This is a genomic window from Lelliottia sp. RWM.1 (assembly GCF_016859735.1).
Lineage (GTDB): Bacteria > Pseudomonadota > Gammaproteobacteria > Enterobacterales > Enterobacteriaceae > Enterobacter.
Genome location: NZ_WLVC01000001.1, coordinates 1 through 57671 on the forward strand (window position 1 = coordinate 1; position 57671 = coordinate 57671).

A 57671-nucleotide genomic window follows, 5' to 3' on the forward strand; every position below is an offset into this window, starting at 1 on the left:
ATCATATGCCACCAACTGAATACGAAAAACAATATTATCAGCGGCTCGGAAGTGTCTAGATTATCTGTGGCGATTCACTGGTCGCTGACGCTGATTATGGCGACCCGCTATGCGGCGGAGGTACTAAAAAAACCGGCGGTGGTGAAGTGGATGGACAGAACCACCGGCGTGGTATTTCTGCTGTTTGCCGTCAGGCTGGCGATGAGCAAGCGATAAAAAACGCCACCCGTCGGGTGGCGTTGGCGCTTAACTTAGTTTTTGATTCCAGTGAGTTGAATCATATTGAAATAGTCTCCGACTCCGGCCTCCATCATGGAGACCATCATCTCCTGCGCCATGTCGCATTCCATAAAGTCATCCCAGGCCTGCTGGCAGGTGTCCATTTCGCGAACTGTGTTAAGCGTGATGCCCGGCTCTTTTTCCCAGCATGCTTTCCACCAGCGTAGGGGATAGAAATACCATTCCGGCGTCCAGAACGGTTTCACCACGTCGGGGAGGTTGTGCTCGTCGTATTCGCCGATAAACCCAGGTACAGCAACTGCCACATATCCGCCCGTTTTCAGAAATGGCAGCAATGTCGCCAGCATGGTGTTGTTACTGCCGAAATACTGGTATGCATCCACACTGATAATCAGATCAAAGTAGTTGTGGGCAAAAGGAATTGGCTTTGTGGCATCGACCCGGAGTGGGAATATTTGCCTGTCCAGTCCGAGTGCGGCGAAGCGCTCTGCATTTTCAGTGGGTGAGATCCACAAGTCGGCGGCGAAAACGGTCGCATCATATTTTTCCGCCAGCAGGACAGAAGAGATCCCTTTTCCGCAGCCGAGATCCAGAATACGCATCCCCGGCGTTATTGGAAGCGATGCGACCAGCTCTTCGGTGAGTCGCATCGCGTTTGGCCCCATCATGGTATCGCGCAAAAATGCGTGGTCATAATTGTCTGTGTAAGGTGTCTTCATCCCTGCTCCTTAGCGATTATCCAACTGGGCGCGAACGTTATTCAGCCCGGTGGTGTTGATGTGATAGGGCTGGCCGTTAACAGAGCGGATCAGCTTTTTGGTCCGGAGTTTTTTAAAGACGGCGAGTGAGCAATCGCTGAGCAGCAGCCCCTCACGGGTGTAGCACTCAACGGAGGTAATGCGGCCAGCGTTGTTGCGGACGTGCACAATGCGTCCACCTTTGGCGAGAACGTGTAAGGTACGTTGTTCCTGACGGGATAAATTCATACTGGAAAACCTGTTTCATCATCATGCGTAAAAACGAGCCCACACCAGCAGGTGTGTGCGTAAGGTTTAAGCGCAGCGATAACCAGTCCGTCCTGTGAAGGGCGGGACACTGATTATCTGATGATGACATTCTCCAGCATCAAAGCCTCGGTGAGTGTTGAAAAGCATTTGCGTGGTGAATGTTATCACGTAAAAAATATGTGGAAATGAAATGGTCGGAAAAGTGTGACGTTGAACAGGCAGGCTTCTCTGTACAGAGAAGCCTGAGAAGTGTCTCAGGCTTCTGTCGTGTGGATCGGGAGTTTTGATTTTCGGCGCATCAGCACAAATACAGCAATACCCGCCAGCAGAATACCGGGCGCATCCTTACCCCGCCTCCAGCATGCCAAAGCTCACTATTCGTGAACGACCCAGTTCTTTCGCCCGATAGAGTGCGACATCGGCTGCGCGCAGCAGGTTATCGCCCTGGGCGTGTTCTGGATAGCTGGCGATACCGATAGAAACATCAACAGGGCCAATCTCAGACAATCCATAGCGTAATGACAGTTCATGGACTCCGTTGTAAATCTCGGTCGCGCAGCGGTGGGCTTCTTCTTCATTGGCTCCGGACAGGAGAGCCAGGAACTCTTCGCCTCCGTAGCGGAAGGCCAGTCCACTGTTGTGAACGGCACGCTGCACAATCGTCGCCACGCTTTTGATGACCTGATCGCCTGCCTCGTGACCGAAGCGGTCATTGATGTTTTTGAAGTAGTCGATATCGATCATCAGACAGCTCACCGGTTCGTCATTCCGCATCGCCTGGCTCATTTGCGTGCGTAGCGTATCGTCCAGATGGTGGCGGTTTCGCAAGCCTGTTAACGGGTCGTATAAGGCTTTTTCCAGCAAGGCATCCCGCAGGCGCTGGTTGGCAAGAGCCAGGCCCAGAGCTTCAGCCATTAATTCCAGATACGCACGAGATGGAGCGGTTTCGGACGTAATACCCTGGAATGAAAGCAGCCCAATGGCCTCGCCTTGAGCGATTAGCGGTACGCACAATGATTGCCCCGAGCAGGATTCCGGCAGGTGATAGCAGGCAATATCGGGTGCTTCATTCGAGGGCGGATGGCTTTGCCCCCGACGTACAGCCCAGCAATCATCGGGATGGAACGGCGAGTCTTCACCTTGCGGTGAAAGCCATTGTGCAGCACAGCGCATCTGCCAGGGATCGTGGTCCAGAATATAGAGCCGTCCGGCAATGCCCGGTGCAATGTTAGGGGCAAACAGTTGCGCGACATTAATGACGTCCGTAAAAGATTCACAGCCCTGCAGGCGTTGTGTCATACGAGCCAACAGCTCGCGGATTGCCCAGTCGGCATCGCGTTCCTTTTCCAGCCGTTGTCGCACAAGTCCGTTTTCGCGAAAGATACGAATGGCCTGCGCCATGTCGCCGATCTCATCAATCTGGTTGAAATTAGGGGGTTCGACTGCGTAATCCTGTGAGGCGAGCCGGTGTACGACATCGCTCAGGCGGACAACCGGGCGCAGTACGCGGCGCTTGAGGATAAAACCCAGCACAAACAAAAACAGCAGGGCGGTTGCCCCTACCATGACTTCAGATAATGTACGCAGTGTTCTGGAGGTATTGGTTGCCTCTTCGACGGCAGCATGCGCGCGGCGATCCAGCAACTGGCGGAAATGGTCAATCTGGTTTTGTACCCGGTCCAGCTCTTGTTCATAGGGTTTACCGTACAGCAATTGAACGGCCCGGGTCTCTTCTCCACGGGCTATACTGGCTAAGGCTGTCTGCTGCTCATCCTGAAGTTCATCAATGACCTGTAGCCCTTCATGCAGCAACGCCAGCTCTTCACCTGTCGCCCCATTGTCCTTCAGTTTTGCCAGTCGATGTTCGATGGTCTTTAATGAGGTCTCTTTCTGGCGATACTCGGTAAGGACATCGGGATCTTTATTGACGACATAGAGCCGCGCAAGGTCGGAAAGCGCCCAGGCATCAGTTTCAACATCTTCGGTGAGTTGATCAAATACCTGCCGCTGTTCGACAGCTTTACGCTCAACATTGTCGGCGTTCGAGGCCATAAGCATGACGATACCTGAAGCGATCGTCAGACAAACGGTGGCTCCATAGGCCCAGTTCGTGATGGTGGCAATTCGCACCTGTTGGATCCTTCTACGACTTTTGTGGGATAGCGTTGTTAGAAATTATAGAAAATGTTTGATTTCTGGCGATAAAAAAAGGCGGCGTAGCGCCGCCTGGTGTGTTGTTTATCGTCACCGCTTCACAAATCTGGAGGATTTTTGCCTTCTTCAATAAATTCCTCATCAAGCCCATCAGCATTACCCGCATGATCTCGCCCGGAGAACAGATTCCAGCAGGCGATAAACAGCGCGGCAATCAGCGGCCCAATGACAAAACCATTGATGCCATAAATTTCCATGCCACCAAGTGTGGCGATCAGTATCAGATAATCCGGCATTTTGGTGTCTTTCCCTACCAACAGCGGGCGCAGAATATTGTCGACCAGGCCGACAATGATCACGAAGAAGCCCACAATGAAGAACCCTTGCCACAGCTGATGCGTCGCAAACAGGAAGATGGCCGCCGGAACCCAAATAATGGCGGAACCTACGGCAGGGACGAGGGAGAGAAATGCCATCAGCGCGCCCCACAGTATGCTGCCATCAATGCCCACGATAGAAAAAGCAATACCGCCCAGCGTTCCCTGAACCACAGCCACCACCGCAGTGCCTTTCACGGTGGCTCTGGATACCGCAACGAACTTGGCGAAGAGATGTTGTTTAGCAAAATCGGTCAGCGGCAGGGAATCGAGGATCTGCCGCACCAGGAAAGGGCCATCTTTCAACAAGAAGAACAGCAGGTACAACATAATGCCGAAGCTGATGGCAAAACCAAATGTCCCTTTGCCGATGAGAAACGCACTACCTGCAAGATATTGTCCGCCTTGCAGCGCCACGTCTGAGAGTTTTTTCTGGATTTGCGCGGTATTGTCCAGATCGTGTTTGATCAGGAAACTGCTCGCCCAGTCGGGAAGATGTGAAAGGAGGCTGGCAAACACTTCCGGGAACTGCGCGGTGTTTTGCTGCAGCTTGGTGTAAACCACGTTGAGCTCGAGCGCCAGCGACGAGAGGATCACCGTGAGCGGGATGAAAACAATCAGGCAGATAATCCCGATGGTTAACAGCGATGCCAGCCCGTTGCGGTCACCAAGTGCTGTACGCAGTCTGTTTTTCACCGGGTTAAAGATAACGGTCAGAATAGCGGCCCACAGAATGGCGGAAAAATAGGGTGCAAGTATGTCGAAGAATGCCCAGGTCACGAGGGCGAGAATGAAGATGAAAAAACCTTTGGTCAGTCCGTTAAATCGCATCAGTGAGTCCTGGTAACTGAGAAACAGTGTCGACTATAGAACTGTTTTGGGGAATTACCAACGCTATGAATCGGGATTGTTCATGATGGAGGACCCTCCGGGACAGGCGGCGCGTCCGCACCGCCGGGTCATTACGCCTGACGCAGCAGCGGCAATGTGGCCAGCAGATTTTTCAGGTTGAGGGCATCCCACGGCAGATGTTCGGCAATGCCAAGCCCGACAACATCCGCCGCACGATCGGCCTGGGCGATAACGGCTGCGGCTTCCGAAAGCGTCAGTTTCCCCCTGGCAACCCCGTCCCATTTTTCTGGCGTATCGTCCGGGCGGGCGAACATCACCGCCCGGAATTGCCGGAAGTCCAGCACATCCAGATCAAAATGGATCGCCAGGTGGGTGATCTTTTCTGCTTTTATCCATTCGGCAATAGCCTGGCTGCCTTCGCGGATCGCCTCTGGCGACACCGTTCGGATCCCTCTTTCGCGAATAAAATCAGCTTCATACGCATTCGGTGAATGAAGCCCGGCGATCATCACGTTGCTGGCCGGAACAGGACGTTTAACGCGATGCGTGAGATCGTGGTCTCCGTTCCCCATCAGTGCGCCCAGAATATGCGCATGGGCGTTAGCGTACTGCGCGGGGGTCATGACATCTGGATGGGTATCGATCCACAGGATGCCAAATCCTTCGCCGTAGCGCTCGCTGAGCCAGGAAAAGGGTTCCAGATCGATCAGGCAATCGCCGCCCAAAACGGTGATGCGCTCAGGCTGATGTTTCTTGATGAGTTGGGCCGCATTGTCCAGATCTTGCATCAATTTACTGCGGCCTAAAATGCCCTCTTCAACATCGGGCTGGACGGTTAAGGGTGTGACCGGAACGAGCTCTACGGGTGATGGGGTATCAGGTGCAAGCCATGCCAGCATCTGCGCGCCAAAGTGATATTCACGTAGATTACCGCCCAGCCAGAGGGGAAAAATAAGCCGCAGGCTCTTGTCATCATTAATGCTCATGGTGCTCTCCTTATGATTGTTCCACGCGTAAGCAGCGCGAGAAATCGGTTCAGGATAAAGCAACGGGACGTCGTCACAAGACGCAAAACCTGACATCATTGTTCACCAATATGGATAATCAGGTGATGAACATGAATCAACTTCTGGCGATGCGTGCGTTTGTGAAAGTGATCGACACTGATTCGTTCAGCCGGGCCGCCGGGCAACTAGGGATGCCGCGTTCGACGGTGAGTAAGCTGGTTACCGATCTTGAGCGTCATCTCGGGACAACGTTACTCCACCGGACTACCCGTTCTCTTGCCGTCACGCCTGAAGGAAAGGAGTACTACCAGGACGCGGTGCGACTGGTGGCCGATCTGGACAGGGCTGACAATGCGGTACGACGTAACAAAGACAGCCCCGGCGGTATGTTGCGCATAGATGTTCCTGCTGTGTTTGCGGAATCCCTGCTTATTCCGGCACTGGCTGATTTCCATCGTGAGTTTCCCGACATCGCCATTTCTCTTGGTGTGAACGACAGAACCATCAGCCTGGTTGGTGAGTCCGTAGACTGCGTGATCCGTATCGGAGAACTGCTCGATATGTCGATGGTGGGGCGTAAGCTTTTTGATATGGCGTTCGTGACCTGTGCCACTCCGGGTTACCTTGCGGATAAAGGTATGCCGGGTACACCGCCGGACTTACGCGTGGGGCATGAGCTGGTCGGGTATTTTTCCGCTGGAAGCGGGCGTCCAGAGGGGCTGACGTTTATTAAGGACGAACAGCGTTACTTCTACGAACGCTGCGCATTTTCCGCAAATGGCGGTAGTGGTTTTATCGCCATGATCCGCGCCGGGCTCGGGGTGGGTCAGCCGCTGCAATGCTATGTTGAAGATGATCTGAAAAACGGTCGCCTGGTGGCGGTGCTTGAAGAATGGCAGCGTCCATCCGTTCCCGTACATGTTCTTTACCCACCTAATCGCCATCAGAATGCGCGATTACAGGTGTTTATTGACTGGCTGATTGCGCGATTTCGTAAGCAGGCGTAGGGCACGATCGCGATGCGTATATCGGGAGCTGGCTTGCCTGGGGCAAGCCGGAAATCATGAATTTCACTCATAACCACATCCTATTTCCTGCTCATTATTCATTACCTCATCTCGTCTATCATACGCAGCCACGCACACACCCGACCGGAATGCTATGACCGCACCGAAAACCACTGGCTTACCTTTTATCCTGATCCTCAGCGCGTTGATGGCCTTCACTTCGCTCTCCACGGACATCTATCTTCCTGCCATGCCTGTAATGGCAGCGGAACTGCACGGAAACGTGGAACTGACCATCACCGGTTTTTTAATCGGCTTTGCGATTGCCCAGCTTATCTGGGGGCCGATTAGCGACCATCTGGGGCGCCGTATTCCACTGTTTATCGGTATGACGCTCTTTATCATTGGTTCGGCAGGCTGCGCGCTGGCGACCGATATTACTCACATTGTCTTCTGGCGTGTTTTTCAGGCGCTGGGAGCGTGTACGGGTCCGATGCTGGCAAGGGCGATGATCCGCGATCTGTTTAGCCGTACCCGCGCGGCACAAATGCTGTCAACGCTGGTGATTGTGATGGCGATTGCGCCGATTGCCGGGCCGCTTATTGGCGGTCAGCTGATTAAATTCAGTTCGTGGCATAGCATCTTCTGGCTGCTGGTGGTGATTGGCGCACTGATGTTTGCCTCGCTATGGTGGTTGCCGGAAACGCTGGCGGAGGATAAACGCGTCAAAGCGTCTTTCGTCGGGGCGTTCAGGAACTACGCGGCGCTGCTGCGTAACCGCGTATTTATGCGCTACACCCTGAGTCTGACCAGTTATTACGTGGCGGCCTACGCATTTATTACGGGATCGCCGTTTGTCTATATCCGCTATTACGGCGTTGAGCCTCAGCACTATGGCTGGCTGTTTGCCGTGAATATTGTCGGCGTGATGGGGATGAGCGTGGTTAACCGCAGGCTGGTGAGCCGTCATGCACTGGAAAGTCTGTTAAAGCATGCCACGCGGGTCGCGGCAGCAGCGGCTGTGCTCATGGCGGTCTGCGTCTGGCTGAAGATCGGCGGTATTGTGGCGATTGTGGTACTGGTGTTTATCTTCTTCGCCATGAACGGGATTGTCGCGGCGTCCTCAACGGCGGCGGCGCTGGATGCCGTTCCTGCCAATGCCGGTTCAGCATCGGCACTGATTGGTTCCCTGCAATATGGCAGCGGGATCATCTCTTCCCTGCTGCTGGCGACCTTAAGCGATGGCACGCCGTGGACGATGGCGTGGATCATCGCGATCTTTACCTTTGTCAGTATGCTGCTGGCTGCGAAAAAAGAATGAGCTGTGCTATGTTTTGATGTGTTTTTAACCACTTTCAGGATGCATACATGGAAAAGGTGTTTTCGGGTGGATGTTTGTGCGGAGCGATTCGGTTCACGGCAACCGGTGGGGGCAATGCGCATACCTGCTCATGCGATATGTGCCAGAAACAGACTGGAGCACAAACCGTGGTGTGGATTGAATTTGCGGCGCAAAACGTGCAATGGACGGGCGAGGGCGGTTGTCCGGCTACGTGGCGATCGTCTGGCTACTCCAGCCGTGCATTTTGTCCTGTCTGTGGGAGTTCACTGGGGGCAATTGATGATTCTCCAACCATTGCGCTGTTTTCCGGCGTTTTTGATGAGCCTGACCAGCCCGAGTTTGCCCCCCGGCATCACGCGTTCGACGATATGATGCCCGCATGGTGGCGGCATCACCTCTGCAACCTCTGATCGTATGATGCCGGTTGTGGCAGATCCCACTTTCGACTGACCGAGGTTCTTTGTCTCTCACGCCATGCTGTAAGTATCTGCTTGTGGAGGTGCTTATGGCCTGGCGACCCATTCTGTATGTCATTTTGACACCCCATCCCCAGCTCTCTACCCGGCGTGCCCGGTTGTGTCTGGTGCATGGCTAGCTTTTTATTAACAATCGCGGTATAACAGACCTTCTTTGGATGTTTAGATGTCCATACGTTTAGAAGGTAATATGCAAACACAACAAGAAAATGGGCAGCTTAAGCGCACCATGAAAACTCGCCACCTGATTATGCTTTCGCTGGGTGGCGTGATTGGCACAGGGTTATTTTTCAATACGGGTTACATCATTTCCACCACGGGCGCTGCGGGTACACTGCTGGCCTACCTGATTGGTGCGCTGGTCGTCTGGCTGGTCATGCAGTGTCTGGGCGAACTCTCCGTTGCGATGCCGGAAACCGGCGCGTTTCATGTCTATGCTGCCCGTTATCTTGGCCCGGCAACCGGATATACCGTCGCCTGGCTTTACTGGCTGACCTGGACGGTTGCTCTGGGATCGAGTTTTACCGCCGCCGGATTTTGCATGCAGTACTGGTTCCCGCATGTGCCTGTCTGGGTATGGTGCGTGGTGTTCTGCGTGGTGATTTTTGCGCTCAATGTAATTTCTACGCGCTTCTTCGCAGAAGGAGAATTCTGGTTCTCGCTGGTGAAAGTCATCACCATCATTGCCTTTATCATTCTGGGTGGTGCGGCCATTTTCGGGTTTATTCCCATGCAGGACGGTGCGCCTGCGCCGGGGCTGACAAACATCACCGCTGAAGGTTGGTTCCCGCATGGCGGTTTGCCGATCCTGATGACCATGGTTGCGGTGAACTTTGCCTTTTCCGGTACTGAGTTAATTGGTATTGCTGCCGGGGAAACAGAAAATCCGCACAAGGTTATTCCCGTCGCCATTCGAACCACCATTGCCCGGTTGATTATCTTCTTCATCGGCACGGTATTTGTGCTGGCTGCGCTGATCCCGATGCAGCAGGCGGGTGTGGAAAAAAGCCCGTTTGTACTGGTCTTTGAAAAAGTGGGGATCCCGTATGCGGCTGACATTTTCAACTTTGTGATCCTGACCGCGATCCTCTCGGCAGCCAACTCCGGTCTGTATGCTTCAGGCCGCATGCTGTGGTCACTTTCAAATGAGAAGACGCTGCCGCGCTGTTTTGCCCGTGTGAATAAAAACGGCGTCCCGCTGACAGCGATTTCGGTGAGTATGCTGGGTGGTGTCCTGGCGCTGTTTTCGAGCGTCATCGCGCCGGATACGGTGTTTGTCGCGCTGTCGGCGATTTCCGGCTTTGCGGTGGTTGCCGTGTGGATCAGTATTTGTGCGTCACATTTTATGTTCCGTCGTCGTCATGTGCAGTCGGGGCAGCCGGTGTCCGCTTTGCAATATCGTGCGCCGTGGTATCCGCTGGTTCCGGTTCTGGGCTTTATCCTCTGCGTGGTGGCCTGTGTTGGCCTTGCGTTTGACCCAAGCCAGAGAATCGCCCTTTACTGCGGGCTGCCGTTTGTGGCGCTGTGTTATGGTGCGTATTACCTGACCCGAAACCTGACAACGCAGGAGCCTGAACATGTCGCAGAATAATCCGCTTACCTCCATCCTTGAAACTCAGCCCTTTGTGGTGCTCGATGGTGCGATGGCAACGGAGCTGGAAGCGCGCGGTTGTAACCTTGCCGATAGCTTATGGTCCGCCAAAGTGTTGGTGGAAAACCCGGAGCTTATCCGGGAAGTGCACCTCGATTATTTCCGGGCCGGAGCCCAGGTGGCGATCACCGCCAGTTATCAGGCCACGCCAGCCGGTTTTGCTGCGCGAGGGCTGGATGAAGCACAATCTCGGGTGTTGATTAGCCGAAGCGTGGAGCTGGCGCGTAAGGCGCGCGAAGCGTATCTGGCGGAAAACCCGCACGCCGGAACGTTGCTGGTGGCGGGGTCTGTAGGGCCTTACGGCGCCTATCTGGCCGATGGTTCTGAGTACCGTGGCGACTACACCAGAACGGCGGATGAATTTAGCGTATTCCACCGTTCGCGCATCGAGGCGCTGCTGGATGCCGGTGTCGATCTGCTGGCCTGCGAAACGCTGCCGTCGTTCTCTGAAATCAGGGCGCTTGCTGCGCTGTTGGCTGAATATCCTCGTGCCCGCGCCTGGTTCTCGTTTACCCTGCATGATAGTGAACATCTGAGTGATGGCACGCCACTGCGCGAGGTGATTGCTGAGCTGGCGCATTATCCGCAGATTATTGCGCTCGGCATTAACTGTATCGCGCTGGAAAATACAACCGCAGCACTTAAGCACTTGCAAAGCCTCACCACGCTGCCACTGGTGGTCTATCCCAACTCGGGTGAGCACTACGATGCGATCACTAAAACCTGGCATCATCATGGTGAAGCATGCGATACCCTGGCGGGATATTTACCGCAGTGGATAGCCGCGGGAGCTAAATTGATTGGCGGATGTTGTCGCACCACGCCAAACGATATCGCTGAACTGAACGCGCTACGATGAGACATCGCCCTCTCCCACAGGGAGAGGGCAGCAAACTGCACAAAATTCACTATCCTTTCCTGCTTTTTATCTAAAAACGATTCGGTATTAGCGATTCTTTTTTATTCCTTTATCAAAAATCCTGCGCCAGAAATACTGTCTCCATAACAAGAGAGGGGAGCAGACAGTATGGCAATTTCATCGCGTATTACATTACTCGGCGCACTGGCGCTGTGGGCATTTCAGGCGCAGGCGGTGGATGTCACCGTTGCCTATCAAACTTCGGCTGAACCCGCGAAAGTGGCTCAGGCGGATAACACCTTTGCCAAAGAGAGTGGGGCGAAAGTCGACTGGCGTAAATTTGACAGTGGCGCGGCCATTGTCCGTGCGCTGGCCTCGGGTGACGTGCAGATTGGCAACCTGGGTTCAAGCCCACTGGCTGTTGCAGCAAGCCAGCAAGTGCCTATTGAGGTTTTCCTTCTGGCCTCGCAACTCGGCAATTCTGAAGCGCTGGTGGTGAAAAAGAACATCACTAAACCAGAAGATTTGATCGGCAAACGCATCGCTGTGCCGTTTATCTCAACAACCCATTACAGCCTGCTGGCGGCGCTGAAACACTGGGGCATCAAGCCGGGCCAGGTGCAAATTCTTAATCTGCAACCGCCTGCCATTATTGCCGCCTGGCAGCGTGGCGACATTGACGGGGCATATGTCTGGGCACCAGCCGTGAACGAGCTGGAAAAGGACGGAACTGTCCTGACTGATTCTGAAAAGGTCGGACAGTGGGGCGCACCTACGCTGGATGTGTGGGTTGTGCGTAAAGACTTTGCCGAAAAACACCCTGATGTAGTGAAAGCCTTTGCTAAAAGCGCAATTGATGCCCAACAACCTTACATCAGTAACCCGGATGCGTGGCTGAAACAGCCCGCTAACCTGGAAAAACTCTCGCGCCTGAGCGGTGTTCCAGAGGCGGATGTGCCGGGGCTGGTAAAAGGCAATACCTATCTCACGCCAGCACAGCAGGTACAACAGCTGACCGGACCTGTGAACAAAGCCATCGTCGATACAGCTACGTTCCTGAAAGAGCAGGGCAAAGTTCCTGCTGTGGCGGCGGATTATAGCCAGTACGTGACCGATCGCTTCGTTAAGTAACAGGAGGCTGTGATGCTGCAGATAACAAACCTGTACGCCGATTACGGCGGAAAACCAGCACTGGATGATATCAACCTGACGCTGGATAGCGGTGAGCTACTGGTGGTGCTGGGGCCGTCGGGCTGCGGCAAAACAACGCTGCTGAATCTGATTGCCGGGTTTGTGCCTTACCAACGTGGCAGCATCCTGCTGGAAGGAAAGCGTGTTGAAGGCCCTGGCGCGGAGCGTGGCGTGGTCTTTCAGAATGAAGGGCTATTGCCCTGGCGTAACGTCCAGGAAAACGTGGCGTTTGGCCTGCAACTGGCGGGGGTTGGGCGAGAGCAACGGCTCGACACGGCGCGACAGATGCTGAAAAAAGTGGGGCTGGAGGGGGCAGAAAAACGCTTTATCTGGCAACTTTCGGGTGGTCAGCGCCAGCGCGTGGGCATTGCCCGCGCGCTGGCGGCTAACCCGCAACTGTTACTTCTGGATGAGCCATTCGGTGCGCTGGATGCGTTTACCCGCGAGCAGATGCAGACGTTGCTCCTGCGTCTGTGGCATGAAACCGGCAAACAAGTGTTGCTGATCACCCATGACATCGAAGAAGCGGTGTTTATGGCGACCGAACTGGTGCTGTTGTCTCCGGGGCCGGGCCGTGTACTGGAGCGTCTGCCGCTCAATTTTGGCCGCCGCTATGTGGCAGGTGAACCGGTGCGCAGCATCAAATCGGATCCCTTGTTTATCGAACAGCGTGAATACGTCCTGAGCCGTGTGTTTGAGCAACGGGAGGCGTTCTCATGAGCATCGTCTTTAGCGAAAAAACGCGGCGTACGCGGTTTGCCTTACGCTGGCCTTTCTCCCGTCAGATAATGCTCAGCGTGTGTACGTTGCTGATACTGTTGGCGGTGTGGTGGGCCGTTGCGGCACAGCAATGGGTAAGCCCGCTGTTCCTGCCGCCGCCGGGACAGGTGCTGGCAAAACTGATAACCATCGCCAGCCCGCAAGGATTTATGGATGCCACGCTCTGGCAGCACCTGGCGGCAAGCCTGGCCCGTATTCTGGTGGCGCTGCTGGCTGCGGTAGTTGTCGGGATCCCGACAGGTATCGCGATGGGATTAAGCCCAACGGTACGCGGCATTCTTGATCCGCTGATTGAGCTTTATCGTCCGGTTCCGCCGCTGGCGTACCTGCCGCTGATGGTTATCTGGTTTGGCATTGGCGAAACCTCAAAAATTCTGCTGATTTATCTCGCGATTTTTGCCCCTGTCGCTATGTCTGCTCTGGCCGGGGTGAAGAGTGCACAGCAGGTGCGGCTCCGGGCGGCGCAGTCGCTTGGTGCTAGCCGGGCTCAGGTACTGTGGTTTGTGATTTTACCGGGGGCGTTGCCCGAGATTTTGACTGGATTACGGATTGGATTGGGCGTTGGCTGGTCGACGCTGGTGGCCGCTGAGCTGATTGCCGCGACGCGAGGACTGGGGTTTATGGTGCAGTCGGCGGGTGAATTTTTGGCGACTGATGTGGTACTGGCAGGGATTGCGGTGATTGCCGTGATTGCCTTTGGTTTAGAACTGGGGCTGCGTGCGCTACAGCGACGCCTGACACCCTGGCATGGAGAAATACAATGAGCGAACGACTGACCATTACCCCGTTGGGTCCCTTCATTGGTGCACAGGTTTCTGGCCTTGATGTCACCCGGCCATTGAGCGATAACCAGTTTGAACAGCTTTACCATGCGGTATTGCGTCATCAGGTGGTGTTCCTGCGTGAGCAGGCGATTACCCCGCAGCAACAGCGTGCGCTGGCGTTGCGCTTTGGTGATTTACATATTCACCCTGTCTATCCGCATGCGGAAGGGGTGGAAGAGATCATTGTCCTGGATACCCATAACGATAATCCACCGGATAATGACAACTGGCATACCGATGTGACCTTTATTGAAACACCGCCTGCTGGCGCGATTCTGGCGGCGAAAATATTGCCGGAAACAGGTGGCGATACGTTATGGACCAGTGGAATTGCGGCATTTGAAGCCTTGTCTGCCCCTTTCCAGGCGTTGCTCAGCGGGTTACGAGCAGAACACGACTTCAAAAAATCGTTCCAGGAACACAAGTACCGTAAAACCGAAGAGGAACATCAGCGCTGGCAGGAGGCTGTCGCGAAGCATCCGCCTCTGTTGCATCCGGTGGTGCGTACGCATCCTGTAACCGGTAAGCAGGCGCTCTTCGTGAACGAGGGTTTTACGACGCGGATTGTGGATGTGACGGAGAAGGAGAGTGATGCCCTTTTAGGCTTCCTGTTTGCGCATATTACGAAGCCGGAGTTTCAGGTGCGCTGGCGCTGGCAGGAGAACGATCTGGCGATTTGGGATAACCGAGTGACACAGCATTATGCGAATGCGGATTATCTGCCTCAGCGTCGCATTATGCAGCGGGCAACGATTCTTGGGGATAAGCCGTTTTACCGTGCACCCTGATCCCTCTCCTAAAAGAGGCGAGGGGATTGCCCGTCGCGCGGTTTTTACCCTCTCCCTTTTAGGGAGAGAGCAAGAGGTAGGGTTATAAATGCGCTTCAATATACCGCTGATAGCGGTTGGCTTTGAGGTAGCATAAATCCACCAGAACCAGCCCATCCACGCAGTTATTGAACGCCGGATCGCTGCCAAAATCGATGAATTGCACACCGCCCGGTTCACACAGTTCTGAATACTGCTTGTAGAGGGGCGGAATACCGCAGCCCAGATTACCGAGCAGCGATTTTAGCTTTGTCAGGTCATCCACATAATCGACGCCGCCAAATTGCGCCAGCACCTCCGGCAACGAGGCCGGGTATGGTTGACGGGATGCGGCAAAGGGGTGGCTGGCCGGGAACCACAGACGGTAAAACGCGACCAGCAGATCCCGCGCCGCAGGCGGTAATCCTCCGGAGATGGATACCGGACCGAAAAGGTAGCGGTAGTGGGGATAACGCGCCAGATAGGCCCCAATTCCTGACCACAGATAATCCAGACCACGGCGGCCCCAGTAGCGCGGCTGAATAAAGCTGCGTCCCAGTTCAATACCGTGCTCCAGAACATCCTGCATCTTGTCGTCATAATGGAACAGGCTGTAGCTGTAGAGGCCTTCCACACCACGGTGGGCAATCTGTCTGGCGGTCGGCATAAAACGGTACGCGCCGACGATTTCCAGATCCTCTTCATCCCACAGGATCAGGTGCAGATAATCATCGTCGTAGCTGTCGGTATCGCGACGTTTTCCACTGCCTTCTGCCACGGCACGAAACGCGATTTCCCGCAAGCGACCCAGTTCACGCAGCAGCGGTGCGTCTTCTTGTCCGTTGCGTTGCCACAGGTAAATGGTTTTTCCGTCGCCGGTTTTCCCCAGACATTCTGCCTGAGCCAGTTCACGGCGAAGCGTGGCCCGATCTTCAGGACGCGCGATGGCACATTCCGTTTTGAATATTCCCGGCAGGCCTTTGCCAAGGCGCATCACATGCTGGCGGCACTGCTCAGCCATTTCTCGCGGAGACAACGTGGTGCTAAACCAGCTATTCCACGCAATTTGCTGACCAATTTTAATCGGCAGTTGGCTGTGACGGCGGCGGAACATCTGCTGCATGAGCAGCAGCATGGAAAGCGTGGGCGATACCAGCGTGCTGGCGTAAAACAACGCGCTGTTATGTGCCTGAATATGCATGGGAAGCAGAGGGGCGCGGAGTTTACTGGCAAGTTTGATAAAGCCGGAATGCCATTTTTTATCGCGAATACCCCTGCGCGTGGGCCGTGACACTTCGCCTGCGGGGAAGAAAATCAGTACGCCTGCGTTTTGCAGGTGCTGTTCCATTTGCACCAGGGATGTTTTCGCTGTCTTACCGCCCATATTATCGACCGGTATAAACAGGGAACTAAGCGGTTCAAGGTGCGTGAGCATCCGGTTGGTCACCACTTTGATATCACGGCGTACGCGTGAAACGGCATACATCAGCGCCAGGCCGTCGAGGGTTCCGGTCGGATGGTTAGCCATAATGACCAATGGGCCATGTTCGGGGATTTGTTCAAGATCGCGGGCGGAAATGGTGCAGAGAATATCGAGATGTTCCAGAACTTGTTCCACCATATCCAGCCCTTTCAGGTGGCGGTGGGTGGCTGCAAACTGCTGGAATTCTTCTTCGTAGAACAGTCTTTTTAACAGACTTTTTTGCCAGGGTGCAGGCCTCGCCTGAGGCCAAAGGTCATCGAGAACACTGTCGAGACTAAACATGGTAACTCCTCCTGCCGTCTTGCGAAGACAGTAGAAGGGGCAGATGTCGGTTGTATTGCAGTTTGGTGAAGTTATTGCGTGGCTTCCCTCTCCAGGAGGAGAGGGAAAGGGAGGAATTAACGCAGAATTTTCTTCTCGGCCAGATCCAGCGCGAAGTAGGTGAAGATCAGATCCGCCCCCGCGCGTTTGATTGCGCCCAGGCTTTCCAGAATCACTTTCTCTTCGTCGATCGCACCGGCTTGCGCCGCGAATTTGATCATCGCATATTCACCGCTCACCTGGTATGCGCCCAGCGGCAACTGGGTGCGTTCGCGGATGTCGCGCAGGATATCCAGATATGCGCCAGCCGGTTTGACCATCAGGCAATCGGCGCCCTGAGCTTCATCGAGCAGGGATTCGCGGATCGCCTCGCGGCGGTTCAGCGGGTTCATCTGATAGGTTTTGCGATCGCCTTTCAGCGCTGTGCCTGCGGCTTCACGGAACGGGCCGTAGAAGGAGGAGGCGAATTTGGTGGAGTAGGACATGATGGCGGTATCTGTGAAGCCCGCAGCATCCAGCGCCTGACGGAGCGCCTGCACCTGGCCATCCATCGCGGCGGAAGGCGCGATGAAATCAGCGCCGGCAGCGGCGGCAACGACCGCCTGTTTGCCGAGGTTCAGCAGGGTGGCATCGTTATCTACGCCGTGGTCGCACAGCACACCACAGTGGCCGTGAGCGGTGTATTCGCAGAAACAGGTATCGGACATGACAATCATTTCCGGCACTGTCTCTTTGCAGATGCGCGACATGCGTGCCACCAGACCGTCTTCCTTCCAGGCATCGCTGCCGGTGGCATCAGTGTGGTGAGAGATGCCGAAGGTCATCACGGAGCGGATCCCGGCATTGGCAATGCGTTCGATCTCACGTGCCAGATGCTTTTCAGGAATGCGCATAACGCCGGGCATTGCATCGATGGCTTTGTAGTCATCGATCTCTTCTTCAACAAAAATCGGCAACACCAGATCGTTTAAGGTCAGTGTTGTCTCTTCAAACATAGCGCGCAGAGCCGGTGACTTGCGCAGGCGGCGGGGACGAGCAATTAAATCGGTCATGATATGCCTGACGTTTGAGGAACAAAGAAGGGCGCAGTGTACCTCAAATTTAACTGGGGTGTTTCGCAAAACAGGCGTTACACCCCAGACTTGTACGGTCAGGAAGCCGGGACAACCTGTGCTTTGTTGTCGCTCAGTTCGGCAACGAGGTTATTTATTCCGTCACTCATATTGACGAATCGGGTATTTGGCGAGCGTGTTACGACAACAAATGCGCCCACGTTTGATTGCGGGATCATCGCCATATAGGTAATGAATCCACCACCACCACCGGTTTTCTGAATAATGCCAGGGTGTCCATTTTTCGGTGCGAGGTAGACCCAGCCCATACCCAACGCATCGGCTTTACCCGGCACATCCATGCCCACCACACGGTGCAACTGACTGCGTTGGTAGATCAACGTCTGCATGCGGTCGGCCTGGTTGCTGCGAGAATAGAAATCAGACGAGAGGAACTGCTGCATCCAGCGCATCATGTCGCCAGGCGTGGAGTAAACACCACCACTCCCGATGGCCGCCAGTGTGTTGTTGCACGGGCTGGCCCCTTTTTCTGCCACCATCAGGCGTTTGCATTGGTCGGGTGAGGGGGTGAACGTCGTGTCTTTCATGCCCAGTGGGCGCGTGATTTGTTCTTCAAACAGCTGGGTATAGGGCTTGCCAGATGCCGTTGATAACGCATCAGCCAACAAATCAAACGCCAGGTTCGAATAGGACGCCTGTGAGCCAGGCGCGGTTTTCAGCGAGGCGGTGTTCAGATAGCTCCAGCGTTGTTCACGGGTCGGCCAGACGAAGACCGCTCTGTGCGCCGCTCCACCGGGTTGTTCACGAGGCAGGGCGCTAGTGTGGGTCGCCAGGTTTACCAGCGTAATCGGTGCTCCCTGATACGTTGGCACGCGAGTACCAGGTGGAGCGTACTTACTCAGGGGATCGTTGAGTTTCACCACGCCCTGGTCGAGCAACTTCACCAGCATTTCACTGGTCATTAACTTGGTTAATGACGCAATTCGAATGACCGAATCCAGTTGCGGATGAACATTACTTCCTGGGCGCGTTTCGCCAAAACTGCGAAAAACACGCTGGTTGCCGTCGATGACCACTAATGCCATGCCGGTTGCACCGCTGCCGTAGTAGATCAAATTTGCGTAGCGATCGGCAATATCAGAGGCAAAAGAAGGGGCTGTCAGCGGCTGGGCTGCCTGGACCGTGGATAGGCTTACCGCACACAGCGCGGCGAAAGAAAACAGACAACGTTTCAACGAAAAGCATCCATGAAGTGAATGAAGGAAGTAATGGGTATTTATACTACTAAACGGTGCGGTGCAATGGCCTGAATTGCATAACGATAGTGAGAAAAACGTAACCATGGGTAAATAAGAACAATTTCATTGTTCACCGCCTCCCATTTTGTGACATCGGGCTTATGATAGTCGTTTGTTTCGCTCAATTTTTCGGAGAAGGGTATGGCTGAGAAGCGTGTGGTTATGGTTATCGATATGCAACAGGGTGTCTTCGCGACCCCGCGTATTCAGCGCGAACAATGTGTTTCGCACATCAATCAACTCACGCAGGCCGCCGATATGGTTATTTTTATTCAGCATACCGAAACCGGAGGGCTGGAAGAGGGGAGTGACGGGTTTGCTCTGCTTCCTGAATTGCACCAGCCAGCAGGGGCATTTTACGTGACGAAGACGGCTTGTGATGCGTTTTATCACACTGCGCTTGAGGCACTGTTGCGCGAACAGGAGGTCGGTCAGTTTGTCATGTGCGGTTGTGCGACGGATTACTGTGTTGATGCCACTTTCAAGAACGGTGTCAGCCGTGGCTACCATATTACTGTCGCAGAAGATGCCCATACCACGGCAAACCGCCCGGCCGCAGAAGCCAAAACACTGATACAGCATTATAACGACGTCTGGCGCACTTTTATTGCACCGGATAATCCGCCTGTTGTGAAATCCACCGAAACAATTCTCGAAAACTGGAAAGCGAACTAATAATAAACCATTGGGTCTGACCCTTTTGCGCAGGCCAGATTGCGGGCCTGTCGCTGCATTTTCGTATGGCGATGTGTTGAACACAGCAACAGCCATAACTACAAGAAGGAAGCATTATGTTTACGTCTTTTTTCCCAAAACCGGGGCCATTTTTTCTCTCGGCGTTTATTTGGGCACTGATCGCGGTCATTTTCTGGCAGGCTGGTGGTGGCGTCTGGCTTGAGCACATCACAGGGGCCACGGGGGATGTGCCAATTAGCGCCGCCCGTTTCTGGTCGCTGAGTTATCTGCTGTTTTACGCCTATTACGTTGTGTGCGTGGGGCTGTTTGCACTTTTCTGGTTTACCTATTCGCCGCATCGCTGGCAGTACTGGTCGATCCTTGGCACATCGCTCATCATTTTTGTTACCTGGTTTTTGGTGGAAGTGGGCGTGGCTGTCAACGCATGGTATGCCCCGTTCTACGATTTGATTCAGACCGCGCTGAGCTCGCCACACAAGGTGACGATTAATCAGTTCTATCATGAGGTGGGGATCTTCCTCGGCATCGCCCTTATTGCCGTGGTGATTGGTGTAATGAATAACTTCTTCGTCAGCCACTATGTTTTTCGCTGGCGTACCGCAATGAACGAACACTACATGGCGCACTGGCAACATTTGCGTCATATCGAAGGTGCAGCCCAGCGTGTACAGGAAGACACCATGCGTTTTGCCTCCACTCTTGAAGATATGGGTGTGAGCTTTATTAACGCGATCATGACGCTGATTGCATTCCTGCCCGTTCTGGTGACGCTCTCCGCGCATGTGCCGGACCTGCCGATTGTTGGCCATCTGCCCTATGGACTGGTGATTGCTGCTATTGTCTGGTCTCTGATGGGGACGGGGCTGCTGGCCGTTGTTGGGATCAAACTGCCGGGACTGGAATTTAAAAACCAGCGTGTAGAAGCGGCGTATCGTAAAGAGTTGGTTTATGGTGAAGATGATGAAAACCGCGCTTCACCTCCGACCGTACGTGAACTTTTCGGTGCGGTACGTCGTAACTATTTCCGCCTCTACTTCCATTACATGTATTTCAATATCGCCCGCATTCTTTATCTACAGGTTGATAATGTTTTCGGTTTGTTCCTGCTGTTCCCGTCAATTGTTGCGGGTACGATCACTCTGGGCCTGATGACGCAGATTACTAACGTATTTGGTCAGGTTCGCGGTTCATTCCAGTATCTGATCAGTTCATGGACCACGTTGGTGGAACTGATGTCTATCTATAAACGTTTACGCAGTTTTGAGCGTGAACTGGATGGACAGGATCTGCAGGAAGTTACCAATACCTTAAGCTAATACAGGGAGTTGCTATGCTGTTTGTCGTACCGCGTGTGTTACCGTTGTCCTTGCTGGCCGCCATCGTGCTTGTGGGTTGTGCTGAGAAAGGAGCGGTTCCGCTCAAACAGGGGGAAAAACCGCTGGATGTGGCGAGTGTCGTACGGCAAAAAATGCCTGCCAGCGTGAAGGAACGCAATGCGTGGGCCGATGCGTTAGCGAAAACTTTTGAAAGCCAGAAGATTGCCCCCACCGAGGAGAATATCTGCTCGGTGCTGGCCGTCGCGCAACAGGAGTCTATGTACCAGGCCGATCCGGTCGTTCCCGGACTGAATAAAATCGCCTGGAAAGAGATCGACCGACGTGCCGGGACGATGCATATTCCGGTTTTCCTGGTGCATACCGCGCTCAAAATCACGTCGCCAAACGGCAAAACATACAGCGAACGTCTGGATACGGTGAAAACCGAGAAACAGCTGAGCGCAATTTTCGATGACTTTATTGATATGGTCCCGATGGGGCAGAAGCTGTTTGGTTCGCTGAACCCGGTACATACGGGCGGACCGATGCAGGTCAGTATTGCGTTTGCGGAAAAACATACCGACGGCTACCCGTGGAAGATTGATGATACGGTGCGCAAAGAGGTCTTCTCCTTGCGCGGTGGGCTCTGGTTTGGGACTTATCACCTGCTGAATTATCCGGCAAACTACAGCGCGCCATTGTACCGTTTCGCGGATTTTAATGCCGGATGGTACGCCAGTCGTAACGCTGCGTTCCAGAATGCGCTCAGTCGTGCCAGCGGTGTGAAACTGGCTCTGGACGGCGATCTGATTGCGTACGGTAGCAGTGAGGCAGGAACCACAGAGCTTGCGGTGCGTAAGCTTTCGGCAAAACTGGGAATGAGCAACAGCGATATTCGCCATCAGCTGGAAAAAGGCGATAGCCTGGCGTTTGAGAAAACGGATTTATACCAGCAGGTTTTCAGGCTGGCGGAACAGAAGAGCGGGAAAACATTGCCCAAAGAGGTTTTGCCTGGCATCCAACTGGAAAGCCCGAAGATAACGCGTAATCTTACCACGGCGTGGTTTGCAAAACGGGTGGATGATCGTCAGGCACGTTGCATGGCGCTGTAAGGGTAAGACTCAGGGATGACGTCGCCAGCGCAGCACCAGTGCGACAATGCCCAGAATCATACAACCCGCAATAAACGGAATGAGCCCAAATACGGTGGCCACACCAAACCCCATCTCTACCTGTGGTCGACCAGAATCCTGCACTTGCATCAGGTGTTCATACACGCCTGGAGCGTGCACCAGGATGTTGAGAAGCTGTGAACCCGCCCAGAAGCAGAACAGCACAAACAGGGCATAAGCAATGTTGCCTGCGGTGGAGGTTTTTGGTTGTTTGCCGCCAAAAATCGGCTTTGACAAGGTAAAATCAGCCATAAAGACCTCCCGATAATTCACTCTGTTCAGAAACGCGTCGTACAGGGTGAGTTTGACAGGTCATCACGTTTGTCAATATCAGAATCGTGGTAATTTGCGCTAAGGCATTCTCCTGGATTGCTGATTTCTGCATCACATCACAGTTTTTTGACTTAAGTGAAACTGTCTCGTATTTAAGAATTACCGCATCCGCCACAGACCTGATTATTAAACTGTGAGAGGATGTCTTTTTTTCTGTCGGAGTTGCCATGAAGCTGTCTGCCAAACTACGCCGTGACTGGCATTACTATGCTTTTGCCATTGGGCTGATATTTATTCTTAACGGTGTTGTGGGGCTGCTGGGATTTGAAGCAAAAGGCTGGCAAACCTATGCGGTTGGACTGGTGACCTGGGTAATCAGTTTCTGGTTGGCAGGATTCATTATCCGCCGCCGGCCTGAGGACACGACAGCGGATGAGGCGGAAACGGTGAAGAAAAGCGATTAACCGTTTACCGAGCTTTTGAGGGCGCTATCGGCGGCATGTCGTTCCAGCGCCAGTTCGATCAAGCGGGTGATCAGTGCCGGATAGCTAAGGCCGCTGGCCTGCCAGAGTTTCGGGTACATGCTGATATTCGTAAAGCCCGGCAGCGTATTGATTTCGTTGATCACCACGTCGTTTTCCGGGGTTAAAAACACGTCGACACGCGCCATACCTGAGCAGCCCAGTGCCTGATAGGCCTCAACGGCGATCGCCAGGATCTTGTCATTGATGACCGAATCGATGGCCGCAGGAACTACAACCTGAGCGCCTTTGTCATCAATGTACTTGGTATCGTAAGAGTAGAAATCGCTGTTTAACACCACTTCACCGCAGGTGCTCGCCTGTGGGAAATCGTTACCCAACACCGCACATTCAATTTCGCGCCCTTTGATGCCTTGCTCTACCACCACTTTATGGTCAAATTCAAACGCCAGGCGGACGGCTTCGGTAAACTGCGTTTCGTTTGTTACTTTGCTTACGCCCACGGAAGAACCCTGATTTGCAGGCTTAACAAACAGCGGCAGGCCTAACCGGGCGCTGATCTGGGCGAAGCTGTGCGTAGTGCGGTTAGCACGGGTGAGCGTGACAAAAGGTGCGATGTTCAGACCTGCGTCACGCAGCAGACGTTTGGTGACGTCTTTGTCCATGCAGGCGGCAGAGCCCAGTACATCGGAACCGACAAACGGCAGGTTAGCCATGCGCAACATACCCTGCAAAGATCCATCCTCTCCCAGTGTGCCGTGCACGATCGGGAAGATCACATCAATTTGAGCCAGCGTTTTCGCGTTACCAGCGTCGATGAACTGCCCCTGAGTCACGCCTGGAACGGTTGCCACGCTGATTTCAGATGGATTGAGGGCGATATGGGCCGGATCGTTCGCATTCAACAGATACTGGCTGGTATCGTTAACATGCCATTGGCCTTGTTTATCAATACCCAACAGAACAACCTCGAAGCGGTTTTTATCAATGGCATCGACGATATTTTTGGCCGACTGCAATGAAACTTCGTGTTCTGCTGATTTTCCCCCAAAGACAATTCCTACCCGCTGCTTTGCCATCTCACTCTCTTCCAGTATGACTAAAAGCCTATAACATACCACGATGCCATGCGGGTTTCGCGGCCTTCTGCCATAATGTTTTGGTGTGGTTTTTAAAGCATAATTCACCGCCCCTCAGAGGAAAGTTTGTGACATATTTCACAAATATGATGACTGGGAAGATAAAACACCAAAGTCATTCATGCCGCATCTCTGGCGCTACGTAAATGCACGTAACTTGCTAATCTGTGGACGAATTCGCCTAAAAATGAAGATTGCGTCAGTTATGGAATCCTGGAAAGTTAACCTTATTTCGGTCTGGTTTGGTTGTTTTTTTACCGGACTCGCCATCAGCCAGATTTTACCCTTCTTGCCTTTGTATGTGGCGCAGTTAGGCGTCAGCTCACACGAGGCGTTGTCCATGTGGTCGGGTCTGACGTTCAGCGTGACATTTTTGGTCTCCGCAATCGTGTCGCCCATGTGGGGCAGCCTTGCCGATCGTAAAGGACGCAAGCTCATGCTGCTGCGTGCCTCGCTGGGAATGGCGGTGGCGATTCTTCTTCAGGCGTATGCGACGAATGTCTGGCAACTGTTTTTACTGCGTGGCCTGATGGGGCTGACATCCGGCTATATTCCCAATGCGATGGCCCTGGTGGCGTCACAGGTTCCACGCGAGAGGAGCGGTTGGGCACTCAGCACGCTTTCAACGGCACAGATTAGTGGCGTCATTGGTGGCCCGCTGATGGGGGGCTTCCTGGCTGACCATGTGGGTCTGCGCGCGGTATTTTTCATTACCGCCATGTTGCTGGTGATCAGTTTCCTGGTCACGCTATTTCTCATCAAAGAGGGAGGGCGTCCACCTGTCAGCAAATCTGAGCGCCTGAGCGGTAAGGCGGTCTTTGCATCGCTACCCTATCCGGGGCTGATGATCAGTCTCTTCGTGACCACGATGGTGATTCAACTCTGTAATGGCTCGGTGGGGCCCATTCTGGCGTTGTTTATTAAGTCGATGGAGCCGGACAGCAATAATATCGCCTTCCTCAGCGGGATGATTGCCGCAGTGCCTGGCGTATCCGCGCTTATTTCCGCACCGCGTCTGGGGAAACTGGGCGATCGCATCGGAACCGCCCGGATACTGATGGCCACGCTTATTTTTGCGGTGGTGCTGTTTTTTGCCATGTCGTTCGTCACCTCGCCACTTCAGCTTGGGGTGCTCCGGTTCTTGCTGGGGTTTGCCGATGGCGCAATGTTACCCGCAGTACAAACCCTGCTGGTTAAATATTCCAGCGATCAGGTCACAGGGCGTATCTTCGGATATAACCAATCATTTATGTATCTGGGAAATGTCGCGGGCCCGCTTATTGGTGCATCGGTTTCCGCGATGGCTGGCTTCCGGTGGGTCTTTGCCGCCACGGCAGTGGTAGTATTGCTGAATATTATTCAACTGGCTATTGCATTGCGCCGTCGCCAGCAAATAGCAGAGGCAAAGGCTGAACGTTAATATCCAGACCAATGCATTATATATTCTTATGGCCACTATGTTTTTATATAACAAAAAATGCAGTGGCTTTTTTAATGATTTTACCGGGTGTGTTGATGGGTTTTAATAATAGAAAAACGTTTCGCTGATAAGCGACGGCAAATATTTACACTGTAAAGTGTTTTTTGCATAAGATAATACCTTTCACCTCTTTGCATTGTTGATTCAGAGTGCTAAGTTCAGCAGAAATCCCATAAGGAAATAGCACGATGAAAAATCTCATTGCTGAGTTGCTGGTTAAGCTTGCACAAAAGGAAGAGGAGTCAAAAGAACTGGTTGCCCAGGTTGAGGCGTTGGAAATTGTTGTCACAGCGTTGCTGCGACAAATGGCGAAACAGGATCAACTGGCATTGATTCAAAGCATCGAGGGCGCGCTCGATGATGCCAGACCGGATTCTCAGGTTCCTGTTCAGGATACGGAGATGCTTCAGCAATACGTAAAAAAGCTATTAAGGCATCCTCGCAACTAAACCGTCATCGAACATAACGGCTTGTCATAGAAATGTCATGCAGGTTGCCTATAGTCGCTCTGTTTTATTTTTATGTATTTTTACATGGAGAAAGTAAATTGAAACAGAGCGCACTTTTCATCGCATTAATACCCCTGTTATTTACCCCTGTAATTCATGCTGAAACCACGAATACCAGTGTACTGGATAATCGTGCAGCACAGGGCGATATCACCCAGCCTGGTGGCGCACGCCGGTTATCAGAAGATCAAACGGCTGCAATTCGTGCATCACTGAATGACAAACCAGCAAAAAATATTATTTTGCTGATTGGTGATGGCATGGGGGATTCTGAAATTACCGCCGCGCGAAATTATGCCGAAGGGGCGGGTGGTTATTTTAAGGGTATTGATGCATTACCCCTTACCGGACAATACACGCATTACGCACTGGACAAAAAAACCGGTAAACCGGATTACGTGACGGACTCTGCCGCATCTGCAACGGCGTGGACAACCGGCGTGAAAACCTATAATGGCGCGCTGGGCGTAGACATTCACGAGAAAGATCATCAAACCATTCTGGAAATGGCAAAAGCGGCGGGGCTGGCAACCGGCAACGTCTCTACCGCGGAACTTCAGGATGCAACACCTGCAGCGCTTATCTCACATGTGACATCGCGTAAATGCTATGGCCCGTCTGTTACCAGCGAAAAATGTCCGACGAACGCCCTGGAAAAAGGAGGTAAAGGCTCTATTACTGAGCAGTTGCTGAATGCGCGTGCAGATGTGACTCTGGGCGGGGGCGCGAAAACCTTCGCAGAAACGGCCACGGCGGGTGACTGGCAGGGTAAAACGCTGCGTGAACAAGCCCAGGCTCGTGGTTATCAGATGGTGAGCGATGCCACCTCTCTGGCGGCTATCACTGAAGCAAATCAGGACAAACCTTTGCTGGGACTCTTCTCTGACGGCAACATGCCTGTGCGTTGGGAAGGCCCAAAAGCCTCTTACCACGGCAATATCGACAAGCCAGCGGTAACCTGCACACCTAACCCGAAACGTAACGACAGCGTACCGACGCTGGCGGCCATGACGGATAAAGCCATCTCCCTGTTGAGCAAGAGCGAAAAAGGCTTCTTCCTGCAGGTCGAAGGGGCATCAATCGATAAACAGGATCATGCGGCTAACCCATGTGGTCAGATTGGTGAAACGGTCGATCTGGATGAAGCTGTGCAGAAAGCGCTGGAATTTGCGAAGAAAGACGGCAATACCCTCGTGGTCGTTACGGCTGACCATGCGCATGCCAGCCAAATCATTCCTTCTGACACTAAAGCTCCGGGCCTGACACAGGCGCTGAATACCAAAGATGGTGCAGTGATGGTCATGAGCTATGGCAACTCTGAAGAAGAGTCAATGGAACATACCGGCACGCAATTGCGCATCGCGGCGTACGGCCCACATGCGGCAAACGTGGTAGGGCTGACCGATCAAACCGATCTGTTCTACACCATGAAAGCGGCTCTGGGACTGAAATAAGAGACTCACCCGGCGGAAATTATCCCTGCCGGGTGGTTTTTTCTCTGCCACGAACCAGACTTACAGTGAATCTTCACAAAAGGATGGTGCAATGAAAATAACATTACTGGTTACCCTGCTTTCTGGCATGTTTCTGATCTCTTCAGTACATGCTGCCGAAAAAACATTAACCCCTCAGCAGCAACGAATGACCACCTGCAATCAGCAGGCAACCGCCAAGACGCTAAAAGGGGATGCGCGTAAGACCTACATGAGCGATTGCCTGAAAAATAGTGCGTCGAAACCGGATGAGAAAAGCCTGACACCACAGCAGCAAAAAATGCGCGAATGTAATGCCCAGGCAACGGAGCAATCGCTCAAAGGTGACGATCGCAGCAAGTTTATGAGCGGCTGTCTGAAGAAAAAAGCGTAGTCCTAACGGGTGAGCGGGCGTTATGGCTCACCCGAAATTTCATACTTTCCCCGCCCCCTCTCTCTCTATAATTGGGAAAATGTTTCAGAATATTCCCAAAAATGATGAATGATGAAAACTTTTACAATAAAGAACGCATTCGGGAAGAGTGGCATCAAAACCTTTCTCAGGATGACTCCCACCGCTCCGGTATTCGATTTTCCCGGCGGGTGCGTCTCGCTCGGGTAACCGGTCTGGCCGCCATGTTTTTCCCCATTGCGGGAGTATTGGTCACCCATCTGATTCCCGGCGGATGGTGGTTATTTTTGGTGGGTTGGGCGTTTGTCTGGCCTCACCTGGCCTGGCAACTTTCCTGCCGTTCACCTGACTCCCACAGCACCGAAATAAATAACCTGAAACTCGATGCGATCATCGCAGGAATATGGATTGGGTTGATGGGCGTGAATGTACTGCCAGCCGTGGCACTGGTCATGATGATTGGCATGAACATGATGGGGTCTGGCGGTTTTCGGTTATTTGTCTGCGGGATCACGATGACCGTGATTTCAACCCTGGTGACGCTACAACTGACTGGCAGAGTTGTGGCGTTTATGCCAGACCCGCTGGCATGGTGGCTGACGTTGCCTGTGATGGTCCTGTACCCGATGCTGTTTGCATGGGTGAGCCATGAGACTGCGATTAGGCTTGCTGAACACAAACGCCATCTTGAACTGATGAGTACCCGCGATGGAATGACTGGTGTATTTAACCGTCGTCACTGGGAAACATTCTTACTGAAAGAATATGAAAATTGCCGCCGTAGCCACGGTGATGCGGCTATTTTACTTATCGATATCGACCACTTTAAGAGCATCAACGATACGTGGGGGCATGACGTCGGCGATGAAGCTATTATCGCCATTACTCGCCAGTTGCAAATGACTCTGCGCGCAGGTGATGTGATTGGACGCTTTGGTGGCGATGAGTTTGCCGTGATTATGTCCGGGACGCCGGCCGAAAAAGCGATTGCAGCGATGTCTCGTGTTCATGAACGACTGGAAAAATTGTCGCTTCCGAGCGCACCGCAAGAGCGGCTGCGTATTAGTGTCGGAATTGCGCCGTGGGGACCGCAGTTCGGACATCATCGCGAATGGTTAAAAGCGGCGGATGTTGCCCTCTATAAAGCCAAGAATGCCGGACGTGGCCGCACTGAAGTGGCGGCATAACGTCCGGAGGTACATCTTAAGATTTACTGAGCTTTTCTGATTTTTCCATGCATTTTGCCATCGCTTCTATGACGGCTGCGCGGAACCCGCGCTCTTCAAGTACACGCACTGCTTCAATGGTTGTCCCGCCTGGTGAGCACACCATATCCTTCAGCTCACCCGGATGTTTACCGGTTTCCAGCACCATTTTGGCTGAACCCATTACTGCCTGGGCTGCAAATTTATAGGCCTGGGCTCGTGGCATACCGCCGAGAACCGCGGCATCAGCCATTGCTTCGAGAAACATGAAGACATAGGCTGGCGCCGATCCGCTCACACCCACAACCGGGTGGATCATTGCTTCAGCGATCACTTCAGCTTCGCCAAAGCAGCGGAAAATATTCAATACATCCGCCACGTCCTCTGGAGTGACCAATGCATTAGGCGTTACAGAGGTCATTCCTGCATTAACCAGCGATGGCGTATTCGGCATGGCGCGGACGATTTTACGATCGTGGCCTAATGCCCTGGCCAGTTGATCCAGTGTGACACCTGCCGCAATCGACACAACCAGCGTATCTTTGTTCAGACTTGAGGTCACTTCACTCAGGACTTTGATCATGATGTTAGGTTTGACTGCGCCAAAGACAATATCAGCAACCTGGGCGACTTCCTGTGCGCTTTCCGCAGCATTGATACCGTACTCATCGCGCAATGCGGCAACTTTATCGGGCGAGGGAGTATAGACCCAAATTTGTCCAGGCAGAACCTGTCCACTGGCAATGAGACCACCAAGAATGGCTTTTCCCATGTTGCCACAGCCAATAAAGCCGATTTTCTTCTCCATCATGTCTCTCCGTTATTATGCGTTGTTGTCTCTGATTGATAGCTTTATAGCTTAACAATGAAAAGCAGGCGACAATAGCAATCAATGTCATCATGAGGAGACAACATGGCAATTTGGGTAGATGCGGACGCGTGTCCGAATGTGATTAAAGAAATTTTATTTCGTGCGGCTGAGCGCGTACAGATGCCGTTAACGTTGGTTGCCAATCAGAACTTACGTGTACCACCTTCGAAGTTTATCCGTTCGATGCGTGTCCCTGCCGGGTTTGACGTCGCGGATAACGAAATTGTGCGCCTGTGCAGTCCAGAGGATTTGGTGATCACTGCGGATATCCCACTGGCGGCGGAAGTACTGGAGAAAGGCGCTGCGGCTTTGAATCCACGTGGTGAGCGCTATTCACCATCAACAATACGCCAGAAACTGACCATGCGTGATTTTATGGATACCCTGCGGGCCAGTGGGGTTCAAACAGGTGGGCCAGACAGTCTTTCTCAGCGAGACCGACAACTTTTTGCAGCGGAGCTGGATAAATGGCTGCTGGAAGTGAAACGTCGTACCGCGTAATGATAAGCATTGCTAAATTGTGGTACAGTGTGGCAACTGCAGGGTTGTCATTGAGTACCGCTTTGCAGTAAAGTTAGCGCAACATCTACTGCAATCATTTCTTTACAGTCTTCACGCCGTCCGGCATCAAGGGGAACACCTGGTTATGACCCAACCCATCTTTTTAGTTGGCCCCCGTGGCTGTGGGAAAACCACCGTTGGACTGGAACTGGCACGCGTGTGTCAAAGTCAGTTTGTCGATACCGACCACTGGCTGCAAACGCATGCTGGCGTTACCATTGCAGAGATTGTTGAAAAGGAAGGCTGGGAAAGTTTTCGTGCGCGTGAAACGGCCACGTTAGAAGCGGTCACTGCTCCTTCAACCATTATTGCGACCGGCGGCGGTATTATCCTTGCCGAATGTAATCGCCAGTTTATGCGCGAAAAAGGCGTTGTGATTTATCTCTGCGCTCCCGTACCTACGCTGGTTGAACGCCTGGAGGCATTTCCTGAAGAAGGGCAGCGCCCTACGTTAACCGGTAAGCCGATAAGTGAAGAAGTGAGTGACGTGCTGGCTGAACGCGATGCGCTATACCGCGAAGCGGCGCATCATGTGGTTGATGCTTCTCTGACACCTGAACAGGTTGTCCACTCGATTACCACGGCGTTACGCCTCGCCTGCGCCAGCTAGCTGGCGTCTATACTTATAGTTCAGCCCAACAGCCAGGATGAACTATGCCAAACAGACCTCCTTACCCACGTCATGCGCGCATTATTACTGTAGAAAAAGGTCATCCAGGGCATACCGTGACCTGGTTTCAATTGCGTGCGGACTATCCCACTCCGGATTCGCTTATCAGCGAACACGAGACTGAAAATGAAGCGCTGGATGCCAAACAGCGCTACGAAGATCCCGAAAAAATCTGAACGACATCTCAATCTGTCCATAACTGTGCCCAAATCACACTTTTCACTCATCGGGAATGTTAAGCAGGAGTTAATATTTAGTTATTACAGGTAGATTCGGACAGGCCCGCCGATCTTTACATTTCGGTGTACAGATCACCTGCTACGCTTTTGTGCTGTTTCGTTGAAAACATGAACTGTGCAGCGTAGTGAGCCTGTACCTGTGTGACAGCTGTGGTAGTGATGAAAGGCGATCAAAATGAAGGCGACGTTGGCGATCCTCACCATTGGTGTGGTCCCTGTAAGCGAAGTATTACCGCTCTTAACTGAGCATGTCTCTGAACAACAAATCACACATCTTAGCTTGCTGGGTAAGATGAGTCGGGAAGAGGTCATGGAAGACTACGCGCTTGAAGAGGGTGAGGACCCCCTACCGACGTTATTAAGTGACGGTAAACTGGCGAATGTGTCACGTCAGAAAATCGAGCGCTCACTTCAGGGGGTAATCGAAGTGCTCGATAATCAAGGGTATGACGTTATTTTACTGATGAGTACGGCCCCGATTCAGGGCCTGCTTGCGCGTAATGCGATTCTGCTGGAGCCCATGCGGATTATCCCGCCGCTGGTGGCTTCGATTGTCGATGGACATCAGGTGGGGGTCATTGTCCCAATAGAAGAGCTTCTGGATAATCAGGCCGCTAAATGGAGCGCCCTTGAGCGCACACCATCGTATGCACTGGCTAATCCAGTCGGGGGTAGTGAAGCAACGCTTATTGCCGCAGGGCAGGCATTGCTCGATCAGGGGGCTGATGTGTTGATACTGGACTGTCTCGGATTTCACCAGCGACATCGTGATTTATTGCAAAAAGCGCTGGATGTACCGGTCCTGTTATCCAACGTGCTGATGGCACGTCTGGCATCAGAATTACTGGCGTAATGATTTTGCGTGACAGGTTATGAGCATGGCCCCTATAGTGGATTTTTATCCAAAGATATAAGGGCCAGTTCATGCTTCAAAGTAACGAATACTTTTCCGGTAAAGTGAAATCCATTAGTTTTACCAGCAGCAGTACTGGCCGCGCCAGTGTTGGCGTAATGGCAGAAGGGGAATATACCTTTGGCACTGCGGAGCCTGAAGAGATGACGGTGGTAAGCGGTGCGCTGAATGTATTGCTGCCAGGTGAGACTGAATGGAAAGTGTATGCTGCCGGACAGGTGTTCAACGTACCTGGTCACAGTGAATTTCATTTGCAGGTTGCCGAGCCAACCTCGTATCTGTGCCGTTATCTGTAAGATTGTTCCCCTCTCCTTTACGGGAGAGGGGAACAGCGTTAGCGCTGCGCTTCCCCGCCTAAGCCTTCTACCAGACTCTGAATCAAGGCCGCCAGTTCGCCAGTCATCAGGATAAAGTCCGCGTCAAAGCGTTGGGCAAAATCTTCGCGGTCGATATCTTCGTTCTGGTCACGAAGTTCGTCGCAGAACTTCAGACGTTTCACGGAACCGTCGTCGCACATCACAAACTGGATGCGTTGCTGCCAGTCCAGTGCCAGTTTTGTGACGACTTTGCCTGCTTCAATGTGTACGGCTATTTCGTCGCTCACCAGATCCTGTTTTTTCGCGCGGATCACGCCGCCATCTTCAAGCAGAGCTTTCAACTCCGCTTCATCCAGCAACTGGAAGCCCTGGGCAGCACTGCCGCTACGTACCCACTCGGTCAGCGTCAGCTCAATAGGCGTTTCCATTGCCAGTGGGACCACGGGTAAAGAGCCGAGGCTTTTACGCAGCAGAGCCAGGGTGTCTTCTGCCTTCTTGGCACTGGCGCAGTCGACCATGATCAACCCGTTTACGGTGTCGATCCACATCATGGTTTGATTGAAACGGCTGAAGGCACGCGGCAGCAGCGAGTGCAGAACTTCATCTTTCAGCGAATCTTTTTCGGTTTTTTTCAGCTTACGACCCTGTTCGGCCTCCAGCTTGAAGATCTTCGCTTCGAGCGCCTGCTTAACCACCGGCGTTGGCAGGATTTTTTCTTCTTTACGGGCGCAGACGATGATTTGACCATTGGTCGTGTGGGTCAGAGCATCGCTTTGTGAGCCCATCGGAGGAACCCAACCGGTTTTGGCCATATCCTGGCTACCGCAAGGGGTAAACGCATAAGCGGCTAACTGTTTTTCCATCTCTTCTGCGCTCAGCGAGACGTCGCGGCTGAGACGGTAAACCATCAAATTTTTGAACCACAGCATGATAATTTCCACGGCCTTGTCGTTAAATCAGCGGGCATGATAACGAATTGTCGCATCGCTTGCATTGCTAATCGGGTAGCTGGCTTCTACTCTGTTGATAATCAAAATAAAGAGGAGTGCCTTGTGCGTATTGGTATTGATTTAGGCGGAACCAAAACAGAAGTCATCGCACTGGGCGAGCAGGGGGAACAATGGTTTCGCCACCGCCTGCCAACACCGCGTGATGATTATCGGCAAACCATTGAAACCATCGCATCGCTTGTCGACATGGCAGAAAAAGCAACGGGGCAAACAGGCACTGTTGGGATGGGGATCCCCGGCTCTATTTCGCCTTACACGGGCGTGGTGAAAAATGCGAACTCTACCTGGCTTAATGGTCAGCCTTTTGATAAGGATTTAAGCGCTCGTCTTAACCGTGAAGTCCGTCTGGCCAATGATGCCAACTGTCTGGCCGTTTCTGAGGCCATTGATGGCGCAGCGGCGGGCGCGAAAACCGTGTTTGCCGTCATCATTGGTACGGGCTGTGGTGCGGGGGTGGCGTTTAATGGGCGCTCGCACATCGGGGGAAACGGTACTGCGGGTGAATGGGGGCATAACCCTTTGCCATGGCCGGATGACGATGAGCTGAAATATCGCGCTGAAGTGCCGTGTTACTGCGGTAAGCAGGGCTGCATTGAGACCTTCATCTCAGGAACCGGGTTTGCTACCGACTACCGTCGCCTGAGCGGTCATCCGCTGAAAGGCAGTGAAATCATGCATCTTGTTGGGGAAAACGATCCCATTGCAGAGCGTGCGTTAAGCCGTTATGAGATGCGTCTGGCGAAATCACTGGCACACGTAGTGAATATTCTGGATCCTGATGTGATTGTGTTGGGCGGTGGGATGAGTAACGTCGATCGTCTGTACACCACAGTACCGAATCTGGTGAAACAGTGGGTGTTCGGTGGAGAATGTGAAACGCCTATCCGCAAAGCGGTCCACGGAGATTCCAGCGGCGTGCGCGGCGCGGCGTGGTTGTGGCCGGAATAAAAGCAAAACGGCAACATTTGTTGCCGTTTTGAGTGTTTATGCCCTCTCCCTGTGGGAGAGGGCCAGGGGGAGGGCTGCAGACCGAACAGATCTACCCCACCATCACTCCACCGAAAACGCTTTATCCAGCTTGCTGTAACCTAGTCCGTTGATTTTTTTCACTTTGATCTGCACCGGAATGCGCTCTTTCATCGCCTCCACATGGCTGATAACGCCGATGGTTTTCCCGGTGGCGTTTAAGGCATCCAGTGCATCCAGCGCGGTGTCCAGCGTTTCGCTATCCAGCGTGCCGAATCCTTCGTCAAGGAACAGCGAATCGATCCGCGTTTTGTGGCTGACCAAATCGGAGAGTGCCAGAGCCAGGGCAAGGCTCACGAGGAAGCTTTCCCCACCTGAAAGCGTGCGCGTATCGCGAACTGCATCTGCCTGCCAGGTATCAACCACTTCCAGCTCCAGTGCATCGCTGGCTTTACGTTGCAGCAGGTAGCGCCCGTGCAGGCGGTTGAGCTGCTGGTTAGCAAGCCACACCAGGTTATCCAGGGTCAGGCCCTGGGCGAACTTACGGAAGCGATCGCCTGTGCTGGAGCCAATCAGCGAATTCAGATAGCCCCAGTCGTCGGCAAGGTGAGCGGCCTCTTCAATCTGTTGCCGTAACGTTTGCTGATGCTGGCGGTTATCACTGTCCTGTTTCAGTTGCTGGCGAATTTCACCCTGGCGGGTAGTATTTTCGCGCAGGGTGAGTGCGATGTGTTGTAACTGCGCTTGTAGCGTGACGGTGTCAGATTCCAGCGCATCAGGGCGATGCTGCTGATGCTCATGCAGCTGCTGATTCGCCTGACTGGAAAGTGCGGTGGCTTGCTGGAGTTGGTTATCCAGGGTTTGTTTTAGCTGTTCCAGACGGCGCAGGATATCGTCATCAAGCAGTGCTGCCAGGAAAGCCTCCTGATTAGCAAATACGCTTGCCGTAAGCGCCGCCGAAAACTGTGCCTGAGCGTGTTGAAGGCGTTCGCTTTCCAGATTTTCCTGCTGTTGCAGCGTTGTTAGCTGGCTTTGCAAGGATACGCACGTATTGTGGATCTCGCGCCAGTTCTCCGGGATATCGGATTCTGCTTCAGCGCTATCCCTCTCAGGAAGCGTATCAAGCAGCGGCGTCAGGGCGTCTATACGCGCTTGTATTGCGTTTTGCTGAGTTAGTTTTTCCTGCCAGCACGCAAATTCGTTCTCACGTTCTGCCAGCCAGGACGTTTCTGTGCCTTCGGCGGGTGCGCTCAGTGAAAGGGGATGCAGAGCCGTTTCCAGCGTAAGGCGGGTTGCCTCAATCTGTTGCTGGCACTGACGTTTCTGCGCTTCCTGTTCGTTGAGCTGGTTTTGCAGCCCCAGACGCTGGCTCAGCAGATAAAGCTGGCGTTCAAAGTGCTCCTGCTCATCTATCCAGGAGGCGATATCATCCTGAATATTCAGCGTAATATTCAGGCTAGCGCACGCCTCTAACCACTCCTTAGTGAGCGCTTGCTCTTCCTGAGAAAGCGTCTGTAGCTCTTCCGTTTCACGCTGGATCTGGCTGGTCAGGGCATTTACCTGCCCGAGTATCAGCAACCCTTCTTCTTTCAGGGCTGCAACCTCTTTCTCCATCGCATCACGGCGGCGCTGGTTTTCGGAAAGCGCCAGTGCCTGGTATTGCGCCACTGCCGGATGTTCGGTTGAACCGCAGAGTGGGCAGGGTTTCCCGGCCTCTAGCCGCGCCCGGTGGCTTTCAAGATCTTTAATTGTCTCTTCGTGCTGACATAACGTTTTAAGATCCTGGTAATGCTGGTTTTTTTCTTTGAATTGTTGTCGGCGTTGCGCCAGGGTTTCGTTAAGTTTTGTCTGTTCCGTCTGTGCTTTTTGTACACTTTCGCTGTTGTGGGCAAGGCGTTTTTGCAGTGGCTGATAGCGGGCATGAAGCGTAGTCAGTCGCTGGCGCGCGGCGCGGGACTGCGTTTGCTGCTCCATAGCGGCCGCAACGTCATCGGCTGACAACGTGAGAGTGTTTTCCGGTAACTCAGCGAGCTTCCGACGCAACTCCGCGAGACGACTGGTGATTGTCGTTAGCTGGTTTTTATCGCGATTATGCTGGGAAAAATGTGCCCGCCAGCCAGCAATTTCCTGTCCCCACAACCGGAAACGGTCATGCTCTGCGAGCCACTGAGTGAGTACGTTTTGCTCAGCCAGCCCTTGTTCGCGCGCGCGCAGCGCGCCGTGACGAATACGCCCCCGCCGTGCCACAGTGGACTGTAAGCGAGCATTTACTTCGGTAATTTGCTGTTTTGTCTGAGCAAGGCGCGTGGCTTGTTCTTGCTGATGCGCCCAAAGGGGACGTAATTGCGCAGCAGGTTGTGCCAGTTGTCGTTTTTCCAGATCGGGTGCGGCATCGGCGAGGGCCTGTTGCGCCTGTTGCTGCATTGCCACCGCCCGCTGTTGTTCGCGTAAAAGCTCGTCGTTACGTGTAAGCCATTGAAACGCTTTCTGTTGGCTTTGCTGCTGCGCCAGCAGGGTTTTCTCTTCGTCTGTAAGTACCTGCAAACTGTCCAGCACCTGCTGCTGTTGCTCCTCGCTTAGCAGCACCACACCAGCGGCCTGCGCTTCACGCAATTCAAGCTCACTGCGCGCTGCTTTGTGTTTCTCAAATACCATTGCGGAAATCTGGCCGTAGATCTCTGTGCCGGTTAACTCTTCCAGTAATTCGGCGCGCTCTTTTGGTTTGGCGTTGAGGAAGGCTGCGAACTGGCCCTGAGAGAGCAACATTGATCGGGTGAAACGACCATAATCCAGCCCGGTCAGCGAGGCGGTCAAATCCAGTTTATCTTTCACTTTATCGGCGAGGATTTTACCATCTTCACACTGTGCCAGCTCGACGCGGGGCGCTTGTAAGTTTCCGTCTGGTTGATTCCGCGCGCGGTTCTGGCTCCAGAATGCGCGATAAGCCACACCTTTCACTTCAAACTCGACTTCCGCCAGACATTCAGCAGTATCACGTGTCATCAGGTCGTTTTGCGATTGTGACACGGTATTCAGACGAGGTGTTTCGTGGTACAGCGCCAGGCAGATGGCATCGAGAAGGGTCGTTTTCCCCGCTCCTGTTGCGCCAGTAATGGCAAACAGTCCGTTGCTGGCGAATGGTTCGGCGGTAAAGTCGATTTTCCACTCACCTTTCAGGGAGTTGAGGTTTTTGAGACGCAGGCTGAGAATTTTCATGCGTTTTCATCCTCGTCATTAAGCGCATGCAGGGTATGGGTGAACAGTTCGTTGAGCCGCGCTCGTTTTGCGTCGTCGATCTCTTCCTGAGATAAACGTCGTTCAAACACCTCTTCAACCCGGAGTTCACTGAGCGTTTCACGCTGTGCACTTTGCAGTATTTTCTCGCGCTGTTCGCGGCTGCGACGCACCAGCAAAACCTCTACCGGCAGGTCTTCCGTCAGCGCCTGAATCTTACGCTGCATACCATGCAGGTAGTCATCGGTAGTGATTTCAATATCGAGCCAGACGGCAGGATGCTGCGCCATGCCACGCCACTGTTCCAGTTGAGCGGTGATGGCCGCCAGATCGCCTTTCAGCACGGCCAGCGGCTGAGTCACAGGCACGCCCAGCGTCTCAACAGCGCTGAGTTTGCCGTCGGAAAAGCTCACCAGGTGTACGGACTTTGCTTTGCCTGTTTCATCGAAACTGAGCGAAATGGGAGAGCCGCAGTAGCGAATGTGTTCGCTGCCGCCAATCATCTGCGCCCGGTGAATGTGCCCAAGGGCAATATAATCGGCAGGGGGAAAGTTTTGCGCCGGGAAGGCGTCGAGTGTTCCGATATAAATATCACGTACAGCATCACTTTTGCTGGCTCCGACGGTGGTCAGATGCCCGGTTGCAATCACGGGAATAGCCTGTTCGCCGCGCAGTGCGCAAGCCTCAATGTATTGCTGGTGATAGTAGTCAGTGATGGCCTGTAATAAATGCTGCTGCTTTTCGCTGCCGGAAAACCCGGCCTGGCTTTGTACGATGTCGCGCGGGCGTAAAAAAGGAATCGGGCACAGCACCGCACCTGGCGTACCGTCGCGTTTTTTCAGGATCTGCGGAGCGTGTCCGGCGTTTGCGACGACGGTCGTGTTCAGAAATGCGAGGATATCTCGCGACTCGTTGAGTGTGGCGACCGAGTCATGATTACCTGCGACTATCACCAGATGGCAGCCTGTTCGCTGGAGATGCACCACAAAACGGTTGTAAAGTTCTCGCGCATAACTGGGTGGGGAACCTGTATCGAAAATATCGCCCGCCACGATGATCGCATCCACATCATGTGACTGGGCTGTGTCCAGCAGCCAGTTCAGGAACGCTTCATGTTCAGCGGCGCGGCTTTTGCTGTAAAAGTTTTGACCCAGATGCCAGTCCGAGGTGTGAAGTATGCGCATAACAGATCCATGGCGAAAAAAGGAATGGGCGATTATAAACTTTCAGGAGCAGGAAAATAACCGCTGTAATAAAACAACAGTTTGCCATTTGTAGTGGTCATGTTTTTCATAAATCTGTCATAAATCTGACGCATAATGACGCCGCATTACAAACTTGTAACTTACATAAGACAGGGCAAAGTATGGCGAGACGTATTCTGGTCGTAGAAGATGAAGCACCTATTCGTGAAATGGTGTGCTTCGTGCTCGAACAAAATGGCTTTCAGCCGGTTGAAGCTGAAGATTATGACAGCGCGGTGAATCAGCTGAATGAACCCTGGCCCGATTTAATTCTGCTTGACTGGATGTTGCCTGGCGGCTCTGGTCTGCAGTTCATCAAACACATCAAACGTGAAGCGATGACGCGTGATATCCCGGTTGTGATGCTGACGGCGCGTGGTGAAGAGGAAGATCGCGTTCGTGGTCTTGAAACGGGGGCGGATGATTACATCACTAAACCGTTTTCGCCTAAAGAACTGGTGGCACGCATCAAAGCGGTAATGCGCCGCATTTCACCTATGGCGGTGGAAGAGGTAATTGAGATGCAGGGCTTAAGCCTGGATCCTACTTCGCACCGTGTCATGACAGGTGAAAATCCCCTTGATATGGGACCGACTGAATTCAAATTATTGCACTTCTTTATGACGCATCCAGAGCGAGTATACAGCCGTGAGCAGTTGCTGAATAACGTCTGGGGAACTAACGTGTATGTCGAAGACCGGACGGTCGATGTGCATATACGCCGCCTGCGTAAAGCGCTGGAGCATAGCGGCCACGATCGCATGGTGCAGACGGTCCGCGGCACGGGTTATCGTTTTTCGACCCGTTTCTGAACAATGACAGGAGTGTGACGCGTGCTGGAACGTCTGTCATGGAAAAGGCTCGTTTTTGAACTGATCTTATGTTGTATTCCGGCCTTCATTTTGGGGGCTATTGTGGGCCATCTGCCGTGGTTTTTGCTGGCGGCAGTGACTGGACTGTTGATCTGGCATTTCTGGAATTTACTGCGTCTTTCGTGGTGGTTGCGGGTAGACAGGAGTATGACTCCCCCGCCGGGAAGCGGAAGCTGGGAACCTCTGCTTTATGGTTTGCACCAGATGCAAATGCGCAATAAAAAGCGCCGCCGGGAACTGGGAAGCCTGATTAAACGCTTTCGTAGCGGCGCTGAGTCGCTACCGGATGCCGTGATTCTTACCACCGAAGAAGGGACGATCTTTTGGTGTAATGGCCTGGCGCAACAGCTGTTAGGCCTGCGCTGGCCGGATGATAATGGCCAGAACATCCTGAACCTTCTACGTTACCCGGAGTTCACGCTTTACCTGAAAAAGCGTGACTTTACTCGCCCGCACAACCTGAAACTGAACAATGGCCGACATCTTGAGATCCGCGTGATGCCTTACAGCGATCAGCAGTGGCTGATGGTGGCGCGTGATGTGACCCAGATGCACCAACTGGAAGGGGCGAGACGGAACTTCTTTGCTAACGTAAGCCATGAATTACGCACACCGCTGACCGTCCTTCAGGGCTATCTGGAAATGATGCAGGAGCAAACGCTGGAAGGCGCGCCACGTGAGAAAGCGCTGCACACCATGCGTGAGCAAACGCACCGGATGGAGGGTCTGGTAAAACAGCTTCTGACCTTGTCAAAAATTGAAGCTGCGCCCTCGCTGGCGCTGAATGATACGATCGACGTGCCGATGATGTTGCGTGTGGTGGAGCGTGAAGCGCAGACCTTAAGCCATAAAAAACACCAGTTGACCTTTGAGGTTGATAACACGCTGAAAGTGCTTGGCAGTGAAGATGAACTGCGGAGCGCCATCTCTAACCTGGTCTATAACGCGGTGAATCATACGCCGGAGGGAACGCACATTGTGGTGCGTTGGCAGCATCTCCCGACAGGCGCTGAATTTAGCGTTGAAGATAACGGTCCGGGGATTGCGCCGGAACACCTTCCACGTTTGACCGAGCGCTTCTACCGCGTGGACAAGGCACGCTCCCGGCAGACAGGGGGCAGTGGTCTGGGGCTGGCGATTGTAAAACATGCGGTCAATCACCATGAAAGCCGTCTTGATATTCAGAGCACGTTAGGGAAGGGGACTCGCTTCAGTTTCGTCATTCCGGAACGATTAATTGCCAAAAAGAGCGCCTGACAGCAGGTGTGTCATCCTTCCTTTCCACGGGTCAGCTTATGCTGGCCCGTTTGCTTTGCGGTCAAGCGAAACACGAATGAATTTTATACGGCTGATGGTTTTTTGTTCGCATTATTAGCCATGAGTTTTTCTTATCGTTGGTGCATTGTTCCAGTTCGTTTTCTCATGTTGGCATATTATTCTGGTTTTACGATCCCTCCTTGCCTTTAAACGTTATAAGCGTTTAAATTGCCCCCCATATACTGTCATACCGACTGTATTTGCGTGGTAAATCGAAAAACTATTCTTCGCCACGCCAGAACGGGAGCATATCCCGCTGAAATTGAGCAAATTTTCCGCTGTATTGTCCCGTCAGGGATGGCGAAAATCTCAACGTTTTCAACACCACATCCACAGGCAGTAAGGTTCTATGACCCATCACTTAAAATCGCGTGACATTATCGCGCTGGGCTTTATGACATTTGCGCTGTTCGTTGGCGCAGGCAACATCATTTTCCCTCCAATGGTTGGCTTGCAGGCGGGTGAACACGTCTGGACGGCTGCGATTGGCTTCCTCGTGACCGCGGTAGGTTTACCAGTGCTAACGATTATTGCCCTGGCAAAAGTGGGTGGCGGCGTTGATAGCCTTAGCTCACCAATCGGTAAAGTGGCGGGTGTTTTGCTGGCGACCGTGTGCTACCTGGCCGTTGGACCACTGTTTGCTGCGCCACGTACTGCGACCGTCTCTTTTGAAGTGGGGATTGCACCGCTGACGGGTGACGGGGCGATGCCGCTGTTTATTTACAGCCTGGTCTATTTCGCGATTGTGATTCTGGTTTCCCTCTATCCTGGCAAACTGCTGGATACCGTGGGCAACTTCCTGGCACCGATGAAAATTGTTGCGCTGATCGTGCTGGCAGTCGCGGCCATTATCTGGCCAGCGGGCCCTATCAGTGATGCGATGGATGCCTATAAAAACGCAGCCTTCTCGAATGGTTTTGTGAACGGTTATCTGACCATGGATACGCTGGGCGCTATGGTCTTTGGTATCGTTATTGTTAACGCTGCGCGTTCCCGCGGGGTGACCGAAGCTCGCCTGCTGACGCGTTATACCATCTGGGCTGGTCTGATGGCGGGTGTTGGTCTGACACTGCTGTATCTGGCGCTGTTCCGTCTGGGGTCTGATAGCGCGACGCTGGTCGATCAGAATGCCAATGGCGCAGCTATCCTGCATGCTTACGTTCAGCACACCTTCGGTGGCGCGGGTAGCCTCCTGTTAGCGGTACTGATTTTCCTCGCGTGCCTGGTGACGGCGGTTGGCCTGACCTGTGCGTGTGCTGAGTTCTTTGCCCAGTATCTGCCTCTCTCTTACCGCACGCTGGTATTTATCCTTGGCGGCTTCTCGATGGCAGTGTCAAACCTGGGGCTGAGCCACTTGATCCAGATCTCCATTCCGGTGCTGACTGCCATTTATCCGCCGTGTATCGTGCTGGTTGTACTGAGCTTTACGCGTCCGTGGTGGAATAATTCATCCCGAATTATTGCGCCTGCTATGTTTATCAGCCTGCTTTTTGGTATCCTTGACGGGATTAAAGCATCAGCGATTGGCGGCATGCTGCCTGCCTGGACACAACGTCTGCCATTGTCTGAACAAGGCCTGGCATGGCTGATGCCTACCGTTGTTGCGCTGATTCTGGCTGTTATCTGGGATCGTGCTGCAGGGCGTCAGGTTACCTCTAACGCGCATTAATCAACGGCAACAAAATGTTTAACCACGGGGCTTAAGGCCCCGTGGTTTTTTGTTTTTTTCGAGTTGAATGGCAAGATTTAAATGGAAAGCACTAACAAACTCAAACGTGGGCTAAGTACCCGCCATATTCGCTTTATGGCGTTAGGCTCAGCGATTGGTACTGGCCTTTTTTATGGCTCGGCAGATGCCATTAAAATGGCCGGTCCGAGCGTCCTGCTGGCCTACATCATTGGCGGTATTGCGGCCTATATTATTATGCGTGCGCTGGGGGAGATGTCGGTTCATAACCCTTCCGCCAGCTCTTTCTCCCGCTATGCACAGGAAAACTTAGGCCCGCTCGCAGGTTACATCACAGGCTGGACTTACTGTTTTGAAATTCTGATTGTCGCAATCGCTGATGTGACGGCCTTTGGTATCTATATGGGCGTCTGGTTCCCCTTAGTACCACACTGGATATGGGTGTTGAGCGTGGTGTTGATCATTTGCGCCGTCAACCTGATGAGCGTGAAGGTTTTTGGTGAGCTGGAGTTCTGGTTCTCATTCTTTAAAGTCGCGACCATTATTATCATGATCGTGGCGGGCTTCGGCATCATCATCTGGGGTATCGGTAACGGTGGTCAGCCAACGGGGATCCATAACTTGTGGACCAATGGTGGCTTCTTCAGCAACGGCTGGCTTGGCATGGTGATGTCGCTGCAAATGGTGATGTTTGCTTACGGTGGGATCGAAATTATCGGGATCACCGCGGGTGAAGCGAAAGACCCTGAAAAATCGATTCCCCGCGCGATCAACTCTGTTCCAATGCGTATTCTGGTGTTCTATGTGGGTACGCTGTTTGTGATTATGTCCATTTACCCGTGGAACCAGGTCGGCACTAACGGTAGCCCATTCGTGTTGACGTTCCAGCATATGGGGATTGCGTTTGCAGCCAGTATTCTCAACTTTGTCGTTCTGACGGCGTCACTTTCTGCCATTAACAGCGACGTATTTGGTGTCGGTCGTATGCTGCACGGAATGGCCGAGCAGGGGAGCGCGCCGAAAGTATTCGCTAAAACCTCACGTCGCGGTACGCCGTGGGTCACTGTTCTGGTGATGACCATTGCGCTGTTGTTCTCGGTCTACCTGAACTACATCATGCCAGAGAACGTGTTCCTGGTGATTGCGTCACTGGCGACTTTCGCAACGGTGTGGGTGTGGATCATGATCCTGCTGTCGCAAATTGCCTTCCGTCGCCGTCTGCCCCCTGAAGAGGTGAAAGCGCTGAAATTTAAAGTGCCTGGCGGCATTACGACAACGGTTGTTGGTTTGATTTTCCTGGTCTTTATTATTGGCCTGATTGGCTATCATCCGGATACCCGCATTTCACTGTATGTCGGTTTCGCGTGGATTGTGTTGCTGCTGGCAGGGTGGGTGTTTAAATGCCGCCGCGATCGCCAGTTGGCTGAAGCACAGTAAAACAGAGTCCCCTCTCTCGTCGGGAGAGGGGCAGAGTGAGGCATCAGGGTGTATTGATGCCTCCTCCCCCGTCCTCCTCCCCCAATAAACCTCTTCATGATGAGCTAACCTTAACAACCCTGTGGCAAGGTGACGTCAATTTCATCAAAGGGGATTCGTGATGTTAAATGCCTGGCACCTTCCGGTTGCCCCATTTGTTAAGCAAAACAAAGACAACCTTGTGATTACGCTCTGGCTGGCGGGAGAAAATCAGCCTGAACGCGTGACGCTACGCGCCGAAATAGATAACGAAGAGACTGCGCTGAAGATGCACAAACAGCGCAGCCAACCGCAGCCGGGGATCACCGCGTGGCGGGCAAATATTGATTTACGCAGCGGGCAACCGCGCCGCCGTTACAGCTTCAAATTGCTGTGGAATAACCGTCAGCTGTGGTTTACCCCGCAAGGATTTAGCCGTTTCCCTCCGGCACGGCTGGAACAGTTTGCGGTCGATTACCCGGACAACGGCCCGCAGTGGGTTAACGATCAGGTCTTTTACCAGATTTTCCCTGACCGTTTTGCCCGCAGCCAGAAGCGTACTGCGCAGCAGGATGAGGTCTATTACCACCATGCGGCGGGCCACGATATTATCCTGAAAGAATGGGATGAGCCGCTGACGGCCCAGGCGGGAGGATCGACGTTCTACGGTGGCGATCTCGACGGTATCAGTGAAAAACTTCCGTACCTGAAAAAGCTGGGCGTGACGGCGTTGTACCTGAACCCGGTGTTTAAAGCCCCGAGCGTACATAAATACGATACTGAAGACTATCGCCACGTTGATGAGCAGTTTGGTGGCGATGAAGCCTTACTGCGCCTGCGTGAAAATACCAAAAACGAAGGGATGCGCCTGATTCTGGATGGTGTGTTTAACCACAGCGGTGACTCCCACGTCTGGTTCGACCGGCATAATCAGAGCATGGGGGGCGCATGCCATAACCCTGATTCTGCGCAGCGGGACTGGTACAGCTTTAACGACGATGGTCGCGCGCTCGACTGGCTGGGTTACGCCAGCCTGCCTAAGCTCGATTTTCAGTCACCTACGCTGGTGAAAGAGATCTATGGCGGCGAGGAGAGCATTGTGCGCCATTGGTTAAAAGCGCCATGGAGCATGGATGGATGGCGTCTGGATGTGGTGCATATGCTTGGGGAAGCGGGTGGGGCGCGGAATAATATTCAGCACGTTGCCGGGATCACACGTTCAGCGAAAATGGCCCAGCCTGAAGCGTTTGTTTTTGGCGAGCACTTTGGCGATGCGCGTCAGTGGTTGCAGGCCGATGCGGAAGATGCGGCGATGAACTACCGGGGCTTTACCTTCCCGCTGTGGGGATTTCTCGCCAATACCGATATTTCTTACGATCCAAATCATATCGACGCCGAAACCTGCATGGCGTGGATGGATAACTACCGTGCCGGTTTGTCACATCAGCAGCAGTTGCGGATGTTTAACCAACTGGATAGCCACGATACTGCACGTTTTAAATCACTCCTCGGTAAGGATGTGGCGCGCTTGCCGCTGGCGGTGATCTGGCTCTTTACCTGGCCTGGGGTTCCATGCATTTACTACGGTGATGAAGTGGGGCTGGATGGAAACAATGATCCGTTCTGCCGCAAGACGTTCCCGTGGAAAACGGAACACCAGGACGAGAAATTACTCAGTCTGTATCAACGTCTGGCGAAACTGCGTAAACAAAATCAGGCATTGCGCTACGGCGGCTGTCAGGTGGTTTACGCCCACGATAATGTGGTGGTCTTTGCCCGTGTCTATAACCAGCAGCGTGTGCTGGTTGCGATCAACCGGGGTGAAGCCTGTGAAGTGGTGCTGGATGGCTCTCCACTGCTCAATGTGAAAGCGTGGCAGTTGAAAGAGGGTAAAGGTTCGCTTCAGGACGGAATACTCTCATTACCCGCGATTTCTGCATCCATCTGGTTCGGTAATTAATCCTCTTCTGCAACGGGTACTTATGCCGGTTGCAGAATATTCCCCTAAGTTGTTCGGTTAAATTCAACAGAGGGGACAAATATCTTTAATATCCGCTCAATCAAATCTCGCTATACTCAATTTGCTTTATCAGTCAGGGCCCTTTCTCATATAGCACACAAAATCGTTGGCTTTTAACATATTGATTAAAAGGTACTTTTATGTCTATTCGTGAACTGATTGACCCGTCTAACTCCACGTTAATTTTTATCGATCATCAGCCGCAAATGTCTTTTGGCGTGGCCAATATTGACCGCCAACTTCTTAAAAATAATACGGTTGCGCTGGCGAAAGCCGGCAAAATATTTAATGTGCCGGTTATCTACACGTCAGTAGAAACCAAAAGTTTCAGTGGCTATATCTGGCCGGAATTACTGGCCGTTCACCCTGATGTCAAACCTATCGAACGTACGTCGATGAACTCCTGGGAAGATGATGCGTTTGTTGCGGCAGTGAAAGCAACGGGCCGCAAAAAACTCATCATCTCGGCCCTGTGGACTGAAGTTTGCCTCACCTTTCCGGCGCTGATGGCACTGGACGAAGGTTTTGACGTCTATGTGGTGACGGATACGTCTGGCGGAACCTCAGTGGATGCCCACGAACGCGCTATTGATCGTATGGTACAGGCGGGTGCTGTACCCGTAACCTGGCAACAGGTTCTGCTTGAATATCAGCGTGACTGGTCACGAAAAGGCACTTATGACGCAGTCATGGATCTGGTGCGTGAGCACAGCGGGGCTTATGGGATGGGCGTTGATTATGCTTATACCCTTGTTCACGGTGCGCCAGAGCGTAAAGCGTAATCCTTTGGGGGCGAGGTTCTCTCGCCCATCAATGACCAGGAAATCCTTATGGCGCAAACATCACATGTGACGCTGGTGATCACACATACGTTACTTCCGGGGCAGGCCGGGCGATACGAACAGTGGCTGGGCAAGATTATGCCCATTGCCGCTGAGTTTCCCGGCCATCTTGGCGCGAACGTCATTCGTCCCTCCAGCGAACAGGACCTGTGGACGGTGATCATTCGCTTCGACACCATTGAGCATCTTTATGCCTGGACGCAATCAGACACGCGTACGGTGCTGGTTAAAGAGATCGAACCGTTGCTGGCAGAAGGCGATAAAACTGAAGTGCGTACGGAAGCTGCCTTCTGGTTTACTCCGCCAGAGGTCCATGTACGTAAGCCAAAGCAGTGGAAACAGTTTCTGATTACGCTGCTGGTTATTTTCCCCAGTACCAACGTTGTACCGCTGGTAACAGGCGCGCTGCTTCCTGGCCTGAAAGGTTCTTTATTGCTGCATTTGATTAACGATGCATCTGTGGTCGCGCTGGTGGTCTGGCTGTGGATGCCCATCGTGACCCGTCTGTTTGCCGGATGGCTTAAAAAAGCCTGATCTGGCGTGAAGGAGTTCGTTATGTCTCAAACTGCCACACTGATCTTAACCAAAGGTAAGGTCCATACGCTCGATCGTGAAATGCTGCAAACTGAAGCGGTTGCGATCGCCAACGGCAAGATCCTTGCGACCGGAAGCCACGATCGCATCATGAGTTATGCCGAGCAAGGCACACAGATTATTGATTTGCAGGGAAGTACGGTGATCCCCGGTCTCAACGATTCGCATCTGCACCTGATTCGCGGCGGGCTGAATTATAACCTTGAGCTACGTTGGGAAGGTGTGCCCTCGCTGTCGGATGCGCTGCGTATGCTAAAAGATCAGGCCGATCGTACGCCGTCGCCGCAGTGGGTTCGTGTGGTGGGGGGCTGGAGTGAATTCCAGTTTGCCGAACGCCGGATGCCAACCATTGAAGAACTCAATGAAGCTGCGCCAGATACCCCGGTGTTTGTTCTCCATCTGTACGATCGTGCACTGCTTAACCGCGCAGCGCTGAAAGCGGTAGGTTACACCAAAGAAACGCCAAACCCGGCAGGGGGAGAGATCGTTCGTGATAATAACGGTAATCCAACCGGGATGCTGATTGCTAAACCGAATGCGATGATCCTCTATTCTACGCTGGCGAAAGGGCCGAAATTGCCACTTGAGCAGCAGGTAAACTCCACGCGACAGTTTATGCGAGAGCTGAACCGTCTGGGGCTGACCAGCGCCATTGACGCAGGTGGCGGTTTCCAGAATTACCCGGAAGATTACGAGATCATCGAGGAACTGCATGTAAAAGAGCAGATGACGATCCGCATTGCCTACAACCTTTTCACCCAGCGACCAAAACAGGAGCTGGAGGATTTTGAGCGCTGGACCGATATGCTCAAGCCAGGCCAGGGGACCGATTTCTATCGGGCTAACGGCGCGGGTGAAATGCTGGTCTTTTCAGCTGCAGATTTTGAAGATTTTCTCCAGCCTCGTCCGGATTTACCCGAGGGGATGGAAGACGAGCTGGAACGCGTGGTTCGTCATCTGGTCGAGCATCGCTGGCCGTTCCGTCTGCATGCGACTTATGATGAATCCATCAGCCGAATGTTGGACGTGTTCGAGAAGGTAAACCGTGACATTCCGTTTAATGGTCTGCACTGGTTCTTTGATCATGCGGAGACCATCACCGAGCGCAATATCGAGCGTGTCAAAGCGTTGGGCGGCGGGATTGCAGTACAACACCGTATGGCTTTCCAGGGGGAGTATTTTGTCGACCGCTACGGTAAAGAGGCGGTGAAACATACTCCGCCGGTTGCCAAAATGCTGGAACTGGATGTGCCGGTCGGTTTAGGTACTGATGCTACCCGCGTGGCGAGCTATAACCCGTGGACGGCGCTCTACTGGCTGGTTTCAGGACGCACTGTCGGCGGACTGACAATGTATGACGATAATAACCGTCTGCCGCGTGATGTGGCGCTTGAACTGTGGACCGCAGGCAGCGCCTGGTTCTCCAGTGAACAGGGCAAAAAAGGGCGCATTGTGGAAGGGCAACTTGCCGATTTGGTGGTGCTCTCGAAAGATTTCTTCAGCGTGCCAGAAGAGGAGATCAAAGGCATTGAGTCGGTGCTGACGGTGGTAGATGGCAAAGTCGTGTATGCTGCAGGGCACTTTAGCCCACTTGCTCCGCCGCCGATCCCGGTATTGCCTGAGTGGTCTCCGGTCGTGAAGGTTCCGGGGCATTACCGTTCAGCGCCGCCAGCGGCCAGTAAAGTGGGCGCGGTGGTACAGATGCATCAGTGCATTGGCAGTTGCGGTGTGCATGGCCACGCGCATGGCATTGCGCGTCAGTCGGATATTCCGGTGTCGGATGAGCAGGCGTTCTGGGGTGTGCTGGGATGTTCGTGTTTCGCGTTTTAAATTAAAAAGGCCCGCATTAGCGGGCCTTTCTCGTCAACCGGCCGATTACAGGCTGGATACGTTCTCGGACAGGTATTTAGCCACGCCGTCTGGAGACGCGTTCATGCCTTCTTTGCCTTTTTCCCACTGAGCCGGGCACACTTCACCGTGCTCTTCGTGGAACTGCAGCGCATCAACCATACGCAGCATTTCGTCGATGTTACGACCCAGTGGCAGATCGTTCACCACCTGGTGACGAACGATGCCGTTAGCATCGATCAGGAAAGAACCGCGCAGTGCAACGCCAGCGTCCGGATGTTCGATACCGTAAGCCTGTTGAACTTCACGTTTGATGTCCGCAACCATTGCGTATTTCACCGCACCGATGCCGCCTTTGTCGACAGGGGTGTTACGCCATGCGTTGTGTACAAATTCAGAGTCGAAGGAAACACCCACAACTTCAACGCCACGTTTCTGGAATTCTTCGTAACGTTTGTCGAAAGCGATCAGTTCAGATGGGCAAACGAAAGTGAAGTCCATTGGCCAGAAGAACAGAACGGTCGCTTTACCGTTGGTGTGCTGTTTGAAATTGAAATTTTCAACGATTTCACCGTTGCCCAGAACTGCTGCAGCTGTAAAATCCGGAGCCGGACGAGTTACCAGAACCATATGATTCTCCTGTAGATACTAAGGTTATTTGGAACGCAACGCGAGCCAGTATAGAGAGTGTCAGACAGTAAGACAAAGAGGTGGTGACAATCGTTCCGCCAGCTTTTACCTATCAATGCCCTTTCTATACGCAAAATCCTTCAAGTTGCATCACGGCGGTACGTCCGGGGATCCCCTGGAGCTTACGTAGCTCAAGGACTGGGTGAGTGGACGTAGCCTGAAGGATGAAGCGTATTTAAAGTTGTTTGTTTTTCGCCTGTGCCATCATGCGCGGATAAAATTGCCAGAAGCGGGTCTCCAGCGCGTCATAATGGGTGTCCAGATCGTGCCAGGAATCGCGCAGGGCATCCAGACGCGGGCGGCGACTGGCCATGCCGTTGAGTACCCGCTGAATAAACGCCATCTCGCGATACCGCTCGAGCCAGCGCTCGGACCATAAATAGTCGTTCAGATTCACAAAGCGCGGCGGCGAGTCCGGCAAAATCGTGGCGATCTGCGAATGGGCATAGTGGACGAACTCAGGTAAAGGCAGGTCGGGTGACACGGCTTCCCAGTGCCGCGACAAAAAGTGATCCCACATAACATCCAGCGTAATGGGGGCAACCCGGCGTGTTTCGGGGCGAAACCACGCTTTCGCTTCGTTCACTTCAGGCAGATTGTCGGTCAGTACATCGATCCGGCGATGCATGAAAATCCCTTCGACCACTTCAGCAGGATAGTCATCTGCGGGATTACCGCGCACAAAATCGGCCAGCAAATTGCCGGAAAGAGAGCTGTTAGCAAGATGTGCGAGATGCAGGTGAGCGAGAAAATTCATGCGTTTTATTTGTCCAGATACGGCTAGTTGTTGCAGCAAAGGGGCGTGAGCACTAGACTATGCCGCCTGTTTTTAAGTCACGAGTATACGTCATGCGCGTCGCCGATTTCTCCTTTGAACTACCTGAAAACCTGATTGCTCACTATCCACAACCAGAGCGCAGCAGTTGCCGCTTACTGTCGCTGGACGGGCCAACGGGCGCGCTGACGCACGGTACTTTCACCGATTTGCTCGACAAGCTCAACCCTGGCGATCTGCTGGTCTTTAACAATACCCGCGTGATCCCGGCGCGCCTGTTTGGCCGTAAAGCCAGCGGCGGCAAGATTGAAGTGCTGGTCGAACGTATGCTCGATGATAAACGTATTCTGGCACACATTCGCGCCTCTAAAGCGCCGAAGCCAGGTGCAGAACTGCTGCTGGGCGACGACGAGAGCATCAAGGCGACCATGACCGCGCGTCATGATGCACTGTTTGAAGTGGAATTTAACGATGAACGCCCGGTACTGGATATTCTGAACGCCATTGGCCATATGCCGCTGCCACCGTATATCGACCGTCCAGATGAAGATGCTGATCGCGAACTTTATCAAACCGTTTACAGCGAGAAGCCAGGCGCAGTAGCTGCACCAACGGCGGGCTTGCATTTCGATGAACCCCTGCTGGCGGCGCTTCGAGAGAAAGGCATTGAAATGGCGTTTGTGACGCTTCACGTCGGCGCGGGCACGTTCCAGCCGGTGCGGGTAGATAGTATCGAAGACCACATAATGCACTCTGAATATGCTGAAGTGCCGCAAGAGGTGGTGGATGCTGTGCTGGCGGCGAAAGCCCGTGGCAGCCGTGTCATAGCTGTCGGTACGACCTCTGTGCGTTCGCTGGAGAGCGCGGCGCAGGCGGCGAAAACCGATCTTATTGAACCTTTCTTTGGCGATACGCAGATCTTTATTTTCCCAGGATATCAATACAACGTCATTGACGCTCTGGTCACCAATTTCCATCTGCCTGAATCGACTCTGATTATGCTGGTTTCCGCGTTTGCCGGGTATCAACATACAATGAATGCCTACAAGGCTGCGGTAGAACAAAATTATCGCTTTTTTAGCTACGGGGACGCGATGTTTATCACGTACAATCCGCAGGCTTTGAATGAGCGTGTCGGGGAATAAGTCCGCGACACCGTTTTACAACGTTGGACTGTTTTTCTGACGTCGGAGAAAAAATGAAATTTGAACTTGATACCACCGATGGCCGTGCGCGTCGCGGTCGCCTGGTGTTTGATCGCGGTGTGGTTGAAACGCCCGCGTTTATGCCTGTAGGCACTTACGGCACAGTCAAAGGCATGACGCCGGAAGAAGTGGAAGCCACTGGCGCACAGATTATCCTGGGTAATACCTTCCACCTGTGGCTGCGTCCGGGCCAGGAGATCATGAAGTTGCACGGCGACCTGCATGACTTCATGCAGTGGAAAGGCCCAATCCTGACCGACTCCGGCGGTTTCCAGGTGTTCAGCCTGGGTGACATCCGCAAGATCACCGAGAAGGGTGTGCATTTCCGTAACCCGATCAACGGCGATCCGATTTTCCTCGATCCTGAAACATCCATGGAGATTCAGTACGATCTCGGCTCCGATATCGTGATGATCTTCGATGAGTGTACGCCATACCCGGCTGACTGGGATTACGCAAAACGTTCTATGGAGATGTCTCTGCGCTGGGCGCAACGCAGTCGTGACCGTTTTGACTCTCTTGAGAACAAAAACGCACTGTTCGGCATTATCCAGGGCAGTGTTTACGAAGATTTACGTGATATCTCTGTTAAAGGTCTGGTAGAGATAGGTTTTGATGGCTACGCTGTCGGCGGTTTGGCGGTGGGTGAGCCAAAGGAAGACATGCACCGTATTCTGGAGCATGTGTGCCCGCAAATCCCGGCCGACAAACCACGATACCTGATGGGCGTGGGTAAACCGGAAGACCTGGTTGAGGGTGTGCGTCGCGGTATCGATATGTTCGACTGCGTGATGCCAACCCGTAATGCCCGTAACGGACATCTGTTTGTTACCGATGGCGTGGTGAAAATCCGTAACGCGAAGCATAAAAGTGATACCAGTCCGCTCGATGCCGAGTGTGATTGCTATACCTGTCGTCACTATTCTCGCGCGTATTTGCATCATCTTGACCGTTGCAATGAGATTTTAGGCGCGCGTCTCAATACTATTCATAACCTTCGTTATTATCAGCGCTTAATGGCTGGTTTACGTAAGGCTATCGAAGAGGGTAAATTAGAGAGCTTCGTGACCGATTTCTACCAACGTCAGGGTCGAACTGTTCCACCTTTGAACGTTGATTAATTTTAATAATGAGGGAATTTGAATGAGCTTTTTTATTTCTGATGCGGTAGCAGCAACAGGTGCTCCGGCGCAGGGCAGCCCGATGTCTCTGATTCTGATGCTGGTTGTGTTCGGTCTGATCTTCTACTTCATGATCCTGCGCCCACAGCAGAAACGCACCAAAGAGCACAAAAATCTGATGAGCTCCATCGCAAAAGGCGATGAAGTGCTGACCAATGGCGGTCTGGTTGGTCGCGTGACGAAAGTAGCTGAAACTGGCTATATCTCTATCGCGCTGAACGATACCACTGAAGTGGTTATCAAACGTGACTTCGTAGCTGCCGTTCTGCCGAAAGGCACTATGAAGGCGCTGTAATCCCAACTTTTCCCAAAGGGAACTGCCGTGTTAAACCGTTATCCTTTGTGGAAGTACATCATGCTGGTCGTCGTGATTCTCGTCGGCCTGCTGTACGCGCTTCCCAACCTGTATGGTGAGGATCCGGCCGTTCAAATCACTGGCGCGCGCGGTGTCGCCGCCAGTGAGCAAACGCTGATCCAGGTCCAGAAAACGTTACAAGAAGAAAAAATTACCGCTAAGTCTGTGGCACTGGAAGAGGGCGCAATTCTTGCTCGCTTCGACACCACCGACACGCAACTCCGCGCGCGTGAAGCGCTGATGGGCGTGCTGGGTGATAAGTATGTCGTGGCGCTGAACCTTGCTCCTGCAACCCCGCGTTGGCTGGCTGCACTGAATGCAGAGCCAATGAAACTTGGTCTTGACCTGCGTGGTGGTGTTCACTTCCTGATGGAAGTGGATATGGATACTGCTCTGGGCAAACTGCAGGAACAGAATATCGACGGCCTGCGTAGCGATCTGCGTGAAAAAGGCATCGCATACACTACCGTGCGTAAAGAAGATAACTACGGCATGAGCATCACGTTCCGCGACAGCGCGGCACGCGATCAGGCTGTTACTTACCTGTCTCAACGCCATCGTGATCTGGTTATCACTTCTCAGGGCAGTAATCAGCTGCGCGCGGTGATGACGGATGCGCGTCTGAGCGAAGCGCGTGAATATGCGGTTCAACAGAACATCAATATTCTGCGTAACCGTGTAAACCAACTGGGTGTGGCTGAGCCGCTGGTACAGCGTCAGGGTGCTGACCGTATCGTGGTTGAGCTGCCTGGTATCCAGGACACTGCGCGTGCGAAAGAGATTCTCGGTGCGACTGCAACGCTGGAATTCCGTCTGGTAAACAGCAATGTTGATCAGTCTGCTGCTGCCTCTGGCCGTATTCCAGGTGACTCTGAAGTGAAACAGACGCGTGAAGGCCAGCCTGTTGTGCTGTACAAACGCGTGATCCTGACCGGTGACCACATCACCGATTCCACTTCAAGCCAGGATGAGTACAACCAGCCGCAGGTTAACATTTCGCTGGATAGTGCGGGTGGTAACATCATGTCTAACTTCACCAAGGACAATATCGGTAAACCGATGGCGACCCTGTTTGTGGAGTACAAAGACAGCGGTAAGAAAGATGCCAATGGCCGCGCGGTTCTGGTGAAGGAAGAAGAGGTGATTAACATCGCCAACATCCAGTCTCGTCTGGGTAACAGCTTCCGTATCACGGGGATCAGCAACCCGAATGAAGCGCGTCAGCTTTCGCTGCTTCTGCGTGCTGGTGCATTGATTGCACCAATTCAGATTGTTGAAGAACGTACGATTGGTCCAACCCTGGGTATGCAGAACATCAAGCAGGGTCTGGAAGCCTGTCTGGCCGGTCTGGTAGTGTCTATCCTCTTCATGATCTTCTTCTACAAGAAGTTCGGTCTGATTGCGACCTCTGCGCTGGTGGCGAACCTGGTCCTGATTATCGGCATTATGTCCCTGCTGCCAGGGGCGACTCTGACTATGCCGGGTATTGCGGGTATCGTGCTAACCCTTGCGGTGGCAGTCGACGCCAACGTACTGATAAACGAGCGTATCAAAGAAGAACTGAGCAACGGTCGTTCTGTGCAGCAGGCGATCGAAGAAGGCTACAAAGGCGCGTTCAGCTCAATCTTTGATGCGAACGTAACAACACTGATTAAGGTTCTTATCCTGTATGCAGTGGGTACTGGCGCGATCAAAGGCTTTGCGATTACAACCGGTATCGGTGTCGCGACGTCGATGTTTACCGCTATTGTCGGCACCCGTGCCATCGTGAACCTGCTGTACGGCGGCAAGCGCGTTAAAAAGCTGTCTATCTGAGGAGTGCGTTGTGGCACAGGAATATACTGTTGAACAATTAAACCACGGCCGTAAAGTCTGGGACTTTATGCGCTGGGACTACTGGGCCTTCGGCATTTCAGGTTTTCTGCTGATTTTGTCCATCGTCATTATGGGTGTGAAAGGTTTTAACTGGGGTCTCGATTTCACCGGCGGTACGGTGATTGAGATTACGCTGGAAAAACCGGTCGATATGGACCAGATGCGTCTGTCGCTGCAGAAAGCGGGCTTTGAAGAGCCGCTGTTGCAGAACTTCGGCAGCAGCCGTGACATCATGGTGCGTATGCCTCCCGTCCACGATGCCAATGGCAGCCAGGAGTTGGGGAGCAAGGTCGTTAACGTGATTAACGAAACGACCAGCCAACATGCACTGGTTAAGCGAATTGAGTTTGTGGGGCCAAGCGTCGGTGCAGATCTTGCGCAGACGGGGGCGATGGCGCTGATGGCTGCGCTGATCTCCATCCTGGTTTACGTCGGTTTCCGCTTTGAGTGGCGACTGGCGGCAGGTGTTGTCATTGCACTGGCGCACGACGTGGTGATCACCATGGGCGTACTGTCACTGTTCCATATTGAGATTGACCTGACCATTGTGGCATCGCTGATGTCGGTTATCGGTTACTCACTGAACGACAGTATCGTGGTATCGGACCGTATTCGTGAAAACTTCCGTAAGATCCGTCGCGGTACGCCGTACGAAATCTTTAACGTATCGTTAACCCAAACGCTGCACCGTACATTGATCACGTCCGGTACGACCTTAATGGTTATCCTGATGCTGTATCTCTTCGGCGGCCCGGTTCTGGAAGGCTTCTCGCTGACCATGTTGATTGGTGTGTCTATCGGTACGGCGTCGTCTATTTACGTCGCGTCGGCACTGGCACTGAAACTCGGCATGAAGCGCGAACACTTGCTCCAGCAGAAAGTCGAAAAAGAAGGGGCGGATCAGCCGTCTATTCTGCCATAAGCAGATATCTGCTCAGTGAACTGAAATCCCGGTCAACAGACCGGGATTTTTTTTGTCTGTATCTGGCAAACACTCCTGACAGTATGCTGTCAGGAGCCCTGTCATACACTCCTTCTGAACCCAAACAACTGTCAGGAGGATGTATGAAAAACGTCATTAACTGGTTTGAAATTCCGGTCACAGATATGGATCGCGCCATTAAATTTTACGAACCAGTGATGCAGGTATCGCTACGTCGCGAGAAAATGGATTGTGCCGAGCTGGCGGTTTTCCCGCATGAAGACCCGGCCACGGGTGGTGCGCTGGCAAAATTTGATGGTATTACACCGTCGCATCAGGGCGCTATTATTTACCTGCATACGGACAACCTGGCGGCTACGCTCGATCGTGTCGTATCCGCGGGTGGCAAGTGTGTCTTTGGCCCGCTGGAACTGCCGCAGGGGATTGGCACTATCGCGCTGTTTACCGATAGCGAAGATAATCGTCTTGGCCTTCATCAACCTGCCTGATACCCGGAGAATGTATGACCCGACGCGCTGACCGATTGTTTCAGATTGTGCAGATCCTGAGAGGCAGGAGACTGACAACGGCAGCGCATCTGGCGGACAGACTGAATGTGTCCGAACGTACTGTCTACCGTGATATCCGGGATTTATCGCTCTCGGGTGTGCCTGTTGAAGGGGAAGCCGGGAGTGGTTATCGGCTGATGTCGGGTTTTGATTTACCTCCTCTGATGCTGACAAACCGGGAGTCAGAGGCGTTGATTGTGGCGATCCGCCTGCTCAAAACCTGGGGCGGGGAATCTCTGTCACGCGAGCTTGAATCGGCTCAGGAAAAAGTGCTGGCGATCCTGCCGGAGGAGAGTCGCCGTAAGGCGGAGCAGACACGGCTGTTTGCTCCGGATATGGGGACTCAATTGCATTCAAAAAGCAACTTTGATGTGATCCATCAGGCCATTGCTTCCCAGCAAGTTTTGGCGCTGCATTATCGGGACGAGAGTGGTCAGCTGTCGTGGCGTGATGTTCAGCCCCTGGGCATGTTTTTCTGGGGAGAGCACTGGTTGCTGGTTGCCTGGTGTGAACGTCGTGACGATTACCGTTGCTT

The 57671-nt window shown here is 53.1% G+C and carries 55 protein-coding genes and 1 pseudogene (1 of these 56 running past the window's edge); 40 read left to right on the forward strand and 16 right to left on the reverse strand.

The annotated features are described in order from the left end of the window. Positions 1-216: pseudogene (locus tag GF617_RS26990) on the forward strand (hypothetical protein); the annotation flags it as partial. 35 nt (positions 217-251) lie between these two features. Here the strand turns inward: GF617_RS26990 and GF617_RS00010 are convergent. The 5 genes from GF617_RS00010 to GF617_RS00030 all read right to left on the reverse strand — a co-directional run bounded on the left by GF617_RS00010 (position 252) and on the right by GF617_RS00030 (position 5616). Continuing rightward, positions 252-959, reverse strand: a complete 708-nt coding sequence (locus GF617_RS00010) for a cyclopropane-fatty-acyl-phospholipid synthase family protein (RefSeq protein WP_203450804.1) — start codon at positions 957-959, stop codon at positions 252-254. 9 nt (positions 960-968) lie between these two features. Next, positions 969-1226, reverse strand: a complete 258-nt coding sequence (locus tag GF617_RS00015; protein WP_181622390.1) for a YjhX family toxin — start codon at positions 1224-1226, stop codon at positions 969-971. Between the two features lie 366 nt (positions 1227-1592). Continuing rightward, entirely contained in the window at positions 1593-3377 is a 1785-nt protein-coding gene (locus GF617_RS00020) for a diguanylate cyclase (protein ID WP_203450805.1), read from the reverse strand. A gap of 122 nt (positions 3378-3499) precedes the next feature. Next, the gene (locus GF617_RS00025) at positions 3500-4609 is read right to left on the reverse strand and encodes an AI-2E family transporter (protein ID WP_181622392.1); all 1110 of its coding nucleotides are present in this window, start codon (positions 4607-4609) and stop codon (positions 3500-3502) included. A 131-nt stretch (positions 4610-4740) separates the two neighbouring features. Beyond that, a complete protein-coding gene (locus GF617_RS00030) occupies positions 4741-5616 on the reverse strand; it encodes an arginase family protein (protein WP_181622393.1) in 876 nt (291 codons plus the stop codon). A 131-nt stretch (positions 5617-5747) separates the two neighbouring features. On the opposite strand from GF617_RS00030, the gene GF617_RS00035 reads away from it, so the two are divergent. The 9 genes from GF617_RS00035 (at position 5748) to tauD (ending at position 14555) form a co-directional block, all read left to right on the forward strand. After that, on the forward strand, positions 5748-6644 hold the full coding sequence (locus GF617_RS00035; protein WP_181622394.1) for a LysR family transcriptional regulator: 897 nt from the start codon (positions 5748-5750) through the stop codon (positions 6642-6644). A gap of 154 nt (positions 6645-6798) precedes the next feature. Further along, the gene (locus GF617_RS00040; protein WP_203450806.1) at positions 6799-7965 is read left to right on the forward strand and encodes a multidrug effflux MFS transporter; all 1167 of its coding nucleotides are present in this window, start codon (positions 6799-6801) and stop codon (positions 7963-7965) included. Between the two features lie 47 nt (positions 7966-8012). Then, a complete protein-coding gene (locus GF617_RS00045; RefSeq protein ID WP_181622396.1) occupies positions 8013-8396 on the forward strand; it encodes a GFA family protein in 384 nt (127 codons plus the stop codon). 256 nt (positions 8397-8652) lie between these two features. After that, a complete protein-coding gene (mmuP, locus tag GF617_RS00050) occupies positions 8653-10053 on the forward strand; it encodes an S-methylmethionine permease (RefSeq protein WP_181622397.1) in 1401 nt (466 codons plus the stop codon). Then, complete coding sequence (gene mmuM / locus GF617_RS00055) at positions 10040-10972, forward strand: homocysteine S-methyltransferase (RefSeq protein WP_181622398.1); 933 nt, start codon at positions 10040-10042, stop codon at positions 10970-10972. Before mmuP ends, mmuM begins: the two co-directional genes overlap by 14 nt. 168 nt (positions 10973-11140) lie before the next feature. Continuing rightward, entirely contained in the window at positions 11141-12103 is a 963-nt protein-coding gene (gene tauA / locus GF617_RS00060; protein WP_203450807.1) for a taurine ABC transporter substrate-binding protein, read from the forward strand. Positions 12104-12115: 12 nt separating this feature from the next. Then, positions 12116-12883, forward strand: coding sequence for a taurine ABC transporter ATP-binding subunit (gene tauB / locus GF617_RS00065; protein WP_181622400.1), 768 nt, complete (start codon positions 12116-12118; stop codon positions 12881-12883). Then, positions 12880-13707, forward strand: coding sequence for a taurine ABC transporter permease TauC (gene tauC, locus GF617_RS00070; RefSeq protein WP_181622401.1), 828 nt, complete (start codon positions 12880-12882; stop codon positions 13705-13707). Before tauB ends, tauC begins: the two co-directional genes overlap by 4 nt. Further along, positions 13704-14555, forward strand: coding sequence for a taurine dioxygenase (tauD, locus tag GF617_RS00075; RefSeq protein ID WP_203450808.1), 852 nt, complete (start codon positions 13704-13706; stop codon positions 14553-14555). The genes tauC and tauD overlap by 4 nt, the downstream gene beginning before the upstream one ends. Positions 14556-14637: 82 nt before the next feature. On the opposite strand, the gene GF617_RS00080 is transcribed toward tauD, so the two are convergent. The 3 genes from GF617_RS00080 to ampH form a co-directional block, all read right to left on the reverse strand. Then, positions 14638-16338 carry a lysophospholipid acyltransferase family protein gene (locus tag GF617_RS00080; RefSeq protein ID WP_181622403.1) on the reverse strand — a complete coding sequence of 567 codons (1701 nt, stop codon included), beginning with the start codon at positions 16336-16338 and terminating at the stop codon, positions 14638-14640. Positions 16339-16454: 116 nt separating this feature from the next. Continuing rightward, positions 16455-17429 (reverse strand): porphobilinogen synthase, encoded by a 975-nt coding sequence (hemB, locus tag GF617_RS00085; protein ID WP_203450809.1) that lies wholly within the window; start codon positions 17427-17429, stop codon positions 16455-16457. A 98-nt stretch (positions 17430-17527) separates the two neighbouring features. Beyond that, the gene (ampH, locus tag GF617_RS00090) at positions 17528-18685 is read right to left on the reverse strand and encodes a D-alanyl-D-alanine-carboxypeptidase/endopeptidase AmpH (RefSeq protein WP_203450810.1); all 1158 of its coding nucleotides are present in this window, start codon (positions 18683-18685) and stop codon (positions 17528-17530) included. A 204-nt stretch (positions 18686-18889) separates the two neighbouring features. On the opposite strand from ampH, the gene GF617_RS00095 reads away from it, so the two are divergent. The 3 genes from GF617_RS00095 (at position 18890) to GF617_RS00105 (ending at position 21872) form a co-directional block, all read left to right on the forward strand. After that, the gene (locus tag GF617_RS00095) at positions 18890-19423 is read left to right on the forward strand and encodes an isochorismatase family protein (protein ID WP_181622406.1); all 534 of its coding nucleotides are present in this window, start codon (positions 18890-18892) and stop codon (positions 19421-19423) included. 116 nt (positions 19424-19539) lie between these two features. Continuing rightward, on the forward strand, positions 19540-20760 hold the full coding sequence (sbmA, locus tag GF617_RS00100) for a peptide antibiotic transporter SbmA (RefSeq protein ID WP_203450811.1): 1221 nt from the start codon (positions 19540-19542) through the stop codon (positions 20758-20760). A gap of 14 nt (positions 20761-20774) precedes the next feature. After that, complete coding sequence (locus GF617_RS00105) at positions 20775-21872, forward strand: DUF1615 domain-containing protein (protein ID WP_203450812.1); 1098 nt, start codon at positions 20775-20777, stop codon at positions 21870-21872. 9 nt (positions 21873-21881) lie between these two features. Here GF617_RS00105 and GF617_RS00110 read toward each other — a convergent pair whose 3' ends face one another. Further along, on the reverse strand, positions 21882-22184 hold the full coding sequence (locus GF617_RS00110; protein ID WP_181622409.1) for a DUF2755 family protein: 303 nt from the start codon (positions 22182-22184) through the stop codon (positions 21882-21884). A gap of 248 nt (positions 22185-22432) precedes the next feature. On the opposite strand from GF617_RS00110, the gene GF617_RS00115 reads away from it, so the two are divergent. Continuing rightward, the gene (locus GF617_RS00115; RefSeq protein WP_181622410.1) at positions 22433-22669 is read left to right on the forward strand and encodes a DUF2754 domain-containing protein; all 237 of its coding nucleotides are present in this window, start codon (positions 22433-22435) and stop codon (positions 22667-22669) included. On the opposite strand, the gene ddlA is transcribed toward GF617_RS00115, so the two are convergent. Continuing rightward, positions 22666-23766, reverse strand: coding sequence for a D-alanine--D-alanine ligase (ddlA, locus tag GF617_RS00120; protein WP_203450813.1), 1101 nt, complete (start codon positions 23764-23766; stop codon positions 22666-22668). The two genes, GF617_RS00115 and ddlA, sit on opposite strands and share 4 nt — an antisense overlap. 265 nt (positions 23767-24031) lie before the next feature. Here ddlA and GF617_RS00125 point away from each other — a divergent pair, with 265 nt between their 5' ends. From GF617_RS00125 to adrA, 5 genes are all read left to right on the forward strand, one after another. After that, on the forward strand, positions 24032-25246 hold the full coding sequence (locus GF617_RS00125; RefSeq protein WP_181622412.1) for a multidrug efflux MFS transporter: 1215 nt from the start codon (positions 24032-24034) through the stop codon (positions 25244-25246). A gap of 248 nt (positions 25247-25494) precedes the next feature. Next, positions 25495-25755, forward strand: coding sequence for an anti-adapter protein IraP (gene iraP, locus GF617_RS00130; protein WP_181622413.1), 261 nt, complete (start codon positions 25495-25497; stop codon positions 25753-25755). Positions 25756-25853: 98 nt separating this feature from the next. Next, a complete protein-coding gene (phoA, locus tag GF617_RS00135) occupies positions 25854-27269 on the forward strand; it encodes an alkaline phosphatase (protein WP_181622414.1) in 1416 nt (471 codons plus the stop codon). 91 nt (positions 27270-27360) lie between these two features. After that, on the forward strand, positions 27361-27681 hold the full coding sequence (gene psiF, locus GF617_RS00140) for a phosphate starvation-inducible protein PsiF (RefSeq protein ID WP_181622415.1): 321 nt from the start codon (positions 27361-27363) through the stop codon (positions 27679-27681). A gap of 101 nt (positions 27682-27782) precedes the next feature. Continuing rightward, positions 27783-28886, forward strand: a complete 1104-nt coding sequence (gene adrA, locus GF617_RS00145; protein ID WP_203450814.1) for a diguanylate cyclase AdrA — start codon at positions 27783-27785, stop codon at positions 28884-28886. 16 nt (positions 28887-28902) lie between these two features. Here the strand turns inward: adrA and proC are convergent, their stop codons facing one another. Further along, positions 28903-29712: a pyrroline-5-carboxylate reductase gene (proC, locus tag GF617_RS00150; protein ID WP_181623697.1), complete on the reverse strand. Its 810-nt coding sequence runs from the start codon at positions 29710-29712 to the stop codon at positions 28903-28905. 105 nt (positions 29713-29817) lie between these two features. Between proC and GF617_RS00155 the strand changes: the two genes are divergently transcribed. From GF617_RS00155 to ppnP, 5 genes are all read left to right on the forward strand, one after another. Continuing rightward, on the forward strand, positions 29818-30276 hold the full coding sequence (locus GF617_RS00155; RefSeq protein WP_181622417.1) for a YaiI/YqxD family protein: 459 nt from the start codon (positions 29818-29820) through the stop codon (positions 30274-30276). A gap of 145 nt (positions 30277-30421) precedes the next feature. Continuing rightward, the gene (gene aroL, locus GF617_RS00160) at positions 30422-30946 is read left to right on the forward strand and encodes a shikimate kinase AroL (protein WP_181622418.1); all 525 of its coding nucleotides are present in this window, start codon (positions 30422-30424) and stop codon (positions 30944-30946) included. A 44-nt stretch (positions 30947-30990) separates the two neighbouring features. Next, entirely contained in the window at positions 30991-31182 is a 192-nt protein-coding gene (locus GF617_RS00165; RefSeq protein ID WP_181622419.1) for a YaiA family protein, read from the forward strand. 238 nt (positions 31183-31420) lie between these two features. Beyond that, positions 31421-32098 carry an AroM family protein gene (locus tag GF617_RS00170; protein WP_181622420.1) on the forward strand — a complete coding sequence of 226 codons (678 nt, stop codon included), beginning with the start codon at positions 31421-31423 and terminating at the stop codon, positions 32096-32098. A gap of 71 nt (positions 32099-32169) precedes the next feature. Beyond that, a complete protein-coding gene (gene ppnP, locus GF617_RS00175) occupies positions 32170-32454 on the forward strand; it encodes a pyrimidine/purine nucleoside phosphorylase (protein ID WP_203450815.1) in 285 nt (94 codons plus the stop codon). 38 nt (positions 32455-32492) lie between these two features. Here ppnP and rdgC read toward each other — a convergent pair whose 3' ends face one another. Continuing rightward, the gene (rdgC, locus tag GF617_RS00180) at positions 32493-33404 is read right to left on the reverse strand and encodes a recombination-associated protein RdgC (protein ID WP_181622422.1); all 912 of its coding nucleotides are present in this window, start codon (positions 33402-33404) and stop codon (positions 32493-32495) included. A 123-nt stretch (positions 33405-33527) separates the two neighbouring features. Here rdgC and mak point away from each other — a divergent pair, with 123 nt between their 5' ends. Continuing rightward, complete coding sequence (gene mak, locus GF617_RS00185; RefSeq protein ID WP_181622423.1) at positions 33528-34433, forward strand: fructokinase; 906 nt, start codon at positions 33528-33530, stop codon at positions 34431-34433. Between the two features lie 102 nt (positions 34434-34535). On the opposite strand, the gene sbcC is transcribed toward mak, so the two are convergent. Together sbcC and sbcD are read right to left on the reverse strand one after the other, a co-directional pair. Then, on the reverse strand, positions 34536-37667 hold the full coding sequence (sbcC, locus tag GF617_RS00190; RefSeq protein ID WP_203450816.1) for an exonuclease subunit SbcC: 3132 nt from the start codon (positions 37665-37667) through the stop codon (positions 34536-34538). Beyond that, positions 37664-38869: an exonuclease subunit SbcD gene (gene sbcD, locus GF617_RS00195; protein ID WP_203450817.1), complete on the reverse strand. Its 1206-nt coding sequence runs from the start codon at positions 38867-38869 to the stop codon at positions 37664-37666. Before sbcD ends, sbcC begins: the two co-directional genes overlap by 4 nt. A 182-nt stretch (positions 38870-39051) precedes the next feature. On the opposite strand from sbcD, the gene phoB reads away from it, so the two are divergent. The 8 genes from phoB to GF617_RS00235 all read left to right on the forward strand — a co-directional run bounded on the left by phoB (position 39052) and on the right by GF617_RS00235 (position 49546). Next, a complete protein-coding gene (gene phoB, locus GF617_RS00200) occupies positions 39052-39741 on the forward strand; it encodes a phosphate response regulator transcription factor PhoB (protein ID WP_095280962.1) in 690 nt (229 codons plus the stop codon). A gap of 21 nt (positions 39742-39762) precedes the next feature. Beyond that, on the forward strand, positions 39763-41058 hold the full coding sequence (gene phoR / locus GF617_RS00205) for a phosphate regulon sensor histidine kinase PhoR (RefSeq protein ID WP_203450818.1): 1296 nt from the start codon (positions 39763-39765) through the stop codon (positions 41056-41058). Positions 41059-41467: 409 nt separating this feature from the next. Next, a complete protein-coding gene (gene brnQ, locus GF617_RS00210; protein WP_181622427.1) occupies positions 41468-42787 on the forward strand; it encodes a branched-chain amino acid transporter carrier protein BrnQ in 1320 nt (439 codons plus the stop codon). Positions 42788-42868: 81 nt separating this feature from the next. Then, a complete protein-coding gene (proY, locus tag GF617_RS00215) occupies positions 42869-44242 on the forward strand; it encodes a proline-specific permease ProY (RefSeq protein WP_181622428.1) in 1374 nt (457 codons plus the stop codon). A 160-nt stretch (positions 44243-44402) separates the two neighbouring features. Next, complete coding sequence (gene malZ, locus GF617_RS00220) at positions 44403-46220, forward strand: maltodextrin glucosidase (RefSeq protein ID WP_203450819.1); 1818 nt, start codon at positions 44403-44405, stop codon at positions 46218-46220. 200 nt (positions 46221-46420) lie between these two features. After that, positions 46421-47062, forward strand: a complete 642-nt coding sequence (locus GF617_RS00225) for a hydrolase (protein ID WP_203450820.1) — start codon at positions 46421-46423, stop codon at positions 47060-47062. A 48-nt stretch (positions 47063-47110) separates the two neighbouring features. Continuing rightward, on the forward strand, positions 47111-47656 hold the full coding sequence (locus GF617_RS00230) for an antibiotic biosynthesis monooxygenase (RefSeq protein WP_203450821.1): 546 nt from the start codon (positions 47111-47113) through the stop codon (positions 47654-47656). Between the two features lie 21 nt (positions 47657-47677). After that, the gene (locus tag GF617_RS00235; protein WP_181622432.1) at positions 47678-49546 is read left to right on the forward strand and encodes an amidohydrolase; all 1869 of its coding nucleotides are present in this window, start codon (positions 47678-47680) and stop codon (positions 49544-49546) included. A 45-nt stretch (positions 49547-49591) separates the two neighbouring features. Here GF617_RS00235 and GF617_RS00240 read toward each other — a convergent pair whose 3' ends face one another. Together GF617_RS00240 and acpH are read right to left on the reverse strand one after the other, a co-directional pair. Continuing rightward, positions 49592-50194, reverse strand: a complete 603-nt coding sequence (locus GF617_RS00240) for a peroxiredoxin (RefSeq protein ID WP_181622433.1) — start codon at positions 50192-50194, stop codon at positions 49592-49594. Between the two features lie 235 nt (positions 50195-50429). Continuing rightward, positions 50430-51011, reverse strand: coding sequence for an ACP phosphodiesterase (gene acpH / locus GF617_RS00245; RefSeq protein ID WP_181622434.1), 582 nt, complete (start codon positions 51009-51011; stop codon positions 50430-50432). Between the two features lie 92 nt (positions 51012-51103). Between acpH and queA the strand changes: the two genes are divergently transcribed. The 7 genes from queA to GF617_RS00280 form a co-directional block, all read left to right on the forward strand. Further along, positions 51104-52174, forward strand: a complete 1071-nt coding sequence (gene queA, locus GF617_RS00250) for a tRNA preQ1(34) S-adenosylmethionine ribosyltransferase-isomerase QueA (RefSeq protein ID WP_181622435.1) — start codon at positions 51104-51106, stop codon at positions 52172-52174. A 53-nt stretch (positions 52175-52227) separates the two neighbouring features. Continuing rightward, positions 52228-53355, forward strand: a complete 1128-nt coding sequence (gene tgt / locus GF617_RS00255) for a tRNA guanosine(34) transglycosylase Tgt (protein WP_203450822.1) — start codon at positions 52228-52230, stop codon at positions 53353-53355. Positions 53356-53377: 22 nt separating this feature from the next. Then, the gene (gene yajC, locus GF617_RS00260) at positions 53378-53710 is read left to right on the forward strand and encodes a preprotein translocase subunit YajC (RefSeq protein ID WP_052283894.1); all 333 of its coding nucleotides are present in this window, start codon (positions 53378-53380) and stop codon (positions 53708-53710) included. A gap of 27 nt (positions 53711-53737) precedes the next feature. After that, positions 53738-55585, forward strand: coding sequence for a protein translocase subunit SecD (gene secD, locus GF617_RS00265; protein WP_181622437.1), 1848 nt, complete (start codon positions 53738-53740; stop codon positions 55583-55585). Positions 55586-55595: 10 nt separating this feature from the next. After that, complete coding sequence (gene secF, locus GF617_RS00270; RefSeq protein WP_181622438.1) at positions 55596-56567, forward strand: protein translocase subunit SecF; 972 nt, start codon at positions 55596-55598, stop codon at positions 56565-56567. A gap of 143 nt (positions 56568-56710) precedes the next feature. Further along, positions 56711-57076 carry a VOC family protein gene (locus tag GF617_RS00275; protein ID WP_181622439.1) on the forward strand — a complete coding sequence of 122 codons (366 nt, stop codon included), beginning with the start codon at positions 56711-56713 and terminating at the stop codon, positions 57074-57076. Positions 57077-57090: 14 nt separating this feature from the next. Continuing rightward, positions 57091-57671 carry the 5' portion of a YafY family protein gene (locus tag GF617_RS00280; RefSeq protein WP_181622440.1) on the forward strand. 100 nt of this gene lie beyond the right edge of the window, so 581 of the gene's 681 nt are visible here — the first part of the coding sequence; it begins with the start codon at positions 57091-57093; its stop codon lies beyond the right edge, outside the window.

Coding starts and splice junctions, on each gene's coding strand:
- GF617_RS00230 (WP_203450821.1), top strand. CDS start 47,111: ATGGCGCAAACATCACATGTGACGCTGGTGATCACACATACGTTACTT.
- GF617_RS00155 (WP_181622417.1), top strand. CDS start 29,818: ATGGCAATTTGGGTAGATGCGGACGCGTGTCCGAATGTGATTAAAGAA.
- GF617_RS00275 (WP_181622439.1), top strand. CDS start 56,711: ATGAAAAACGTCATTAACTGGTTTGAAATTCCGGTCACAGATATGGAT.
- malZ (WP_203450819.1), top strand. CDS start 44,403: ATGTTAAATGCCTGGCACCTTCCGGTTGCCCCATTTGTTAAGCAAAAC.
- tauB (WP_181622400.1), top strand. CDS start 12,116: ATGCTGCAGATAACAAACCTGTACGCCGATTACGGCGGAAAACCAGCA.
- queA (WP_181622435.1), top strand. CDS start 51,104: ATGCGCGTCGCCGATTTCTCCTTTGAACTACCTGAAAACCTGATTGCT.
- ppnP (WP_203450815.1), top strand. CDS start 32,170: ATGCTTCAAAGTAACGAATACTTTTCCGGTAAAGTGAAATCCATTAGT.
- GF617_RS00025 (WP_181622392.1), bottom strand. CDS start 4,609: ATGCGATTTAACGGACTGACCAAAGGTTTTTTCATCTTCATTCTCGCC.
- GF617_RS00165 (WP_181622419.1), top strand. CDS start 30,991: ATGCCAAACAGACCTCCTTACCCACGTCATGCGCGCATTATTACTGTA.
- mmuP (WP_181622397.1), top strand. CDS start 8,653: ATGCAAACACAACAAGAAAATGGGCAGCTTAAGCGCACCATGAAAACT.
- phoB (WP_095280962.1), top strand. CDS start 39,052: ATGGCGAGACGTATTCTGGTCGTAGAAGATGAAGCACCTATTCGTGAA.
- GF617_RS00225 (WP_203450820.1), top strand. CDS start 46,421: ATGTCTATTCGTGAACTGATTGACCCGTCTAACTCCACGTTAATTTTT.
- psiF (WP_181622415.1), top strand. CDS start 27,361: ATGAAAATAACATTACTGGTTACCCTGCTTTCTGGCATGTTTCTGATC.
- GF617_RS00030 (WP_181622393.1), bottom strand. CDS start 5,616: ATGAGCATTAATGATGACAAGAGCCTGCGGCTTATTTTTCCCCTCTGG.
- GF617_RS00080 (WP_181622403.1), bottom strand. CDS start 16,338: ATGTTTAGTCTCGACAGTGTTCTCGATGACCTTTGGCCTCAGGCGAGG.
- tgt (WP_203450822.1), top strand. CDS start 52,228: ATGAAATTTGAACTTGATACCACCGATGGCCGTGCGCGTCGCGGTCGC.
- tauC (WP_181622401.1), top strand. CDS start 12,880: ATGAGCATCGTCTTTAGCGAAAAAACGCGGCGTACGCGGTTTGCCTTA.
- sbcC (WP_203450816.1), bottom strand. CDS start 37,667: ATGAAAATTCTCAGCCTGCGTCTCAAAAACCTCAACTCCCTGAAAGGT.
- proC (WP_181623697.1), bottom strand. CDS start 29,712: ATGGAGAAGAAAATCGGCTTTATTGGCTGTGGCAACATGGGAAAAGCC.
- GF617_RS00040 (WP_203450806.1), top strand. CDS start 6,799: ATGACCGCACCGAAAACCACTGGCTTACCTTTTATCCTGATCCTCAGC.
- GF617_RS00010 (WP_203450804.1), bottom strand. CDS start 959: ATGAAGACACCTTACACAGACAATTATGACCACGCATTTTTGCGCGAT.
- ddlA (WP_203450813.1), bottom strand. CDS start 23,766: ATGGCAAAGCAGCGGGTAGGAATTGTCTTTGGGGGAAAATCAGCAGAA.
- adrA (WP_203450814.1), top strand. CDS start 27,783: ATGATGAATGATGAAAACTTTTACAATAAAGAACGCATTCGGGAAGAG.
- yajC (WP_052283894.1), top strand. CDS start 53,378: ATGAGCTTTTTTATTTCTGATGCGGTAGCAGCAACAGGTGCTCCGGCG.
- aroL (WP_181622418.1), top strand. CDS start 30,422: ATGACCCAACCCATCTTTTTAGTTGGCCCCCGTGGCTGTGGGAAAACC.
- tauA (WP_203450807.1), top strand. CDS start 11,141: ATGGCAATTTCATCGCGTATTACATTACTCGGCGCACTGGCGCTGTGG.
- mmuM (WP_181622398.1), top strand. CDS start 10,040: ATGTCGCAGAATAATCCGCTTACCTCCATCCTTGAAACTCAGCCCTTT.
- brnQ (WP_181622427.1), top strand. CDS start 41,468: ATGACCCATCACTTAAAATCGCGTGACATTATCGCGCTGGGCTTTATG.
- sbcD (WP_203450817.1), bottom strand. CDS start 38,869: ATGCGCATACTTCACACCTCGGACTGGCATCTGGGTCAAAACTTTTAC.
- GF617_RS00235 (WP_181622432.1), top strand. CDS start 47,678: ATGTCTCAAACTGCCACACTGATCTTAACCAAAGGTAAGGTCCATACG.
- tauD (WP_203450808.1), top strand. CDS start 13,704: ATGAGCGAACGACTGACCATTACCCCGTTGGGTCCCTTCATTGGTGCA.
- GF617_RS00095 (WP_181622406.1), top strand. CDS start 18,890: ATGGCTGAGAAGCGTGTGGTTATGGTTATCGATATGCAACAGGGTGTC.
- GF617_RS00035 (WP_181622394.1), top strand. CDS start 5,748: ATGAATCAACTTCTGGCGATGCGTGCGTTTGTGAAAGTGATCGACACT.
- GF617_RS00115 (WP_181622410.1), top strand. CDS start 22,433: ATGAAGCTGTCTGCCAAACTACGCCGTGACTGGCATTACTATGCTTTT.
- GF617_RS00110 (WP_181622409.1), bottom strand. CDS start 22,184: ATGGCTGATTTTACCTTGTCAAAGCCGATTTTTGGCGGCAAACAACCA.
- GF617_RS00105 (WP_203450812.1), top strand. CDS start 20,775: ATGCTGTTTGTCGTACCGCGTGTGTTACCGTTGTCCTTGCTGGCCGCC.
- acpH (WP_181622434.1), bottom strand. CDS start 51,011: ATGAATTTTCTCGCTCACCTGCATCTCGCACATCTTGCTAACAGCTCT.
- GF617_RS00170 (WP_181622420.1), top strand. CDS start 31,421: ATGAAGGCGACGTTGGCGATCCTCACCATTGGTGTGGTCCCTGTAAGC.
- GF617_RS00240 (WP_181622433.1), bottom strand. CDS start 50,194: ATGGTTCTGGTAACTCGTCCGGCTCCGGATTTTACAGCTGCAGCAGTT.
- proY (WP_181622428.1), top strand. CDS start 42,869: ATGGAAAGCACTAACAAACTCAAACGTGGGCTAAGTACCCGCCATATT.
- GF617_RS00045 (WP_181622396.1), top strand. CDS start 8,013: ATGGAAAAGGTGTTTTCGGGTGGATGTTTGTGCGGAGCGATTCGGTTC.
- iraP (WP_181622413.1), top strand. CDS start 25,495: ATGAAAAATCTCATTGCTGAGTTGCTGGTTAAGCTTGCACAAAAGGAA.
- hemB (WP_203450809.1), bottom strand. CDS start 17,429: ATGACCGATTTAATTGCTCGTCCCCGCCGCCTGCGCAAGTCACCGGCT.
- rdgC (WP_181622422.1), bottom strand. CDS start 33,404: ATGCTGTGGTTCAAAAATTTGATGGTTTACCGTCTCAGCCGCGACGTC.
- sbmA (WP_203450811.1), top strand. CDS start 19,540: ATGTTTACGTCTTTTTTCCCAAAACCGGGGCCATTTTTTCTCTCGGCG.
- GF617_RS00125 (WP_181622412.1), top strand. CDS start 24,032: ATGGAATCCTGGAAAGTTAACCTTATTTCGGTCTGGTTTGGTTGTTTT.
- GF617_RS00015 (WP_181622390.1), bottom strand. CDS start 1,226: ATGAATTTATCCCGTCAGGAACAACGTACCTTACACGTTCTCGCCAAA.